Source organism: Streptomyces sp. NPDC050388 (assembly GCF_040655635.1).
Classification (GTDB): Bacteria; Actinomycetota; Actinomycetes; order Streptomycetales; family Streptomycetaceae; genus Streptomyces.
In genome coordinates this window covers 1-56,379 of record NZ_JBFAKH010000028.1, presented here as the reverse complement: position 1 = coordinate 56,379, position 56,379 = coordinate 1, and the positions used below count along the sequence as shown (strand labels likewise).

Below are 56,379 nucleotides of genomic sequence, written 5' to 3'. Positions count from 1 at the left end.
GCGCACACTCACCGTGAACTGGTGGATCGCCAGAGTTCCAGCCTAGTGCGTCACAGCCGGACGTGGCCCGGTGCCCCCTCCGGCCCGGGCCGGAGGGGTGGGGGCGGCGCTTGAAGCGGTCGCCGGGGGCCGGCTCCCCGCGGTGTCCGCACCGCCGTCCGCCCGGCGTTCGTCACCGGTCCCGTCCCAACCGTTGACGGAGTGTCATGTCTGCCACAACCATGGTCCCGTATTGATGGGAGCGCTCCCATTCGATAATGCTCCCGTGCTGTCCCCAGACGCAGCGCGCCCCCACGCCGTGCTGCCGCCGTGTCCTCCCCAGAGGAGCCCAGACGTGAACAGACGCAGAACCGCTCTGCTGTCCCTCGCCGGCCTGCTGGCGAGCGCGCTCACCGCGCTGCCCGCCGCCCCGGCGGGGGCCGAGGAGGCCGAGCAGGTCAGGAACGGCACCTTCGACACCACCACCGACCCCTGGTGGGCCTCCGCCGGGGTCACCACGGGCCTGTCCGAGGGCCGTCTGTGCGCCGACGTCCCCGGCGGCACCGCCCACCGGTGGGACGCCGCCGTCGGCCAGAACGACATCACCCTGGTGAAGGGGGAGTCGTACCGCTTCACCTTCACCGCGAGCGGTTCGCCCGCGGGCCACGTGGTCCGGGCGATCGTCGGCCTGTCGGTGACGCCGTACGACACCTACTTCGAGATGACCCCGCAGCTCGGCGTCTTCGGCGACACGTACTCCTACACCTTCACCTCGCCCGTCGACACCTCCCAGGGGCAGGTCGGCCTCCAGCTCGGCGGCAGCGCCGACCCCTGGCGCTTCTGCGTGGACGACGTCTCCCTGCTGGGCGGCGTGGCCCCTGAGCCGTACGAGCCCGACACCGGGCCCCGGGTCCGCGTCAACCAGGTCGCCTACCTGCCGTCGGGACCGAAGAACGCCACCCTGGTCACCGAGGCGACCGGGAAGCTGCCCTGGCGGCTGAAGGACGCCGACGGCAGGGTCGTCCGGCAGGGCACGACCGTGCCGCGCGGTGTGGACGGTTCCTCCGGGCAGAACGTGCACTCCGTCGACTTCGGCGCCCACCGTCAGCGGGGCACCGGCTACACCCTGGTCGTGGACGGCGAGACCAGCCGGCCCTTCGACATCGACGCGAGCGCCTACGAGCGGCTGCGGCTGGACTCGGCGAAGTACTACTACACCCAGCGCAGCGGCATCGAGATCCGCGACGACCTGCGCCCCGGCTACGCCCGCCCCGCCGGACACGTGGACGTGGCGCCCAACCGGGGCGACGGCGAGGTGCCCTGCCAACCGGGCGTCTGCGACTACACCCTCGACGTCACCGGCGGCTGGTACGACGCCGGCGACCACGGCAAGTACGTCGTCAACGGCGGCATCAGCACCTGGGAGGTGCTCAGCACTTACGAGCGCGCCCGACACGCCCGCACCGGACAGGCCGACAGACTCGGCGACGGCACGCTGGACATCCCGGAGAGCGGCAACGGGGTGCCCGACATCCTCGACGAGGCCCGCTGGGAACTGGAGTTCCTGCTGAAGATGCAGGTGCCCGAGGGGGAGCCGCTGGCCGGCATGGCCCACCACAAGATCCACGACGAGCAGTGGACCGGACTGCCGCTGCTGCCGAGCGACGACCCGCAGCGGCGCGAGCTGCATCCGCCGAGCACCGCGGCCACCCTGAACCTCGCGGCCACGGCCGCCCAGGCGGCACGTCTGTACCGGTCCTACGACAGGGAGTTCGCGGCGCGGACGCTGGCGGCCGCGCGCACGGCCTGGACGGCCGCGCTCGCCCACCCGCAGGAGTACGCGAGCCCGGACGACGGCACCGGCGGCGGGGCCTACCCGGACGACCAGGTGGGCGACGAGTTCTACTGGGCGGCGGCCGAGCTGTATCTCACCACGGGGGAGCGGCAGTTCGAGAGGTACATCCTGAACTCCCCGGTGCACACCGCCGACATCTTCGGTCCCCTCGGCTTCGACTGGTCGCGCACCGCGGCGGCCGGCCGGCTCGACCTCGCGACGGTGCCGAACGCGCTGCCCGGCCGGGACAAGGTCCGAAGCTCCGTCGTCAAGGGCGCCGACCGCTACCTGGCCACGCTCAGGGCCCACCCGTACGGCATGCCGTACGCGCCCGAGGACCACGTGTACGACTGGGGCTCCAGCCACCAGGTCCTCAACAACGCGGTCGTCCTCGCCACCGCCCACGACCTCACCGGCGCCGCGAAGTACCGGGACGGCGCGCTGCAGAGCATGGACTACATCCTGGGCCGCAACGCCCTGAACATCTCCTACGTCACCGGATACGGCGAGGTCAACGCGCACAACCAGCACAGTCGCTGGTACGCCCGTCAACTCGACCCGGCGCTGCCGAACCCGCCCGCGGGAACCCTCTCCGGCGGCCCCAACTCGAGCATCCAGGACCCCTACGCGCAGTCGAAGCTCCAGGGCTGCGTCGGCCAGTTCTGCTTCATCGACGACATCCAGTCCTGGTCCACCAACGAGCACACCGTCAACTGGAACGCCGCCCTGACCCGCATGGCCTCCTTCGTGGCCGACCAGGGATAGACGAGGCGCCGGCCCAAGGAGGCGGACCGGAGGGTCCGTACCGGTGCCGGAGGTGCCGTCCCGTTCCGCGGGGCGGCACCTCCGGCCTGCTCCCGCCTGTCCGGTCGGTACCGGTTCACAACCGCTCTGATCTGCGCATATTTACGATCGAGTACCTGAGCGGTACCGTGAGGGCATGCCTGCTCTCAATGTGGAGTTCAGTGACCGTGAACTCGAGGACCTGCGGCAGATCGCCAAGGAGCGCGGTACATCGATGAAGGCGCTCGTGCGTGAGGCGGCGGCGGCCGACATAGCGCGCCACCGGGCGCTGCAGGAGGGCGCGGAGGCGTTCCGTCAGTTCTTCGCCTCCCACGCCGACGAATTCGCCGCCGCCTTCCCGGACGACGAACCACGCGCCGAGGGCGAGGGGCGGGCCGCCTGACCGATGGGACCCGTCCTGCACATCGACGTGCCCTGGCTGCTCCAGCGGCACGAGGAGGTCCTCCCGGGCCAGCCCACCATCAACGACTTCTCGGCGCTGGTCGCAGCCGTCGCCCGGCATCGCGTCGACCCGCCCCGCCTCGGCGTGGACTCGGATCCCGCCTGGCGGGCCGCCGCCCTGCTGCACACCCTCACCCTGCTCCGGCCGCTGCCGTCGGCCAACGCCCGCTTCGCCTGCGCGACGGCCGTGGCGTACATGTTCGTCAGCGGAGCAGGCATCGACCCGCCCTACGGTGCGATCGTCGACCTGGCCCGCGATCTGATGTCCGGTACGGCGGATGTCTACGCGGCGGCGGACCGACTGCGGTCCTGGCAGATCTGACACCGCCGCCCGGAATGCGAACCGGGGAATGCGCGAGGGGAAAAGCACAGGTGGAAAGCCGGTGCGAGGGGGACCGGCCGGGCTTTTCGTGTCGACTTCCTGTCAACGGGCGGAGGTTGCCCGAGCGCCTTGTCGGCCCTGTGCGGGTGTGCGAGAGTGAGCCACCCGCGAGGGGGTAAAATCCGGGGTCGCACGCGCGTTGACAAACCGGATCCGATTTCACCGTCGGTGAATTCGCGTCCTCCCGCGCAAAGCCGCCAAGAGGTATGGACCAATCGGGGACTTCCCTTTTAGGCGTCAGAACTTCTGTGTCACCTGCGCGTGGGAAGGAACCACCTCAGTGCCCACCCCTCACCCCCGTCGGCCACCGTATCCCCCTCCCGGCGGGGATCCGGGGGAGTCCGACGAGGCCCTCGCCACGCGGCTGCGAGACCGCCCGGAGAGCGAGGCCGCCCAGTCCGTGGCATTGCTGACGGCGCGTCACTGGACGTCCATGCACGACTACGCGACCGTCTGCCTCGCCTCGTCGGGGCCGACGGCCGCCATGGTCACCGCGGCGGCACAGCACCGGGTCCTGGACCGGATCGCCCTCGGCGAACCGGCCGTCGCACTGCGCCCGGTGCTGCTGGTGGCCGTGCGGGACACGGTCCGGGAATGGGCCGCCGACGACCGCACGGCGGACGCTCTGCCCGACCTGCAGAAACCCGCGGGCGGACGCGGCATGCGCGCGGCGAAGACGATGACGCCGGACAACCGCACGCTCGCCCAGCGTTCCTTCCGCTCCCTGCCCGCCCTCGCACGCTGCGTGCTCTGGCACGTGGAGGTCGAGGCGGAACCCATATCGGTCCCGGCCGGACTGCTCGGCATCGATCCCGACATCGCGTCGGGCGCGCTCGAACAGGCGCGTGACGCATTCCGTCAGGGCTGCGTCCGCGCCCATCAGGAACTCGCGCCCACGAAGGACTGCCGGTTCTACAACCGACTCCTCGACGTGCCCATCCGCCGGGGCAGGACGCTGCTCCCCGACGTGCAGCAGCACCTGACGGACTGCCGCTACTGCCGGAACGCGGCCGAGCAGCTGAGCCACTTCGAGGGCGGTCTCGGCACACTCCTCGCCGAGGCGGTCCTCGGCTGGGGCGCCCGCCGCTACCTCGACTCCCGCCCCGGCCGGGCGACGCCGGGCCCGCGCGGCGGCCGCGCCGCCCGCCGCGGACACCGGGGCGGCGGAGGGTCCGGTGGCAGCCGGCACCGCCTCCTGTCCCGGGTTCCCGCACCCGCCCGCCTCACCGGCCTGGGACTCCCGGACGCGGTGCGCTCCACCCGCACCCTGCTCACCGGCCTCGGAGCCGTCTCGGCCGGCGTGCTGGTGAGTGTGCTCATCGCGGGGCCCTCCACACCCGACGGCGGCACCGACCCGACGGGCGCCGCCGGCGCGGCCGGCGGCGGAGGAGTCGTACCGACCGAGTCCCCGCCGGGCGTGGCCGGCCTGCCCACGGGTCCGGAGCAGACCCTCCTGCGCAACGCCGCCTCCGGCCTGTGCCTGGACACCCGGGGCGAGCCCCGGGACGGCGTCGGCACCCGGATGGCGCCGTGCTCCTCACGGTGGAGCCAGCAGTGGACCTACGAGGACGACGGCCTGCTGCGCAGCGTGGCCGACCCCGGTCTGTGCCTGGACTCGCACAAGGACGCCGGTGTCGTCGTTCTCGCCACCTGCGCCGAGGAGAACGACGGCCGGGGCGACGACGTGCGCTACGACCTCACCGTGCAGGGCGAGTTGCTGCCCCGCTGGGACGAACAGCTGGCGCTCGCCCCGGCCGGCCCTGACGCGAACGCCGACGTCGTCGTCAGGGTGCGGGACCGGGCCGAGGGCCAGCGCTGGGTGACCGAACCGGTGGAGTCGGCCGAGGACTCCTGACGTGAACCGTGTGCCGTGGCGGTCCACCGCCCCGGCACACGCCACTCCGCTCCACCGCCCCGACAGGGCGAGGGCGAGGTCCGGTTCGGCGAGCGGACGGCGGAGGAATCATGAACACAAGTTGTCGCGGAACGGTCGGCCGGCAGCGGAATCGGAATGTTTCAGGCCTATTGCTGAGCGGCGGGAATTCGGCCATCTGGCCACTTCGCACACGCGGCACCCCTGTGATTACGGGGTTCGCGTGTCCACGTTCCGTGACTTCGCGCCACTGATTCAATACGCAAGGTTACCGAAACCGGCAGGGTCGACGTGTGTTTCCGCGGCGGACTCGGCAGACTCCCGCTCGCCGGCCCGGCACCACCGAGCAGGGTCCGGCACCTCGTCGAAACGAGCGGAAGGATGCACACCATGCGGAACACCGCGCGCTGGGCCGCCACCCTCGCCCTGACGGCCGCGGCCGTCTGCGCACCTCTGTCCCACGGCGCGTCGGCCGTCCCGGGCGACGCCCCGTCCGCGCTCTACGCCCCGTCGGCCCTCGTGCTCACCATGGGGCGCGGCGAGAGCGCGGCGGTCGTCACGCCGGAACGCGCCGTCACCCTGACCTGTGCCCCCGAGGCCTCGGGCACCCACCCGGCCGCGGCCGCGGCGTGCGGGGAGCTGGCCGAGGTGGGCGGGGACCTGCGCGCGCTGACTGCCGCGGAGGGTGTGTTCTGCACCAAGCAGTACGACCCGGTCGTGGTCACCGTCGACGGCGTGTGGCAGGGGCAGCGCGTGTCCTACGAGCGCACCTTCCCCAACGAATGCGTGATGAACGCCCACGGTTCGGGCGTCCTCACGTTCTGAGACCGGGACCGCACGGTTCCCGTGACCGCGTGGCGGTCGGGGTACTGGGGAGTACCGACCTCCTCGCGGAACGTGCGGTCTCGCACAAGGGGGCCGGCGGGCGGAGTGGGGCCGCCCGCCGGCCTCCGGCGTTTCCGGAGGCTTGCTCCCCCTGACGGGAACACGACTCCAGAAGCATGTCGGACTCGTGTCCGACGCTCTCGCCGATCCGCGGGCCGGCGTCACGCCATCTGTCGTCGCACCAGTTCGTGCAGTCGCCCGGCCGGGTCGGCGAGCAAGTGGGCCGGCGGGCCCTGCTGGACCACCTTGCCGTGCTCCATCACCACCACCCGGTCCGCGTCCAGCACCGTTGACAGCCGGTGCGCGATGACGACCCGGGTGGCCCGCAGCGCCTTGGTGCTCTCGATCACCGTGCGCTGCGTCTCGTTGTCCAGGGCGCTGGTCGCCTCGTCGAAGAAGAGGATGCGCGGTCGGCGGATCAGCGCCTGGGCGATCATCAGCCGCTGCCGCTGGCCACCGGAGACCGCGCCGCTGCCCGAGACGATGGTGTGCAGACCCATCGGCATCCGCCGGATGTCCTCGGCGAGCCCCGCCATCTCGGCCGCCGCCATCGCCTCCTCGGGCGTGTACGGCTCGGTGCCGCAGATGACGTCCAGGAGGGAACCGGTGAACGGCTGGGCGTGCTGGAGCACCACACCGCACTGCCGGCGCACCGCCGACTGGTCGAGCGCGGCCAGGTCCTGACCGTCGTACAGCACACTTCCCGACAGCGGCCGGTCGAAGCCGATGAGCAGCCGCAGCAGTGTGGACTTGCCGCAGCCGCTGGGGCCGACGACCGCCACGAACTCTCCCGGCCGCACCTCGAAGGAGACGTCGTCGAGGACCAGCGGACCGTCGTCCGAGTAGCGGAAGGAGACCCGCCGTGCCTCGAGCGCCCCGCTCAGCGGGCCCGGCCGGGTGCTCGCCGCCCGCACCTCGGGCGTCGCGTCCAGCACCGGCCGGATCTGCTCGAACAGCGGCAGCGCGGCCACCCCGGAGACGAACGCGCCGGTCAGTTGGGTGACCGAGGTCAGCACCATCGTCACCGACGTGTTGAAGGTGAGGAACTCGGCCGCCGTCATCGAGCCGCGCGCCGGGCCCGCCAGCAGCATGAACATCGCCAGCGTGCACAGCGGCAGATAGACCGCGCCCAGCACCGCCGTCAGGTTCTTGATCCGGCCGGCCTTCTGCTGGAGCTCACGGCTGTGGGCGAACTCGGACGCCCACGCCCCGTACGCGTAGTTCTCCGCCGCCGCCACCCGCAGCTTCGGCAGGCCGCGCAGTGTCTGGAAGGCCTGGTTGTTCAGCTTGTTGGTGAGCACCACCAGACGCCGCTGCCACCGCACCTGCCACAGCCCGAGCCCCGTGAACACCGCGGCGATGACGACGAGCATCCCGATCGCGGCCAACGCCATCGGCACGCTGAACCACAGCAGCAGCCCCAGGTTCATCGCGCCGACGGTGACCGACTGGGCCACCGTCGGCCCGACCCCGGCCAGCAGCCGGCGGATCGCGCTGATGCCCATGGCCGCGCTCGCCAGCTCACCGGTCGAGCGCTCGGTGAAGAACGACGTCGGCAGCCGCAGCAGCCTGTCCCACACGGCCGGCTGGAGCGTGGCCTCCACCCGGCCCTCCAGCCGCAGCAGGGTGAGGTTCTGCAGCAGCATGAAGGCGGCGGCCACCACACTGCTGAGGATCACCGCGAGACACACCTGCGTGATCAGCCCGGTCTGCGCCTTCGGCACGAACTCGCCGAGCACCTTGCCCGTGGCGATCGGCACCAGTGCCCCGATCGCCACCGTGACCAGACCGCTGAGCAGCAGCCCCGTCAGATCGCCGCGGGTGCCCGACATGCAGAACCGCACCAGCCTGAGCGGGCTGAGCCGCCGCTCGGGCAGCGGGCGGTAGAACATCACCGCCTGCGGCTCGAACTCCGCGGCGTTCGCCTTCTCCACCGGCGTCTCCCGCCCCGTCGCGGGATGCACCGCGACATATCCGCCGCGCCGCCACAGCAGCGCAACCGGCGCGCCGGACAACGCCCGGTGACCCACCAGCGGACCGACGTCGTCCCGCCACCAACGGCCGTCCAGCCGTACGGCACGGGTGCGCAGACGGGACGCGACGGCGATCTGCTCGACCGGATCGAGACGATCGCCGCCGGTGCCCGACCGGGCCGGCTCGGCGAGCGTGATCCCGGCCGCCCGCGCGACCAGCTCGCAGGCCGCGTACGTGGCGTCCGCGTCGGCCGCGGTCGTTCCCTGCGCCGACCGCTTGCCGATGGCGGCGAGCAGCGTCCGGTCGGCCTGGGCGCGGACCGCCTCACCGGCCTTGATGCCCTCGGCGGTGCGTGTCTCGTGGGTGCGCTCCAGCTGTTCGATCCAGCGGTCCAACGTGGTCATCAGCCGGTACTGCTGGTCGACCAGGCTCTGCCACAGCGCCGGGTCCATCAGCAGGTCCGCCGCGGCCTCGGCGCCGTACAGCGAGCCGTACTGCACGCTGCCCGGCGGCACCTGCATCCAGAACACGTCGTCGTCGCTGGGCGCGGCGGCCCGCTCGGTGGCCATCGGTGCCTGGAACAGCACCGACAGACTGCGGCCCACACCGAGGGCGAGGGCGTACTCCAGCGGACTCGTGGTCGGCGGGACGTACTGCGGATTGCCGTACTCGTCGTACGACCAGGTCTGGGTGTCCGCCGCCTGGTACAGCTCGCGCAGGCCGATACGGTGCACCACGCAGTCCCGCAGCGGCCGGGCCACCAGGGTGTGCCGCGGTCCCGTGCCGGGGCCGAGCAGCAGCGAGCCCGCCGCCAGCCGGCCCAGGTGGTGCCAGTGGCCCTGCTCCTCGGCGTCGACGGCGAACAGGTCCACCGAGCCGGCCGCGATCAGCCACAGCGTCTGCGGCCCCGCCAGGTCCAGCCGGTTGAACCCGGCACAGTCCATCCGCGTGCCCAGCGAACCGAGCGCACCCAGCACGAGGTCGCCCCCGTGCCCCTCCTGCACGGCCGTCGTCATCTCACCGCTCCCTGACCAGCGCGGCGTACGAGCCCCCGCGCGCCACCAGTTCCTCGTGCCGGCCGCGCTCCACGACCGTGCCGTGGTCGAGGACGACGATCTCGTCGCTGTCCCGGACCGTGCTCAGCCGGTGTGCGATCACCACACAGGCACAGCCGCGACGGCGCAGATTGTCCATCACGACCAGCTCGGTCTCGGCGTCCAGCGCGCTGGTCACCTCGTCCAGCACCAGGATGCTCGGCCGCCGCACCAGCGCCCGTGCGATCTCCAGGCGCTGGCGCTGCCCGCCGGAGAAGTTCCGGCCGTCCTGCTCGACCCGGCTCCGGATGCCACCCGGCCGACGCGCGATCACGTCGTACAGGGCCGCGTCCCGGAGCGCCTCCTCCACCGCCTCGTCTGGGATCGACGGGTCCCACAGCGCCACGTTGTCGCGGACGGTGCCCTCGAAGAGGAACACCTCCTGGTCGACGAAGGAGACGGACGCGGCCAGCGCCCCGCGCGGAATGTCCTCGATGCGCTGCCCGTCGATCCGGATCACGCCCTCCCACGGCGTGTACAGGCCCGAGATCAGCCGGGACACCGTGGACTTGCCGCTGCCGGAACCACCGACCAGCGCCACCTGCCGGCCCGGCCCGACGGTCAGGTCGAAGCCGGTCAACAGCGGCTTGTCCAGCGGGTTGTAGCCGAAGGTGAGGTTCTGCAGCTCGACGTGGCCGCGCAGCCGGCGCGTGGACTCCCCGGCGCCGGGACGGCCGTAGAGCGGGTCGGCCCGGAAGTTCTCCACGTCCTTCAGCCGGGCCACGTCCGCCGCGAAGTCCTGGATCCGGCCCGCGACACCGTTGAGCCGGGTCAGCGGCGCGGTGAACCGGGTGACCAGTGCCTGGAAGGCGACCAGCAGACCGACCGAGATGTACCCCTCGACCGCGCGCATACCGCCGATCCACAGGATCAGCGCGCTGTTGAGCGTGGCGAGCGTCGGCGCGACCACGCCGAGCCAGGCAGTCGGCACACCGAGCCGCTGCTGCTCCTCCAGCGTGGTCGCGTGCTGCCCGGCCCACTTGCGGAAGTAGCCGTCCTCACCGCCGGTCGCCTTCATCGTCTCGATCAGCTGCAGGCCGGTGTACGCGGTGTTGGTGAGGCGTGCGGTGTCCGCGCGCAGTTTCGCCGTACGGGTCGCGCGCAGCCGGATGACGATCCGCATCGCCAGGACGTTGAGCAGTGCCACCCCGATCCCGACGAAGGTGAGCTGCGGGTCGTACGTGTACAGCAGCACCGCGTACAGCAGGACGACGACGGCGTCCACGCCCGCCGCCGACAGGTCCCGGGACAGCGTCTCGGCCACGGCGTCGTTGGACTGCAGGCGCTGCACCAGGTCCGCCGGGCTGCGCTGGGAGAAGAACGTCACCGGCAGCCGCAACAGGTGCCGCAGGAAGCGGGCGCTGGACAGGGTGGAGGAGACGAGCCGCCCGCGCAGCAGGTTGGCCTGCTGGAGCCAGGTCAGCACCAGGGTGAGCAGCACACAGGCGCCCATCGACGTGAACAGCACGCCCAGCATCGACGTCCGGCCGCCGATCAGGAACTCGTCGATGAAGGTACGGCTGAGTCCGGGCACCGCCGCGCCGACCGCCACCAGCAGCAGGCTCGACAGCACCACGGCGGGCATGGTCCCCGCCGTGCCGCGCAGCCGGGCCGGCATCGCACCGAGGACGCCCGGCCTGCGACCGCCCCGGGTGAAGTCCGGCCCGGGTTCCAGCGTCAGGACGACACCGGTGAAACTGCCGTCGAACTCCTCCAGCGGCACGAAACGGCGGCCCTTGCCGGGGTCGTTGACGAACACCCCGCGACGGCCGAACCGACGGCCCATGCCGTCGTAGACGACGTAGTGGTTGAACTCCCAGAACAGGATGGCCGGCGCCGTCACCTCGGCGAGGGCGGCCAGATCCATCTGCATGCCCTTGGCGGTCAGCCCGTAACCACGGGCCGCCTTCAGCAGGTTGCTGGCGCGCGAGCCGTCCCTGGAGACACCGCAGGCGATCCGCAGCTCCTCCAGCGGGACATGGCGGCCGTAGTGGCCGAGCACCATCGCCAGGGAGGCGGCGCCGCACTCCACGGCCTCCATCTGGAGCACGGTGGGCGTACGGACGGTCTTCCCGCGCGCCTTGGGCACCTTGCGTCCGGGCGGTGCGGCACGGCGCCGGCCGCGGGTCTCCTGTGCGGTGGTCACGGCAGCAGCCAGTCGACGGGACGTTCGTCGGACAGCCGGACGGAGCCCGAGGCCAGGGTCATCGAGGTCAGGGGGAACGGCGGCCCCTGGGCGGAGGACCACTGGTAACCGCTCTTCGTGGCGGACGACTTCTCCAGTTCGACCGTGACGGCCACCGGCCTTCCCTTCTTCGTGAACTGCTCGCCCAGCTGGCTGTCCCCGAGGAACGCGGTGATCTGCTGGGCGGACTGCGCGGAGCGGTCCACCGACTTCACCTCGCCGCGCAGCACGCCGTACTCCTGGCTCGGCACCGACTGCACGGTGAGGTCGACCGAGGCGCGCGCGGGAATACCGGCGGCGCTTTCGGCGGGGACGTAGACGGTCGCGTACAGCGGGTCGTCGGCGTCGGCGACCTTCTCCACGGCGGCGACGTTCGCGCCGGTGGTGATGATCTGCCCGACGCTGGCGGCGAGTGTGGTGATCCGGCCGGCGTCCAGGGTGCGGACGACGGCGTCGCCCTGCTCGGTACGGACCTTCAGGACGGGGGAGTTCGCGGGCAGCCGCTCGCCCTGCTTCGCGAGGACCGCGGTGACCTGGCCGGCGAGGGGGCTCTGCAGGACGTAACTGCCCTGCCCGTGTGTCAGGACGGCGGGCGCGGCCACCGTGGAGGTCACGGATCCGGTCACCGCCCACACGGAGGCGGCCGCCATGGCGACCACGGTCACGGAGAGGACCAGCCAGCCCTGCGGCCGGGCGAAGCGCACCGGGAGATCGAGTTCCTCGGGCGACTGGAGCTTGGCGAGGGCCTGTTGGCGGAACTGCACGGTTCTTCCCTCACCTGCGTGAACTCTGCGAAGGACGGCGGGGTACGGCTCGGCTGAGCCGGCGGGGCGACCGGCCGGGGGTGCCGGGTCCTGTCGTGACGTCCCGTCCGCCGGGGCGACGGGACCTGGAGCAACGCCGAGCCCCGGAGCCGGGGGGTGGCTCCGGGACTCAGTGACACAAGGGCGCGATCAGAGACCGGCGACCAGGTTCGTGACCGGGGCGGTGTTCAGGCCGGTGACACCTTCGACGGTGCCGACGGCCGTGTTGGCCAGGCCGGAGACCGGGGCGATGCCGTCCACCGTGCCCGTGACGGTGTTCACGGCGTTCACGGACAGGCCGCCGGAGACGTTGTCGAGCTCGGCGTCGGAGATCTCGACGGTCTCGACCTGGGGGGTGGAGTTCATGATGGAGCTTCCCTTCGTATGGATATGGCACAAGGGGGGAGAGCGGCCTCCTCTGGGGACAGGGGAAAGCCGCGACCGCGAGCGCCGGACCCCGGCGCGCCGGATGCCCGGAACGGCCTTGCGGTGCGATGGATCAAAGCACGCCCCGGCTGCGGGCTTCCAATCAAACAAACCTCCCACCAGCGAACTTGCGGCTTTGAGGCGCTCAAGAGTGCAGAGAAGGGCACGGCCCGGTGGCGACTTCTTCACATGGCTCACGGCATCGGCCCGTCCCACCGCTTGCGCCCCCGGGCCGGAATCCGGCACACCGGCCCCAAAGGTGTGAGCGGGGCGGCCGGCCCGTGGGCGACTTCCGGCTCCGGTGACCGCGTTGGGAAGTCGATGTGCAGATTCACTGAAGCCGGGATTCCGCTCACCGTCCACGACGGAGCGTGCGCACCCGATCGCGGTGCGTGCCGCTGTCGGGTGGCTGCCCAAACAGTCTGCGAGGCACACGAGTTGGCCGATTCTGCGGAGTGAACCCGGTGTTCGCAAAAGGATTTGAACGCCCTGCCGGACCCGTGCGTACCAACAGCCATCCAGGCGCCGACAGCCGCCGAACGGCGGCACGACTCCGGTCCCCCCCAGGAGGTCGAGAAGTTTGAGTCACAAGCGAATTCCGAAGCGCAAGGCCGCGATAGCGGTGGGCGGTGTGGTGGCGCTCGGCGCCGCCGCGATCCTGCTCCCCAACGCCAACGCGTCACAGGACGGCGCGACGGACGGCGCCGCGGCGACGGCGCCGCCGAAGACACTGAAGGCCACGGACGCCTCGGATCTCGCCTCGCAGCTCGCCGGGCTCCTCGGCGACGCGTTCGCCGGTTCCTACTACGACGGGGGCAAACAGCAGCTCGTCGTCAACGTCGTACCGGGCGACGACAACAACGTGATCGTGCAGGCGAAGAAGGCGGGTGCGACCGTCCGCGAGGTCGACAACAGCATGACCGAGCTGGAGGCTGGCGCGCAGACGCTGAAGACCGAGGCGACCATCCCCGGCACCTCGTGGGCCGTCGACCCGCGCACCAACAAGATCCTGGTCACCGCCGACTCCACGGTGACCGGCGACAAGTGGGACAGGCTGGAGTCCACCGTGCGGGGCCTCGGCTCCGGCATGGCGACCATCAAGAAGTCCGCGGGCACGTTCAGGACGTTCGCCTCGGGCGGGGACGCCATCTTCGCCGCCAACTCCCGCTGCTCCCTCGGCTTCAACGTCACCGCGGGCGACGGCACCCCCGCCTTCCTGACGGCCGGTCACTGCGCGCTCGGCGGGCGGCAGTGGTCCGACCAGCAGGGCGGCGCCCCGATCGCCACCATCGACCAGGCCGTCTTCCCCGGCGAGGGCGACTTCGCGCTCGCCAAGTACGACGACCCGACCACGCAGGCGCCGAGCGACGTCGACGTCGGCGGCCAGACCGTCCAGATCACCGAGGCCGCCGAGGCCACCGTCGGCCAGGAGGTGTTCCGGATGGGCAGCACCACCGGGCTCGCCGACGGTCAGGTGCTCGGTCTCAACGCCACGGTGAACTACCCGGAGGGCACGGTCACCGGTCTCATCCAGACCGACGTCTGCGCCGAGCCCGGTGACAGCGGCGGCTCGATGTTCACCCAGGACGGCCTCGCGATCGGCCTGACCTCGGGCGGCAGCGGCGACTGCACCGTCGGCGGCGAGACGTTCTTCCAGCCGGTCACCACTGCCCTGGCCGCGGTCGGCGCGACCCTCGGCGAGGGCGGCGCGGGCGCGGGCGCCGACGACCAGGCGGGCGGCGAGGACGCCGGTGACGGTGAAGCCGACGGTGAGATCGGCGGTGAGGACGCCGCTCAGGAAGCCGGTGACGGAGCGGGCCAGGACGTCGGCCAGGGGGCCGGCGACGGAGCCGGACAGGGGGCCGGATACGGCGCCGACCGGGATGCGGAGGACGGTGGCGGTCAGAGCGGAACCCACTGACCGGAACCCACTGACCGGGACCCGCCCGACCGCACCGGGCGGAGCGCCCACGGTGGGCTGCCGCCCCGGACCCTCGCCACGCGACCGTGGCAGGGTCCGGGGCGGCACCGCGCGGGGCGGCACCGCGCGGGGCGGCCGAGGGCGGGCTCAGTCCGGAGGCAGCGCCCTGAGCAGGAGCAGCGCGACATCGTCCACCCGCCCCTCCGGACGCGCACCGTGCTGGACCAGGGCGTCGGCGAGGTCGTCCAGGGGACGGTCCCCGAGGCCGGTGAGGCGGCGGCCCAGACCGGCCAGCGCGTCCTCGAAGTCGGTGCCGGGTGATTCCACCAGTCCGTCGGTGTAGAGGACGAGGAGCGCCCCGGGGGAGAGGTCCACCTCGGTCGTCGGATACGTCGCCGAACCGTCGATGCCCAGCAGCGGGCCGCCGGCCAGGTCCAGCACCCGCACCCGGCCGTCCGGCCTCCTCAGCAACGGCGGCGGATGGCCCGCCCTGGACATCACGGCCCGCCCGCGCACGGGATCGAGCCGCAGATACAGGCAGCTCGCGAACAGCTCGGAACCCAGCTCGAGCAGCAGCCGGTTGGTGCTGCGCATCACCTCCTCGGGCGGCTGCCCGACCGTCGTGTACGCGCGGACCGCGGTGCGTACCTGCCCCATCAGCCCGGCCGCCGTCACGTTGTGCCCCTGCACGTCCCCGATCACCGCCGCAGCCGTCCCCCGCGACGGCACCAGATCGTAGAAGTCGCCCCCGATCTCCATTCCCTGAGTGGCCGGCAGATAGCGGGCCGCCGCTTCGATCCCGGCCAGCGACGGCAGCGTGTGCGGCAGCAGCGCCGCCTGCAGCCCGTGCGCCAGCCGGTGCTTGGCGTCGTAGAGCAACGCCCGCTCCAGCGCCTGGGCGATCAGCCCGGCCAGGCTCGTCAGCACCGCCCGCTCCTCCGTCGTGAAGCGGTGCGGCGAGGCGTAGGCCAGCACGCACGTCCCCACCGGACGCCCCGAGGCGATCAGCGGCAGATAGGCCCACGACGAGAAGCCCGAGGGGTTCACGACCAGGACCGGATACAGGCGCTCCAGTTCCTCCCGGGACTCGAAGAACGCGGGCACACCGGTGCGCAGCACCTGAGCGCCGGGGGTCGGTTCGGACAGCGGCATCCCGTCGTACCGCTCGACGACGGGCGGATCCGGATACCCGCGGTGCCCGAGGACGAGCAGCCGTCCCGCCCGTGAGCCGAGGATCACCAGTCCCTGACTGCCCACCGCCGGGGCGATCTGGTCCGCGACCAGTTGCACCACGTCCTGCACGCCCACCGCCTCGGTCAGCGTGCCGGCCAGGTTCAGCACCTGGGAGATGGTGACGAGCCGGGCCGGAGCGGTGCCCGACTGTCGCGCGGCCCGGTTCGTGTCCACCGCGGTACGGGCCCGGTTGATCCGGACACTGAGCCCCGTCGTACTCGGATACATCCGGAACGACAGCCACTCGTCGGGCGGGCGCAGCGCCACGAACGACGTGGTGTGCTGGCTGAGCAGCGCGGCCCGGTAGTGCTCCTCGTACACGGGATCGTTCAGCCACGGTACGGTCGCCCACAGCTGGGCGCCGAGCAGCCGGTCGACCGGGGTGTCCAGCAGGTTCGCCGCGGCGGCGTTGGCGAAGCCGACCCGCCCGTTCAGATCGAGCGAGCACAACCCGTACGGCAGCCGGGCCGCCATCCGCGCCGCCTCCACCGTGCCGAGCGTGTCGGCCAGGCCGCTCACCAGCGGCGCGGCCAGCAGATCCGGCTCCGAAGGAAGCGGCAGACTCTCCTCGGCGGCACGCTCCAGCCGCGCCGCGAGACGGTCGCAGGCGGTGGTCAGGTGATCACGCTCCCCCTCGGACAGCTCCGGCGGGCGGTCGCCGGGCCAGGTCACGAACACCGCGCCGTAGGCCCTGGTCGCGGTGGCCACCGGCAGCGCGGCCAGCGAGAACCGGTACGGCAGCACCACGGCGATCCGGGGATAGCGTCGCGCCATCTCCTCCTCGCCGCCCACCCAGACCAGGCGCCGCTCGCGCACCGCGTCGGCGACCGGGATCGGCGCGCTCAGCGCCACCCGCTCCCAGGGCGCCGCGAACGCCCGGGGAAGCCCCGCCACCACCGCCATCTCCAGCACCGGCCGGTCCGGCGCGACCAAGTACACCCCACCGGAGTGGGCGTGCACCTCGTCCATCATCTCGGTGAGCGTCAGGGAGAGCAGCGGACGGCCGACCGGGGCCTGCGCACCCGGCCGCACCCGCGCGGAGGACTGCCTCTCGGACACGCCGACCACCTCCTCGCTCGGCCGCGTCGCCCGCCCCGAGAACCCAATCTCCCCCCTGCGGGCCCGCCCCGCACGGCGAGCCGCGCGGCACCCGGTCCGCTCCGGCGCGCCCCGCGGGTCCGTCCCGGTCGGATTCCTGTCGGACCGCCGGAACGCGACGGGATGCCGCAGGGGCTGCGCGGGGCCCGTACAAGCGCTGTAATGGCCAACGTGGTCGGTGAGGGCGCTGCGGGACGCAGCACGAGAACGCTGCGCGCGGAAGCCGCCCTGACGGCGATCACCACCGAACCGGAGACACCGGACCGGTTGCGCCGGGTCCTGGAACAGGCCCTCGTCTTCGCCGGCGCCGCGCTCGTCGCCGTGTACACGCCCAGCGCGGAGGGCGAGCAGCTGCTCCTGGTCGAGTCGGCCGGGATCCCGCGGACCCTGTGCGGGGTGCGCGACAGCCACTCCGTCGCCGGGCGCTCCCCGGCCGCCGAGGCCGTGCGCGGCGGCCGGCCGGTGTGGCTCGGACCGACGGAGCTCGCCGCCCGGGCCCAGGCGCGGCGCGTACCCGCTCGTGACTTCTCCCTCGCCGCCCTGCCCGTGCGCCACGATCCCGGGGGCTGTCTGCTCGCCCTCAGCGAGCGCCCCGGCGGCTTCGACCCCGAGGACCGGGTCTGCCTGGGGCTCGTCGCCGACTCGGTCGCCTTTCCCGGGGCGCCGGCCGCCGACGGCGGCGGCGAGCTGCCGCCGGACACCTTCAGCCTCGCCGTGGACACCGGACGGGTCCGGCTGGGCGACGAGGTCCTGAACCTGTTCGGCCTCGGCCCGGACGACTTCGACGGCCGGGTGGAGACCCTGATGGGGCTGACCGTGCCGGAGGACCTGCCCTCCGTGATGTCGGTGGTCGAGGCCGACCACCTGACCGTCGGCGAGCGCGAGCTGGAGTTCCGGGTGCTGCAGCCCACCGGCCCGCCGAAGTGGCTCCGGCTCCGCGGTCGGCTGCTGCAGGGCGGAGAGGGCCGTCCGGCCCGCCTCGTGGGCTCCGTCGCCGACGCGTCCACGCTGCGCTCCGAGGTCACCGACGTGGCCCGGGTGCAGCGCCTCGCCGCCGCACTCGCCACCGCGGTCACCGTCCGCGAGGTCGGCGGGGCCGTGGTCGCCGCCCTGCGCGGGCCGCTCGGGGCCGACCGGATCGCGGTCGCCGAACTGGAGGGCGACCGGCTCGTCGTCACCGTCCTCGACCCGCCGGAACCGGATGCCTGGCCGGAACTGTGGCGCGCGGAGTGGCGCACCGAATGGCCCGAGGCACCGGTGCGCACCATGCCCACCCTCGCCGCCGTCCTGCGCGAGGGCCGGCCCCGGATCTGGCCCGCGGGCAGCCCGCTGGAGACCTCCCTCGCCGAGGTCGGACCCGGCGGCCTCGCCGTGCTGCCGCTGCCCGCCGGCAACCGGATGGCCGGCGCCTGCCTCATCGGCTGGGACGCCCCGCACGACTTCGGAGCCGACGAACGCGCCCTGCTCACGGCCGCCGCCGGCCTCGCCGGACAGGCCCTGATGCGGGCCCGTGCCTTCGACGCCGAGCACGAGCTGGTCGGCATGCTCCAGCGCCAGCTGCTGCCGCGCCGGCTGCCCCGGCTGCCCGGCGCGGTCGCCGTCGCCCGCTATCTGCCCAGCACGGTCGGCCTGGAACTCGGCGGCGACTGGTACGACGTGATCCCGCTGCCCGACAACCACGTCGCCCTGGTCATCGGCGACGTCCAGGGGCACAGCGCGGGCGCCGCCACCCTCATGGGACAGATGCGCACCGCGCTGCGCGCCTACGCCGTCGAGGGGCACGCGCCCGACGTGGTGGTGTCGCGCGCCAACCGGTTGCTCATCGACATGGAGAGCGACCTCTTCGCGACCTGTTGCTATGTCGACGTCGACCTGGAGGAGGGCTCCGCCTGGTGCGTACGCGCCGGGCACCTGCCGCCGGTGCTGCGGCACCCGGACGGCCGCACCGAGATCGCGGAGGCGGAGGGCGGCCCACCGCTCGGCGTCATGACACAGGCCGACTTCCCGATGAGCCCGCTCCGGCTCCAGCCCGGCACGACCGTCGCCCTCACCACGGACGGCCTGGTCGAGTCCCACGAGGCCGACATCGACGAGGGCATGGACGACTTCGCCAGCCGGCTCGCCGCCGCCGACCCGGCCCACCTCGGGCTCGTCGCCGACGCCCTGCTCGGCAGGGCCGCGCGCAGCGACGACGTCGCCCTGCTGCTGATGCGCTACGACGGCATGGCCCTGCGCCCGCTGCGGGAGAGCTGGACGGTGTGGCGGGTGCCCCGGGCGGTGGGCCACGCCCGCCGCTTCACCCGGCGCACCCTGCGCTCCTGGGGCGCGACCGAGGACCTCGACACCGCCCTGCTCGTCGTCTCCGAACTGGTCACGAACGCCCTCGTGCACACCGAGGGACAGGTCCGTCTCGACCTCACCCTCGTCGGCGACCGGCTCCGCCTCGCGGTCGCCGACGCCTCGCCGCGCAGTCCCGTCAAGCCGAGCAGCATCGGCTGGGAGGCCACCGGAGGCCGCGGCATCCTGCTCGTCGAGGCGGTGTCGGCGGCCTGGGGGACGCTCCCGGTCAGCGGCGGCAAACAGGTGTGGGCGGAACTCGTCCCGCGCCGGTGAGCGCGTGGTGTCACCGGCCGTCGACGACGGTCCCGACGCCCGGGTCATCCCTTCGAGTGACACGGCCGACGAGCGCGACACGGCCCCGTGTCCACCGTCGCGGGCCGGAACCACGGCGACTGGACGGCTCTCCTTGGGAATTTCGCAATGAACCGTTAAAAGAAGCGACGTTCCATCCGCCGCGCACCACTATGGTGAGTCAGATGAAGGCTCTCGTGCTGTCCGGCGGCGCCGGAACCCGGCTGAGGCCGATCACCCACACCTCGGCCAAGCAGTTGGTGCCCGTGGCCAACAAGCCCGTGCTTTTCTACGGGTTGGAATCGATCGCGGACGCGGGTATCACCGAGGTCGGGATGATCGTCGGCGACACGGCCGCTGAGATCGAGAACGCGGTGGGCGACGGTTCGAAGTTCGGCCTGCAGATCACCTACATCCCCCAGGAGCAGCCACTGGGGCTGGCGCACGCCGTGCTGATCGCCCGCGAATGGCTCGGCGACGACGACTTCGTGATGTACCTCGGCGACAACTTCATCGTCGGTGGCATCACCGGCCTCGTGGAGGAGTTCCGCAGACACCGGCCCGACGCGCAGATCCTGCTCACCCGGGTCGCCGACCCGCGCTCCTTCGGTGTCGCCGAACTCGACGCGGGCGGGCAGGTGATCGGCCTGGAGGAGAAACCCGAGCGTCCCAAGAGCGACCTCGCCCTCGTCGGCGTCTATCTGTTCACGCCCGCCGTCCACGACGCGGTGCGCGCCATCAAGCCGTCCTGGCGCGGCGAACTCGAGATCACCCACGCCATCCAGCACCTGATCGACTCCCGCGCCGAGGTGCGCTGCACCGTCATCCAGGGCTACTGGAAGGACACCGGCAACGTCGTCGACATGCTGGAGGTCAACCGGTCCGTCCTCGAAGGGATCGAGCGCCGGATCGACGGCGACGTGGACACCGCTTCCGAGACCATCGGCCGGGTGGTGGTGGAGGAGGGGGCCCGGATCAGCAACTCGCGCGTCGTCGGGCCCGCCGTCATCGGCGCCGGTACCGTCGTCAGCGACTCCTACGTCGGACCGTTCACCTCCGTCGCGGAGAACTGCCGGATCACCGACAGCGAACTCGAGTTCTCCATCGTGCTGCGGGACTCCTCGATCGAAGGCGTCCGCCGCATCGAGTCCTCACTGATCGGCCGTCACGTCGAGGTGACCCCGGCCCCCAGCGTCCCCAGCGCCCACCGACTCGTCCTCGGAGACCACAGCAAGGTGCAGATCCATTCATGAACCTCCTCGTCACCGGAGCCGCCGGCTTCATCGGCTCCCGCTACGTCCGTACGCTGCTCGCCGCCGACGCCCCCGAGGCGCCGAGGATCACCGTGCTGGACGCGCTCACCTACGCCGGCACCCTCGACAACCTCGAACTCGACCACCCCCGGCTGGAGTTCGTCCACGGCGACATCCGCGACGCCGACCTCGTCGACAAACTGACCGCCGAGGCGGACCAGGTGGTCCACTTCGCCGCCGAGTCCCACGTCGACCGCTCCATCCTCACCGCGTCCGACTTCGTCCTCACCAACGTGGTCGGCACCCAGGTCCTCCTCGACGCCGCCCTGCGCCACGGCGTGGACACCTTCGTGCACGTCTCCACCGACGAGGTCTACGGATCGATCGCGTCCGGCTCGGCGACCGAGGAGTACCCCCTCGAACCCAGCTCGCCCTACTCCGCGTCCAAGGCCTCCTCCGACCTGCTCGCCCTGGCCTACCACCGCACCCACGGTCTGGACGTCCGCGTCACCCGCTGCTCCAACAACTACGGGCCGCACCAGTTCCCCGAGAAGGTCATCCCGCTGTTCGTCACCAACCTCCTCGACGGCGGGAAGGTCCCGCTCTACGGCGAGGGCCTCAACGTCCGCGACTGGCTGTACGTGGACGACCACTGCGCGGGCATCGACCTCGTGCGGACCGGAGGCCGGGCCGGCGAGGTCTACAACATCGGCGGCGGCACCGAACTCACCAACAGGGACCTCACCGGGCTCCTCCTCGAAGCCTGCGGGGCCGGCTGGGAGAGGGTCGAGCACGTCGAGGACCGCAAGGGCCACGACCTGCGGTACTCCGTCGACTGGAGCAAGGCCCGCGACGAACTCGGCTACCGCCCACGCCACGACTTCACCACCGGCCTCGCCGAGACCGTCGCCTGGTACCGCGACAACCGCGACTGGTGGGAGCCCCTCAAACGGCGCGTCGCGGAGCAGCCATGAAGTGGCTGGTCACCGGGGCGGGCGGGATGCTCGGCCGGGACACCGTCGACGAACTGACCCGGCGCGGCGAGCGGGTGACCGCTCTCGACCGGGCCGCCCTCGACATCACCCGGGCCGAGGCCGTCGAGCGGGCGTTCACCGAGCACCACCCCGACATCGTGGTCAACTGCGCCGCGTACACCGCCGTCGACGACGCCGAGACCGACGAGGAACGCGCCACCCGGATCAACGGCGACGGACCCCGTCTGCTGGCCCGCACCTGCGCCACGCACGGCGCCCGGCTGATCCATGTCTCCACCGACTACGTCTTCTCCGGCGACGCCCGCGCCACCCCCTATCCCGAGGACCACCCGACCGCCCCGCGCACCGCCTACGGCCGCTCCAAACTCGCCGGCGAGCGGGCCGTGCTGGAGGAGCTGCCCGGCGCGAGCGCCGTCGTGCGCACCGCTTGGCTGTACGGGGTCCACGGCAGAAACTTCGTGCGGACGATGATCGGTCTCGAGGCCCGCCGCCCCACCGTCGACGTCGTCGACGACCAGCGGGGGCAGCCCACCTGGAGCGTGGACGTCGCCGAACGCATAGCCGACCTCGGCCCTCGCCTCGGCGACGACGTGCACGGAGTCTTCCACGCCACCAGCTCCGGCGAGGCCACCTGGTACGAGCTGGCCGGGGAGGTGTTCCGGCTGATCGGCGCCGACCCCGAGCGGGTGCGGCCCACCACCGGCGCGGCCTTCCCCCGGCCCGCCCCGCGCCCCGCGTACAGCGCCCTCGCACACGGCCGCTGGCAGGACATCGGCCTGCCCGCACCGCGCGACTGGCGCGTCGCCCTGCACGAAGCACTGCCCCGCATCCGCAAGGAGAGTCCCCTTCGTGAAACGCCATGAGTTCCTGCGGGAACTGCACAAGGCCAGCGCCAACCGCAACTACCTGGAGATCGGCGTCAACGACGGCCGCAGCCTGCGCCTGTCACGCGTCCCCAGCATCGCGGTCGACCCCGCCTTCAAAGTCGTCTCGGAGCTGAAGTGCGACGTCCACCTGGTGAAGGCCACCAGTGACGACTTCTTCGCCCGTGACAACCCGCTGGCCCACCTCAAGGGCGGCCGCCACCCGCTGCGCAACCTCCGCCGCGGTCGCAGCCCCATCGGACACTGGCGGCGCACCACGCTCGACCTGTCGTTCATCGACGGCATGCACCTGTTCGAGTACGCCCTGCGCGACTTCATGAACGTCGAGAAGCACTCCGACTGGGCCAGCGTGATCGTCCTCGACGACATGCTGCCGCGCAGCGTCGACGAGGCGGCCCGGGACCGGCACACCACGGCCTGGACCGGTGACGTCTACAAGATCACCGAGGTGCTGACGCGCTACCGGCCCGACCTGGTCACCGTCCTGGTCGACACTCAGCCCACCGGCCAGCTCGTGGTCTTCGGCGCCGACCCGGACAACACCGTGCTGCACGACAAGTACGACGAGATCATGGCCGAGTACAAGGTGCCCGACCCGCAGAAGGTCCCCGAGACGATCCTGGAGCGGGCCGGCGCGGTGCCGCCCGAGGCACTGATCGAGGCCGGCTTCTGGCGCCCGCTCACCCAGGCCCGCAACCGCGGTCTGCCGCGGCGCCTGGGCTGGGAGCCCCTGCGCCGCGCGCTCGACCAGGTCGGCGTCAGCCGCTGAGCCCCCTGCCGCGCAGCTCTTCGTAGCGTGCGCGGCAGGCCTCGTACGAAGGCAGCAGGCCGAGGCGCTCCGCCTCGGCCAGCGTGGGCGCCTGCTCGTCCTTCGACGACAGCACCGGGTCGATGCCCTCCGGCCAGGCGATGCCCAGCGCCGGGTCCAGCGGATGCACCCCGTGCTCGCGGCCCGGTGCGTAGCCCGTCGAGCACAGGTACACCACCGTCGCGTCGTCGGTGAGCGCCATGAAGGCGTGCCCGAGCCCCTCGGCCAGGAACACCGCGTGCCGGGTGTCGTCCTCCAGCCGCACGGCCTCCCACCGCCCGTACGACGGGGACCCCACCCGCAGGTCGACCACCACGTCGAGGACCGTGCCGCGCACACAGGTCACGTACTTGGCCTGACCGGGCGGCACCTGAGAGAAGTGCACCCCGCGCAGCACCCCGCGGCGCGACACCGAGCAGTTGGCCTGTGCCAGGGACAGGTCGTAGCCCGTCGCCTCGCGGAACTCCTCACCCCGGTACCACTCGTGGAAACTGCCCCGGTCGTCCGGGAAGACCTTGGGCTCCAGCACCCAGGCCCCTTCCAACTCCAGTGCGCGCACCGTCATCGCCTTCCGTCGATCAGTGGAGCCACCCTCCTCCGGGCGGCGCCGAGCATCCGCCGCGCCCTGCGCGCCAGCTTCCGTACGGCACCGGGGCGCGGAATCGGCACCACCAGCACTTCGCTTCCGCCGGTGCGGAGCGCGAACGGCAGCCCCTCGAAGCGCGGTTCGGCGGCGTTCGGGTCCAGGCAGAGCGCGACCCGCCAGACGCCCCGGGGGAGCCCCGAGGGCAACGTCGCCTCCAGCCACGTCCCCGGCCGTTCCGGTTCACCGGCCAGCGTGCCCGGCGCGTACAGGATCCGGCCGCCGGACGAGAACCGGAGCCGCACCCCGGTGCCGTCGTCGGCGTGCAGCGGCACCCGGGCGCGCAGCCGCGCCCCCGAGACCGTCACGTCCGGCCGCCGCACCCGGCCGAGACCGAGCCGCCTGCCCCGGACGGCGACGTCCAGGGAGAGATTGCCGTGCGGCTCCGTCCAGTACGGCAGGAACGCCCGGCCCGCGGCGACGCCCGCGTACGGCTCGGGGCGGGTGGCGCGCGGGGCCGGGCCCAGCCGGCACTCCTTGGTCCAGCCGCCGAGCTTGACCCGTACGACGGCGTCCCGGACCCCGTCACCGGGGAGCGTGCCCGGGTCGACCCTGGCGGTCGCACGCAGCACCAGCCGCACCCGCTCGCCGTCGCCGACGGGCACCGTCTCCCGGGTGAACTCCACGGGCTGGAAGTACTGCGCGGAGCTGGCCCGTTCACGCAGCAGCAGATCCGCCGTGGCCTGGTCGAAGCGGGCCGCGGTCTGAGCACCGACCCACGCCACCGCCTCCTCCACGTTCTTCGGCGTGTCGGTCAGCGGGGCAGGGGCGGCATCGGCGGGGAACGTCATCGGGGCGCCCGCGGAGACGTACTCGGCGGTGAAGCCGAGACGCAGTGAACCGCCCTCCCACTCCACACCCGTGGGCACAGCCGTCGGCGCGACCCCGGCCTCCCACTTGGCGAAGGCCACCACGTCGTCGTACCGGTCCGCCGCCGTCAGCGAGGCGACCACCTGCTGCGTCGGCTGGAGTCCGGCCGCGACAGCCGGGCCGAACCGCTCGACGACCACCTTGTGGATCTCCGTGAACAACTCCCTGCGGTAGTCGTCCGGCAGCCCCAGCAGCCGCCGGGCCCGCAGCCGCTCCACCATCTCCACCCGCAGCCAGCGACGGAACAGCCTGTCACGCACCGGACCGGGCTCGGTGTACCGCTCGACCACGTCGAGCGCCTCGCGGAGGTTCTTGAAGTAGCCCACCGGGTCGAAGCGCTGGAAACCGGCGTTGGAGGCGTCGTCGCGTCTGATGTGGTAGTAGCAGACGTAGTCGCTGAGCACGGAGACGTTGGCCGCCCGCAGATACGCCTCCGCGACGAAGACGTGGTCCTCCAGGCGCCGCCGCCCCTCCGGGAAGCGCAGCCCGATGTCGTCGAGGAACGCCCGGCGGAACATCTTGTGCGGGGTGAGGCTGTCGATCAGCGGCGCGTTCTCCACCGTGGCGCGCGGATGGTTGCGGCGGAACAACTCCACCGGCACACCGCGGTTCTTGCCGGCCATCTTGCCCACGACGACATCCGCGCCGTTGGCCACGCCGTAGGCGTACATCCGCTCCAGGGCCTCGTCGCCCAGGTAGTCGTCGTTGTCGACGAACATCACGAACTCGCCCCGGGCGGCGGCGATCCCGACGTTGCGCGGTTTGCCGGACCAGCCGGAGTTCTCCTGGTGGATCACTCGCATCCGGGGGTCTTCGGCGGCCAGCCGGTCGAGCCGTGCCGGCGTCCCGTCGGTGGAGCCGTCGTCGACGAAGATCGCTTCGTAGGAGTCGGGCGGCAGCGACTGCCGCCGCAGTGAGGAGATGCAGTCCTCGATGTAGATTCCCGGGTTGTAGACGGGAACGATGACGCTGACCTTGACCGGCATCTGGATTTGTGGCCCTTCGGGTCGCTTGCCGTCGAACGGGCGGCTTGTCGTGCGTTGCCCGATCGTAGCTCCGTGGCCACCGTGGTCCCGCCTTTCAAACGCCGTCGAGACCGTGCCGTGATCATCCCTCGGAAACCGCGCCGATCGGCGTGCCCGAGCGCCCACTTGGGCGTGGCGACGCGCGCCCTCCGGGACAGACCCTAGGGTGCTGGACGTGCGACTGCTCCTGATGTCCGACACCCACCTGCCCCTACGGGCGAAGCAGCTGCCCGCGCCCCTGCTCGACGAACTGCCGCGGGCCGACGTCGTGTTCCACGCGGGGGACTGGGTCGACACGGCCACGCTCGACCTGCTCGAGAGTCGCAGCCGCCGGCTCGTCGCCGTCTATGGGAACAATGACGGGCCCGAACTGCGCGCCCGTCTGCCGGAGATCGCGTACGCCGAACTCGACGGCCTGCGCTTCGGCGTGGTGCACGAGACGGGGCCCGCGCGGGGCCGGGAGGCCCGGTGCGCCGTGCGCTTTCCCGACCTGGACGTACTGGTCTTCGGGCACAGCCACATCCCGTGGGACTCCACCGCCGCCACGGGGCTGCGTCTGCTCAACCCGGGTTCACCGACGGACCGCCGCCGACAGCCCCACCACACCTATCTCACCGGCACGATCACCGACGGCCGGCTCGTCGATCTGGAACTGCACCGGCTGCCACCACGCCGCTGACATCGGCTCCCGGGGCATCCGCGCCCGTCGGGCACCGATCACCGGCGCCCGACGGGCCGGACCGCTTCGTTCCGGTGGAAGCGGCCCGGACGCTGCGAGTAGTTGCTCTGTCACGGACCTCCTTCCCGCGATCGGAGGTGATACGAGCCCGCTTACCCGCCCCAGCCGGGTTCACACACCCTATTTGTCTTATTCATCGCGTTCGCCGGATTCGCTGGGTCAGGCTTCGTCTGCGGCGGATCACTCGTCCCAGGCCTGGATCATCGTCTGCTCGGTGATCTTGCCGTCCCGCAGCGAGATCATCGACTCCGAGAGCACCCGCACCCCGTCGGGGTACACGCAGCTCTCGCTGTACGCGGCATGATCGCCCTGGACGACGCACCGCTCCAGCCGGTGCGTCATGTCACGGCTGTACACGTCGTCGAGCATGGCGGCTATCTCGTCCCGGCCGTGCAGGACCTTCGGGTTGCTGGGCTGGGTGGTGCGGTCCACGATGCGCAGTTCGGCGTCGTCCGCGTAGAGCGAGACCATGGGCGCCGACGTCTGCGCCTCGATGCCCCGGCGCAGTGTGTCGGTGCCGAAACCGGCTTCTGCCGAGGATGTCATGACGGCCTCCTTGGGGGCCTCGGCCCGGTCCCGAGCGGGCCACGCCGGGCCTCTCCTCCGAGACTCCTCCGGCCCGGTGGGCGCCGCAAGCCCGGCCCGCGCGGCGCACCCCCGGGAGGGATCACCCGCTCGTCGCCAGGAACTGCGTCGCCGCCAGCTCCGCGTACAGCGGATCGGCGGTCACCAGCTCACGGTGGGTCCCGACCGCGCGGACCCGGCCGGCGTCCATCACCACGATCCGGTCGGCCGTCGTCACCGTCGACAGCCGGTGCGCGACGACCAGCACCGTCGTCGTACGGGCCACGTCGGCGACGGTGTCGCGCAGCGCCGCCTCGTTCACCGCGTCGAGCTGCGAGGTGGCCTCGTCGAGCAGCAGCAGCCGAGGGCTGCGCAGCAGCGCGCGGGCGATGGCGACCCGCTGCCGTTCCCCGCCGGACAGCTTGGTGCCCCGGTGCCCGACCAGGGTGTCGAGCCCGTCCGGGAGCCTGGCCACCAGCCCGCCGAGCCGGGTCGTCTTCACCACTCGCGCCACGGCGTCGTCGTCCGCCTCCGGGTTCCCGAGCAGCAGGTTGTCGCGGAGGGAGCCCGACAGCACCGGAGCGTCCTGCTCCACATATCCGATCGAGGACCGCAGCTCCGGCAGCTCCCAGTCGGCCAGATCGCGTCCGTCGAGGGTGATCACGCCTGCCTCGGGGTCGTAGAAGCGTTCGATGAGGGAGAAGACGGTGGTCTTGCCCGCGCCGGACGGGCCCACGAACGCGGTCATGCCCTGAGCGGGCACGGTGAACGTCACCCCGTGGTGGACGTACGGCAGATCGTCGGCGTAACGGAAACGCACGTCCTCGAAGGCGAGCGCGGCGGGAGCGGTGCCCGGCGTCGGCAGGGGCGCGGTACCGGCCGCCGGCTCGGCGGGCAGCCGCAGCGCCTCCTGGATGCGCGCCAGCGCGGCGCTGCCCGTCTGGTACTGCGTGATCGCGGCGACGACACTCTGGATCGGAGCCATGAGATAGAAGACGAACAGCAGGAACGCCACCAGCGTGCCGATGTCGATGGCGTCCGTCGCCACCCGCGCGCCCCCCACCGCGAGCACCGTGATGAACGCGACCTGCATCGCGAGCCCGGCCGTGTTGCCCGCCGCGGCCGACCACCTGGCGGCGCGTACGCTCTGCCGCCACGACTCCTCGGCGGCCGCGTGCAGCGCGCGTTCCTCCCGCGGCTCGGCTCCGGACGCCTTCACCGTGCGCAGCGCGCCCAGGACCCGCTCCAGCGAGGCGCCCATCACGCCGACCGCGTCCTGCGCCCGCCGGCCGGCCCGGCTGATGTGGGGCACGATCACGCCGAGTATCGTCCCCGCGCCCACGATCACGGCGAGGGTGACCGCCAGCAGCACGGGGTCGACGAAGCCCATCAGCACGACGGTCGCGATCAGCGTGAGGCCGCCCGTGCCGAGGCCCACCAGTGAGTCGGTGGTGACCTGGCGCAGCAGTGTGGTGTCGGAGGTGATGCGGGCCATCAGGTCGCCGGGCTCGCTGCGGTCCACGGCCGTGATGCGCAGCCGCAGCAGATACGACGACAGCGAGCGCCGCGCCCCGAGCACCACCGACTCCGCGGTGCGCCGCAGTACGTACGACCCCAGCGCGCCCAGCACGGCGTTGGCGACGACGAGCGCCGACATCAGCAGCAGCGCGCCGGTGATGGCCCGGTCGGCCGACAGGTCGTCGATCAGCTCCCGGGCGACCAGCGGCAGCATCAGCCCGGTCGCCCCCGTCAGCAGGGACAGCGCGGCCCCGCCCAGCAGGGCCCACCGGTGCGGTCGTACGTATCCGAGGAGCGCCCGCCAGGCGGGCGGACCGGTCTTCTGCGCTGCGATGCTCACGTCGCTCCCTGGGCCTCGGGCGGAAGGCTCAGGCTACGCCGCGGGGGCCGGGCCGTGACCCGGCGGGCGGACCGCACAGGCGCCGCGACCTGCCACGGAGCCCACCGGTCGAGTCGCCCGCAGGTCGCGTAGGGTCTCAAGTACGTACACCGGAAGATGAAGGAGCAGCATCATGGCGCAGGAAGTACGCGGCGTGATCGCACCGGGCAAGGACGAGCCGGTACGCATCGAGACGATCGTCGTACCCGACCCGGGACCGGGCGAGGCGGTCGTCCGCATCCAGGCCTGCGGTGTGTGCCACACCGACCTCCACTACAAACAGGGCGGCATCAGCGACGACTTCCCCTTCCTGCTCGGCCACGAGGCCGCGGGCGTGGTGGAGTCGGTGGGCGACGACGTCACCGACGTGGCACCCGGTGACTTCGTCGTCCTCAACTGGCGTGCGGTGTGCGGCAAGTGCCGCGCCTGTCTGCGCGGACGCCCCTGGTACTGCTTCGACACGCACAACGCCAAGCAGAAGATGACCCTCGCCTCGACGGGCCAGGAACTCTCCCCGGCCCTGGGCATCGGAGCCTTCGCCGAGAAGACCCTCGTCGCCGCCGGACAGTGCACCAAGGTCGACCCCGAGGTCGCCCCGGAGGTCGCCGGCCTGCTGGGCTGCGGCGTGATGGCCGGCATCGGCGCCGCGATCAACACCGGCAACGTCGGCCGCGGCGACAGTGTCGCCGTCATCGGTTGCGGCGGCGTCGGCGACGCGGCCATCGCCGGGTCCCGGCTCGCCGGAGCGGCGAAGATCATCGCCGTCGACATCGACGACCGCAAGCTGGAGACCGCCCGCTCCATGGGCGCCACCCACACCGTCAACTCCCGTACGTCCGACCCCGTCGAGGCGATCCGCGGACTCACCGGCGGCTTCGGTGCCGACGTCGTCATCGAGGCCGTCGGCCGCCCCGAGACGTACCAGCAGGCCTTCTACGCTCGCGACCTGGCCGGCACGGTCGTCCTCGTCGGCGTGCCCACCCCGGAGATGAAGCTCGAACTGCCGCTCCTCGACGTGTTCGGCCGCGGCGGCTCCCTGAAGTCGTCCTGGTACGGCGACTGCCTGCCCTCGCGGGACTTCCCGATGCTCATCGACCTGCATCAGCAGGGCCGCCTGGACCTCGGCGCGTTCGTCACCGAGACCATCCAGCTCGACGAGGTGGAGAAGGCCTTCGAGCGGATGCACAAGGGCGACGTCCTGCGCTCGGTGGTGGTGCTCTGATGGCTGCCCGCATCGAACACCTCGTCACCTCGGGCCAGTTCAGCCTCGACGGCGGCACCTGGGACGTCGACAACAACGTGTGGATCGTCGGCGACGACCACGAGGTGATCGTCATCGACGCCGCGCACGACGCCGACGCCATCGCCGAGGCGGTGGGCGACCGCCGGTTGAAGGCGATCGTGTGCACCCACGCGCACAACGACCACATCGACGCCGCTCCCGCCCTCGCCGAGCGCACCGGGGCCAAGATCTGGCTGCACCACGACGACCTGCCGCTGTGGAAGCAGACCCACCCCGACCGCGACCCCGACGCCTGGCTGGTCGACGGCCAGGTGATCGAGGCGGCCGGCGCCGACCTCACGGTGCTGCACACCCCCGGGCACGCGCCGGGCTCGGTCTGCCTGTACGACCCCGGCCTGGCCACCGTGTTCACCGGAGACACCCTCTTCCAGGGCGGCCCCGGTGCCACCGGCCGTTCGTTCTCCCACTTCCCGACGATCATCGACTCGATCCGCGACCGACTGCTGACGCTCCCGCCGGAGACCGAGGTCCGCACCGGTCACGGAGACTCGACCACCATCGGCGCGGAGGCGCCGCACCTCGAGGAGTGGATCGCCCGCGGCCACTGACGCCCCCGGCCCCGGCGCCTCGCGGAAGACTCGCCGGGAAACCGGGAAACCGGGAAACCGGAAAAGGCGACAGAGGATGTCCGGCTTACCCGTCACTCTCGTAGCGACAGCAGATCGCTGATGGCGGGAGGCCGGACATGCCGGGGCAGTGGGCAGCATCGTTGAAGGACAAGGTGGCGCTGGTCGCCGGGGCGACCCGGGGGGCCGGACGGGGCATCGCCGTCGAACTGGGCGCGGCGGGTGCCACCGTCTACGTCACCGGACGCAGCACCCGCGAGCGGCGCTCCGAGTACGGCCGCCCCGAGACCATCGAGGACACCGCCGACCTGGTCACCGAGGCCGGCGGCCGGGGCATCGCCGTCCCCACCGACCACCTGGACCCCGCCCGGGTCAAGGCCCTCGTCGACCGCATCGCCGCGGAGCAGGGCCGCCTCGACGTCCTCGTCAACGACATCTGGGGCGGTGAGCACCTCTTCGCGTGGGACACCCCCGTCTGGGAGCACGACCTCGACAAGGGGCTGCGCCTGCTCCGGCTCGCGGTGGAGACCCACGCCGTCACCAGTCACCACGCCCTGCCGCTGCTGCTGAGCCACCCCGGCGGGCTGGTCGTCGAGGTCACCGACGGCACCGCGGACTACAACCGCGACACCTACCGCGTCTCCTTCTTCTACGACCTCGCCAAGACGTCCGTCCTGCGCATGGCCTTCGCCCTCGGCCACGAACTCGGTCCGCGCGGCGCCACCGCGGTCGCGCTCACCCCGGGCTGGCTCCGCTCCGAGATCATGCTCGACGAGTTCGGCGTGCGGGAGGACAACTGGCGGGACGCCCTGACCCGCGTCCCCCACTTCGCCATCTCGGAGACCCCGCGCTACGTGGGCCGGGCCGTCACCGCACTCGCCGCCGACCCGCGGGTGTCCCGCTTCAACGGCACCTCCCTCTCCAGCGGCGGCCTCGCCCGGGAGTACGGCTTCACCGACCTCGACGGCAGCCGCCCGGACGCCTGGCGTTACCTGGTCGAGGTCCAGGACCCGGGCAAACCCGCGGACACCGCCGGCTACCGCTGACGTCCCGCCCCTACCAGGGTGATCGTCCGGCGCAGTAGCGTTCCCGCATGACGACGGAGACAGGGCGCTTCGCGGGATACGGCATTCTGATCACGGGCGCGGCCCGTGGCATCGGGGCGGCGACCGCCCTGCGGTTCGCACAGGAGGGGGCGCGGGTCCTGGTCGCCGACGTGGACGGTGCCGAGGCCGGGCGCACCGCGTCGGCGCTGTGCGAGCGAGGCCTGGCGGCCGAGGGCGTCACCTGCGACGTGGCGGAGCGCGCGTCGGTCGAGGCAGCCGTCGCGCATGCGGTGGACGCCTTCGGCTCGCTCGACGTCCTGGTCAACAACGCCGCCCACTGCACACCGGACGCCCCCCTCTTCGAGGACGAGCCGGACGAGGTCTGGGCCCGCGACCTCGACATCACCCTCACCGGCGCGTACCGCTGCTGCCGTGCCGCGCTCCCGCATCTCGCCGCCTCCGGCCGGGGTGCCGTCGTCACCATCGGTTCCGTCAACGGCGTCCAGGACTTCGGCAACCACGGTTACAGCGCGGCCAAGGCGGGTCTGGCCTCCCTCACCCGTACCCTCGCCGGTCACGCCGGGCCCCGGGGCGTCCGGGTCAACCTCGTCGCTCCGGGCACGGTGCGCACCAGGGCGTGGGCGGGCCGGGACGAGTCCCTCGCGGCGGTGCGCGGGCTCTATCCGCTGCGCCGGGTGGGCGAGCCGGAGGACATCGCGGCCGCCGTGGCCTTCCTCGCCTCCCGCGACGCGTCGTGGATCACCGGCACCACCCTGGTGGTCGACGGGGGTGTCACGGCGGTCAACTCGGGATTCCGTCAGGCGCTGGCGGGGCCGGAGAGCTGAGCCGGGCACCCGGTGCGGCGGGACCCGGCTCACGGGCCGAAGGCCCGGGAGGTCAGAGGGGCGGGGCGTCGCCGAAGTCCGGGATCTCCAGCCTGGCGCCGCCCTGCAGTGCGGACTGGTGGGCGATGATGCCGGGCAGCGTGTAGCGGGCGGCGACCCAGGCGTTCACCGGCGGCAGGGTGCGGGTGTTCACCGCGGTCACGAAGTCGTCCGCGAGGAAGTGGTGGCTGCCCTCGTGGCCGTTGGCCAGGTGGTCGAACGCGCGCGGGAGCCGGGCGCGGTCGTGCACCGCCGCCGAACCGGAGGTGAAGGCGGCGCGCAGTTCCGGCGCGACGTGCTCGAGGGAGGGATCGTCGGGGGACAGCGTCGGCTTGGGCTCCAGCAGCTCGGTGATGTCCTGGACCCCACTCTTGTCCTGCCACAGCGCGACCGTGGCGAGCTGCTCCATGCTCGCCTCCGTGCCGAAGAACCGGAATCGCGATTCCCTGATGTGCGAGGGATAGCCGACCCGCCGGAACTCGTTGGTGCGGAACGCGCCGCCGCCCGCCACCTCGAACAGGGCGGTGGCGTTGGAGAAGTCGTTGTCGAACTGGCTGATCTCCCTCTCGAAGACGCCGTCCCCGCGGTCGTCCCTGACTCCGATCGCGCAGACCCCGACCGCGTGCGTCCGCCAGGCCCCCAGCACCCCGCCCACCGCGTGCGTCGGGTACAGCATCGGGGGATAGCTGGCGGTGGCCTTCCAGTTGTCGCCGCCGCTGTACCGGTACGCCTCGTAGAAGCCCAGGTCCATGTCGTGGACGTAGTCGCCCTCGGCATAGAACAGCCGCCCGAAGGCACCGGCGGCGATCCGGTCGCGGGCGTGGACCGTGGCCGGGTGGTACTGGCTGGTCTCACCCATCATGTACGTCAGCCCGGTCGTCTCGACCGCGTCGATGATCGCCGCGACCTCCTCCGTACGGATCGCCATGGGGACCGCGGAGTACACGTGCTTGCCCGCGTTCAGGCCCTGGAGCACCAGGGGCCCGTGGGTCCAGCGCTGGGTGAAGATCGCGACCGCGTCGATCCGCGGGGACTCCAGCATGGCCTCGTACGACGGGAAGGTGCCGGCGAGGCCCCGCGCGGTGACGAGCCGCTGGGCCCGTTCGGGCAGCAGGTCGGTGACGTGGATGTCGCCGACGCCGGGGTGCGCCTGGAACAGGGCGGCGAACCGGCCCGAGAACTGGCCGGCGCCGACGATACCGAGCGAGAACGTCATGGCGAGCGTGCCCTTCACTGGGAGTGAATGAGGTCGATCCGCGACGCGTGAGCGGTGATCGAGACCGCGGTGCCGTGCGGAGTGCCGGAGAACACGATGCCGCAACGGCCCTCTTCTCGTGGGCCCTTGTCCGACGCCGACCCGTTCACGCAAGTCGCCGGGAGAAGTGGGGCGGGGCGGGCCGCGAAGGGGCGGGCGGCGGTCCGGGATGTGAACTCCCCCACGTCGCACGGCAGATGGACGTGATCAGTGACACTGTCCGCCATGTCCGATCTGCCGGGCCTGTTCGTCGTTACTCACGCGGCTTTCACATCCGGGGGTCGTATGCTTCACAGCATGTCCACCACTCTTGAACCCTCCTCCGAGCGATCGGCTGCCGAGGTCAACGAGGAGATTCGGGCCCTGTGGCTCCGGTCGGGCGGGACACTGAGCGGCGAGCAGCGCGCGGAGTACCAGCGGCTCGTCCAGGAGTGGGCCTCGGCCCTTCCGCGGCGGGCCGAGGCGGCCTGAGCGCCGCACGGGCCCGCTGCCCCTCGCCCACGCTCCTTCCCCCGGACGGGCCCTAGCCCCACGTCGCCGAGTAGTGGCGCCGGTACGCCTTGCGGTCCTGTTCCGTGCGGATCCAGCGGGTTGCCACCAGTGCCGCCAGACTGCCCCCGATGACCAGCGTGCCGGGGCCGACCGCACGCGGGTCGGCCAGGCGGGACAGCACGGTCGAGGCGGCGTCCTCCGTCGCCGAGGAGCCCGGTGACGCGGCGTCCGGGGCCACCGCGCCCTGCGTCGCCGGCGGAGCCGCCGTGTCCGAGCCGTCGCCGGCCCTCGGGGCCACGATGAGATCCACCTTGAGCTGCGACAACGCCTTCGTGACCGGTTGGAAGAACGTCGTACCGCCCGCCTGCCGACAGTCGCCGCTGCCGCCCGAGGTCACGCCGAGCGCGATGCCCTCGGAGAACATCGGGCCGCCGCTGTCACCGGGCTCGGCGCACACATTGGTCTCGATGAGCCCGCTGACCGTGCCCTCCGGGTAGTTCACCGTCGCGTTGAGCGCGGTCACCTCCCCGTCGCGCAGCCCGCTGGTGCTGCCGCTGCGGAAGATCCGCTGACCGACCTCGGGATCTCCCACCCCCGTGATCCGTACGCCCCGTCCGTCACCGATCGCCACCACGCCCGCGCCCTCGCCCGCCTGGCCGCCGTCGTACTCGATCAGGGAGTAGTCGTCGCCGGGGAAGCTGCCGCCGACCGTGGTCCCGACCTTCTGCCTGCCCTGGTCGTCGGCGAACCAGACGGAACCGTCGGGTCCGCAGTGTCCCGCCGTGAGGATGAAGTCACGCTTGCCGTTGGTCACGTTGAAGCCCGCGGAACAGCGCCCGGCGGTCGACAGGATGGGCACCGCCCCGTTGAGCCGGGTGGTGAAGGTGCCCCCGGTGCGCTCCATGCGGACGAATCCGCCCACCCCCTCCGCGACCCGGGTCAGCTCGGACCAGTCGTCCGCGGACACCGTGCTGTCGCCGCGGACCACCACCTCGTTGGACCGGTAGTCCATGGACCAGGCCGTTCCGGGTACGCGCGGTGCCGAACGCAGAGTCTGCGTGGCCGACTTCAGGTCGCGCATGCTGTGGCGCACCATCTTCGGGTCGGCGCCGGCCTTCCGTACCTCGGCCGCCGCCTTCTCGTCGGTGACCGCGACGACCGTCCGCCCCTCGGCGTCGAGCCAGCTGCCCGCGGTGCGGGAGGCGCCCAGCCGGGAGACGAGTTCGGAGCCGGGGCCGGTGGCCTCCTCGGCGGCGTAGGGAACCGTGTCCGGCTCCGGTGGCTCACTCGCGACGGCGCGGGTCACCATCGTTCCTCCGAGGAGGAGTCCGCCGACGGCTGCCAGCCGTGTCATTCGCCGGACGACCCGTCGTCGTGCGTGCCTCATGCATGACTCCCGAACCAGAACAGCGCGGTGCGAACACCGCGGGGCCTCCCCTGAGTCGAGCGCCCTCTCTCCATACGCGCGCGGGCCCCGTCGTGTTCACCGCCGCCGTGATCCGAGAATATGCGGCCGCGTCGGCCGGGCGTATGCCGCCGGTCAGGCCCTGGGTGGGCGGGAGGGCGTGGGCAGGTTCTAGACTGCCGGGTATGGGCGACACGTCGTGGGAGCGGCTCGGAGCGGGAAAGTACCTGTTGGTCACCAGCTACCGGCGCAACGGAACGCCGGTGGCCACCCCGGTATGGGTGGTGCGGGACGGGGAGGCGCTCGGGGTCTGGACCGTCGCCGACTCCTGGAAGGTGAAGCGCGTCCGCGCCCGCGCCGACGTCCTGGTCGGCCCCTGCGACATACGGGGCACCCCGACCGGCGACCAGCTCCCGGCCACCGCGGAGATCTGCGATCGGGCCACCACCGCCCGCTATCGCGAGCTGATCGCCCGCAAGTACGGTCTGACGGGGCGGTTGACGCTGCTCGGCAGCCGCCTGCGCCGGGGCCGGGACGGCACCGTCGGAATCCGCATCACCCCGACTGCCTGAGCGGTTCCGAACGGTGCCCGGTGGGGCGTCAGGTCCAGGCCCGGTAGGGCTCGTCGATCAACTGGAAGACAGGTTCGCCCCGTACGGGGTCCTTGGCCGTGGACAGCCGTACCCGGTCGCCGCCGTGGATGCCGATGGGCGGGCCCATGACCCGGCCGCGCACGACGAAGCCCTCGGCCATCTCGATCAGGGACACGTTCCGGGCCGCCGGCGTGTTGCGGTGCACCACCGTGGAGTGGCGGACCATTCCGACGCCCGTGCTGCGCTCCGTGCGCAGGTCGCTGCCCTGGCATACGGGGCACAGCAGCCGTTGGTACACCGCGGTGCCGCACCAGGTGCACCGCTGGAAGGTCATGGCCTCGATGGAGGCGGAGGTACCGCTCTGGGGTTCGAGCAGATCCGTCGCGGAGCCGGCTGCCTGCTGAGCCACGTTTCCTGAGTGGTGATACACGCTGGTCAACTCCCTGCACTCGGCCGGAAATCCCGCGTGCGCGGTCGCCCGGCACGCTCGTGCCGGTCTGTCGCAGCACCGCGCACGGCCACAGAGTATGGCACTCAGTGCCACCCGTAAAGGTACTCGGTACCATAATCTCTGCATGTGGACGTGCCCGGTGTGCCCCGGCCCGTACCGAGGAGCGGGTGCCGTTCATATGATCAGGGCGCCGTCGTCCCCGAGGAGTCCCGCATGGCACCCGCGCGTCCCCACCTCCGATCCCGCCCCCGTCTCCTGTACGTCACCGACCTGGCCTACCCGGCCCGTGGGCGCCGCTACGGCGACGAGGACGTCTTCCTCACCTCCCGGCTGCGCGAGGACTTCGACCTGGCGCTGTGTCACCCGCGGGACGCCGCCGCGCTGCTGGACGGCTTCGACGCCGTCGTGGTCCGCAACAGCGGTCCCGTGCTGTCGTACCAGGACGCCTACCGCGCCTTCCGCGAACGGGCCACGGCGACCGGCACGCCGGTCTACAACCCGCTCACCGGCCGGGGCGACATGGCCGGCAAGCGGTACCTGCTCGAACTGAGCGCCGCAGGCCGCCCGGTGATCCCCACCGTCGACCGGACGGAGGACCTCGACCGGCTGCCCGCGGCGGACCGGTACGTGGTCAAACCCCGGCTCGGCGCCGACTCCGTGGGGCTGCGCATCGTCGGCCGGGACGCCGTGGGCGACCTGGTCGACGGCAGTGTCCTGGTGCAGCCGCACATCGACTTCGCCTACGAGGTCTCCTTCTACTTCGTCGACCACGACTTCCAGTACGCCCTGTACGCCCCGCGCACCGACCGGCGCTGGCAGTTGGAGCCGTACCGGGCCGGCCCGGGCGACCTGGAGTTCGCCCGGCGGTTCGTCGAATGGAACACCCTCGACCACGGCATCCAGCGGGTCGACGCCTGCCGCGCCCCGGACGGTGAACTGCTGCTGGTCGAACTGGAGGACCTCAACCCGTACCTGTCCCTCGACGCCCTGGACGAGGCGTCCCGGGAGACGTTCGTGTCCGCCGTGACGGCCTCCCTGCACCGCTTTCTGCGCGCCGCGGGCTGAACCTCCGCCGCTTGCCTCCCGTATCCCTCCCCGTGGGCGGCTCCGCCCTCGTGCGGAACGGAAGGAGAGCGGCATGCCGACGCCGTCCGACCCAGGGCAGTCGCACGACGGCCCGCCCCTGGAACCCGTCCGCGTCCTGCGCCCCCGCCGCACGGACGCGCTCGCGGAGATGTTCCGGGAGTTCGAACGGGAGAAACGGGAGGGGCGGGAGGGATGGGAAGACGGGGGGGACTACGAGTCCGTCACCCTGCCCCGGCCGCCGACCGGTGCGGAGGACGAGACGCAGGAACTCCCGCCGGTCGCCCCCGAGCCGGCCGGTCGGCCACCGGCACCCGCGTCCGGCCCGGCGCGCGGCCCTGCGCGGAGCCCCGGCCCCGGGCCGGCGGCGCGGCGTGCCGTTGTGGCCGCGGCGGCGCTCGGGTTCGGCGGCGCTGTCCTGTTTTTCGGCGTTCTCGGCGTTCTCGGCGTTCTCGGTGTTCTGGGCCCTTCGGGCCACGGCGCCGACGACCGTGCCGGTGCCGCTTCCGGTGCCCGCCCCTCCGCGAGCCCTCCGGTGAGCGCGCCCGCCACGCCACCCGAACCAGCCCCGACGGGACCCGGATTCCTCAGCGAGGGAGATGTCGGGCCCGAGGTGACCGAACTCCAGGAACGGCTCCTGCGCATCCCGGACGTCTACCGCGACGGTGCCACCAGCGGCCGCTACGACGCCACCCTGACGGCGGCCGTCGCCCGTTTCCAGCTCTGGTACGGCATCCAGGGCGACGAGACCGGCGTCTACGGAGACGACACCCGCCTCGCGCTGGAGTCCCGCACGGGGTGACGCACCCCGCCGCCACCGCGAGGAACATCGGCAGGAACAGGGCGTCCCGCGTGCCGGGCGACGCCCGCTGCTGCCCGCGTCCCACCGGAAGACGGCTCATACCGCCCCGCTCTCGCACCGCCCACCCCGGCCGGGTGCCGAGCGGCCGGTGAGGCGCGCCGCTCCTTCGGGCAGACCCGGTGCGTGCCCGGCGAGTGTCAGTCAGTGCGCCCCACGAGGACCGGCGCGTGAGCGGCGAGGTCCGCCAGCGGGGCGCCGCTCAGCCGGCACACCGTCCAGTCGTTCAGGAACTCCGCCCCGAGTGACCGGTAGAAGCCGATCGCCGGCTCGTTCCAGTCCAGCACCACCCACTCGAAGCGCTCGAAACCGTTCTCCCGGCAGATCGCCGCGAGGGCGGCCAGCAGTGCCTTGCCGTGCCCGGCGCCCCGGGTGTGCGGGCGTACGAAGAGGTCCTCCAGATGCATCCCCCGGGTGCCGGTCCAGGTGGAGAAACGCGGGAACCACAGGGCGAAGCCCACGATCCGGCCATCGGCGTCGTCCTCGGCGATCAGGACGGATGCGGCGGGGTGCGCGCCGAACAGCGCCTCGCGCAGCTGCTCCTCGGTGGCGCGGGACTGTTCGGCGGCCTTCTCGTAGGCGGCGAGTTCGTGGATCATCGCCAGGATCTCGGGGACGTCGTGCACGGTGGCGGTTCGAATCATGGACCGGAGCATGAATCACCGGGCCGTGCCGTGTCCATCGGGAACGGCTCGGTGGACGGCCCGAGCCGGTCAGGGCGGCAGCACGCTCATGCCGCGGTGCCCGCGCGCGGCACCGCGGCCGCGGGCACCACGAGGTCGGCGCGGTGCCGGGTCGGGGCGACGAGTTCGGCGTTGGGCTGGTCCGAGCGAAGGGCCCAGGCCACCGCCTCGTCATGGCGCTTGCCGAACTCCTCGTGGCGGGCCACCAGCCGGCGCAGCCGCTCCTCCTCGTCCAGCTCGCAGAACCACACCTCGTCGAGTTGCGGCCGGGCCCGGGCCCAGGCGCCGGTGTCCAGCAGCAGGTAGTTCCCCTCCGTGACCACCAGCCGGGCCGTCGGCGGCACCGGCACGGCCCCCGCGATCGGCTGCTCCAGCACCCGTTCGAAGCCGGGCGCGTACACGACGTCGTCGTACGTCTCCACGCGCAGGCGTCGCAGCAGCTCCGCGTACCCGGCGGCGTCGAAGGTGTCCGGGGCGCCCTTGCGGTCCCGGCGGCCGAGCCGGTCCAGTTCGGCGTCGGCGAGGTGGAAGCCGTCCATGGGGACGTGCGCGACCCACGGCTCCCCGGTGCCGTTCAACTCCCGCACCAAGTGTTCGGCGAGCGTGGACTTGCCGGAGCCCGGGCTGCCGGCGATGCCGAGCACCGCGCGCCGGCCGGCCCCGGTGAGGGCGCGGGCGCGGCTGAGCAGATCGTCGAAGGTCGGTGTCACACGGACGAGTGTGTCACCCGCGCTTCCCGTGTTCGCCGCCGAGCGGGGAAGGTATCCGGTATGACGGATCTGGGTCTGCCCGAGAACATCCTGGCCTGCCTCTTCGACCTCGACGGCGTCATCACCAGGACGGCCGTCGTCCACGCGGCGGCCTGGAAGGAGATGTTCGACGCCTTCCTGCGCGAGCGGGACGGCGCCGACTTCCGGCCCTTCGACGCCGACGCCGGTGACTACGCCAAGTACGTCGACGGCCGTCCGCGTGCCGACGGCGTACGCACCTTCCTCGCCTCCCGCGCCATCGAACTGCCCGAGGGGGAACCCGGGGACCCGCCCGACGCCCCGACCGTGCACGGGCTCGGCAACCGCAAGAACGAGCTGCTCCTGGAGCGGATCCGCACCGGCGGTGTCGACGCCTACGACGGCACCCTGCGTTACATCGAGGCGGCCCGCGCCCGCCGACTGCGCACCGCCGTCGTCTCCGCCAGCGCCAACTGCCTCGACGTGCTGCGCGCCATCGGTGCCGAGCACCTCTTCGACGTCCGCGTCGACGGCGTGGTCGCCGCCGAACGCGGCCTCCCGGGCAAGCCGCGCCCCGACACCTTCCTCGCCGCGGCCCGGGACCTCGGCGTGCCTCCCGGCCGGGCCGCCGTGTTCGAGGACGCGCTGGCCGGCATGGACGCGGGCCGCGCCGGTCACTTCGGCTACGTGGTCGGCGTGGACCGCGTCGGACGGCCGGACGCGCTGTACGCCCATGGCGCCGACCGGGTCGTGACGGACCTCGAGGAGCTCCTCGGGGAACCGGGGGAGCGGCGGCCCTCATGGACGGGATGAGGCGAACGGCCGTACTCCGCTTCATCTGCCTGGACCTTGCGGGGTAATTTGACCTTGTTTGCACGGTTCGCATGCCGGCGTCTCGCCGGAGCGAGGGACGCAGGGGGCGGACGATGGCCGACGGACGCGGTCTCCTCCCCACCGGAGGACGGCGACGCGCACACACGTCCCCGGGCGTGTTCCGTCCGGCCGCCGGCACCGCACCGCTCGTGGCCCTGGCCGCCGTCTTCACCCTCGCCCAACTCGTCCTCGTCCGACCGGGCCTGGGACTCGGCTGGGACGAGGTCGTCTACGTCAGCCAGGTCACGTCCCACCACCCGGCCGCCTTCTTCAGCGCCCCGCGCTCCCGCGGCGTCTCGCTCCTGGTGGCGCCCGTCGCGTCCTGGTCCTCGTCCACCGCCCTGCTGCGCGTCCACCTCGCCCTGCTGTCCGGCCTCGCCCTGTACCTGGCGCTGCGCGCCTGGCGCGGTCTGTTCCCCACCCGCGTCCTGGTCAGCGCCGGAGCCTTCTACGCCTCCCTGTGGGTGACCCTCTTCTACGGCCCCCAGGCCATGCCCAACCACTGGGTCGCGATCGGCGCCCTGATCACGGTCGGCTCCTTCCTGCGGTACCGCGCCGACCGCTCGGCGCGCGGCGCGCTGTGGGGCGTCGTGGCGGGGGCCGCGCTGATGGCGTGGATGCGGCCCACCGACGCCGTCTGGGTGACGGTCCCCCTGTTCGTCCTCGCCCTGGCCGGCCGTCACTGGCGGCTTCTGCTCGCGTCGGCGGCGGGTCTCGCGGTGGGTGCGGTCGAATGGGTGGCCGAGGCCTACGCGGGATACGGCGGCCTGGGGGAGCGGCTGGCCGAGGCCTCCCGCGTCCAGGGCGGGCTCGGCTGGCACATGGCCGTCGACGACCAGCTGCGCAGCCTGGGCGGACGCGGTCTGTGCCGCCCCTGCACCGGGCCGATGCCCCACCCGGTGACCACCCTCTGGTGGTTCGCCCTGCCCCTGCTCGCCGCCGTCGGGGTGGTCGTCGCCGTACGGGCCCGGCGTGTCCTGCGTACCGTGATGCCGCTGGCCTGCGCCACCACGGCCGCCTTCCCGTACCTGTTCATGATCGGGTACGCGGCACCCCGCTTCCTCCAGCCCGCCTACGCCCTCCTCGCGGTTCCCGTCGCCGACGGACTGTGGCACCTGGCCGGAGAACCGGCCGGAAAGCGGCGCCCGGGAGGGAGCCGGCGGCCGGTCGCGGCGGCACTGGTCGCGCTCGCCCTGACCGGCCATCTGGCGGTACAGCTGGCCGTCCTGGTGCACACCGTCGACCGCACCGCCGAAAGCCGTCGGGACTGGGCCCGCGCCGCCGACGAACTGCACCGGCTGGGCGTCCGCCCGCCCTGTCTGGTCACCGGCCACGAGGCCGTCCCCGTCGGCTACTACACCGGCTGCTCCTCCGGCGGGACCAGCGGGAACAACGAGAACATCACGGTGGCGGAGATCCTGCGCACCGCGGACCGCGTCCCCGTGGCCGCGCTCACCGGCCCCGGCGGTGTCCCGCCCGACTACGCGCGGCCCTGGCCGGTCCACCGGATCAGCGACCTCGAGGCCCGCATCGCCCCGGCACCCCGGAAGGACGCCTCCGGCTGACGCCCGGACCCCCGGGACGCGGCAGGGACCCGCACGCCGAATCGGGATTGGGCGGCGCATGACGGGAAACGCGGATCAACACCTGAGAGGAACGAGTCGACACGGCGTGACAGGGAGGAAACCATGGGTACCGATCCGATGGCGGACGACGTGTACCAGCCCACCGGAGGCAACGAGGAGCAAGCGGACGCCGCGCCCCTCGACCGGCAGGACGCCGTCGACGAACGGACCTATGACGACATCCTGGACGAGGGCTACTCCCCGCCGGAGAAGCCGCTCGGCGTGACCCGGCACGGCACCACGGCCGCCGAACAGCACGAGGGCGAGACCCTGGACGAACGGCTGGACCAGGAAGTGCCCGACACGTCCGCGCCCGGCGGGGACGACGTGGGCGACCTCCCCGGGGGCGAGGGCGAACCGGTCGACCCGGAGGCCGGCACCGAGCGCGCCGGACGCCTGGTCGCCCCGGACGAGGGCGTCCGTGCCGACAGCACGAAGGAGAGCGTGGCCGAGGACGTCGGCATCGACGCGGGGGCCGCCGGCGCGGAAGAGGCCGCCGTGCACGTCGTGGAGGACGAAACGGCGTTGCCGGAGGGCCGGGACGGGGATCGGGGGCAGAGCCAGGACAGGACCTGACCCGGTCTGATCCGCCCCGGCCCGATCGGGCCCGGCCCGCTCCGTCCCGGCCGATCAGGACGGGCATGACGGAGCCGGTCCCGAGGTTCAGGGAAGCAGCTTGTCCAGTGCGGCGGGTCCCTCCTCCGCCAGTTTGCGCTTGGCCCATTCGAGATTCTGCGGGGTGAGATCCTTGCCGGAGGCAAGGACGAGGTCCTCCGGCGACACGTCGGTGCCGGTACGGGCGTGGAGCAGGCCGTCCGGGGTGGTGCGGTCCTCGGACGGCCTGGACTCCTCGGGCTGTGACGTCGACATCTTCTGGCTCCTCGGGTCCGGACGTTGTAGCGGCCCCGGTGCGGTCATCGGGTCCGATATCACCATTCAACGCGGGAGCCCGCCGTGCATCCGGAACACGTGGGGCACCGCCTCGAAGGGCCGCTCCTCACGTGCAGGAGTACCTTCCCCGGCCCGCGGAAAACACTGCGAAGACCGCCGTCCGGGCTGCTCCGAGGCGTCTAGAAGGGCGACAGCGTCAGGCGCAGGCCGGTGGGGGCCGTGTCCTGGATGTAGGAGGCGAAGCCGGCGACGTCGTCGAAGGCGAAGCCGTACGCCTTTCCGTCCTCCGTGGCCGTGTGCACGGCCTTGGAGTAGTGGTTGGTGAGTTCGGTCCGGTAGAAGGCCGAGGCGTCGGTGGTCGGCTGGTCGGGGTGGCTGAGCAGCGTCGAGCGGTTGAAGCCGGCGCCGAGCACGGCGGCGACCGGGCCGGTCGTACCGTCGTTGGGGGCGGCGAGCGCTCCGTCGCAGAAGAGCACGTCCCGCGTGGACGGCTTGCCGAAGGAGACCTGGGCGGGTCCGTCGAAGGTGAACCGGTCGCCGCGCACCCGGCCGGTGAAGGTGCCGGCGTCGGTGGTGACCTTCAGGTCCCGGCCGGTGTAGGTGCTCCACACCTCGTCGATGTACGGGGCGAGGTAGTCCTCGGCGAACAGGCCCGAATCCAGTCCGTGTCCCGGTGCGATGATCCGGGTGTCGTCCACGACGAGCCGCGAGAACGCCTCCACCTGCCTGATGGCGCCGAACACGGCGCGGCGGCCCCCCTCGCGGAAGGTGCCCGTGGTCTGGTCCTCGGAGCCGGTGAGCCGGATGCCGAGCGGCACGCTGAACATGTCGACCATCGTGGTGTTGCAGAACATGCCCGCGGAGTTGTAGGTGAACTCGGCACAGTCGTGCAGCACACCGTAGTTGGGGTCCGAGGTGACCCAGCCCGCCGGGTACTGCAGCGCCGCGTGGCCGTTGCCGTCCGTGACGGCCTTGAACTTGAGCTTCGCACCGAGGGCCACGTAGACACGGCCGGACATGTACGGCAGGGACAGCCGGGTCCCGCCGCTGCCGGACAGGCTGATCGCGTAGTCGGTGAAGCCGTCGGCGCCGTTGTCCGACAGGGCGATCGGGGCCAGGGTGCCGTCGGGGGTGACCCGTACCTGACGGTCGTCCTGGTTGCCCACGATGTAGAGGTGCACGCTCGCGTTGTCGAAGGAACCGCTGTTGTTGACGACCGTCAGCGGGAGGGAGCCCGCGGCGGCCTTCGTGCCGGCGGGCGTCTTCGCGAGGGCGTGGGGGGCGAACGCGGCGACGGCGGGCGCGGCCACGGCTGCCCCACCGAGAGCGAAGAGGACCTTCCGGCGGCCGGGGGAACGCTGGTGACGGGGAGTCATGTGGGGGGTCTCCTGAGGTGGTCGTGGGGGTTCTGGGCGGCGTCGACCCGGCCTGGGACCTTGGGGCGTGGAGGGCTCCAGAGGGGTGAGAGCGCTCTCAGACCGTGCGTCGGCGCCGACGCACGGCCTTGATGGTACGGACCGGAACGACCCCCGCCAACAGGTCCGACTTGTCCCTGGATCCGCCCTGACCAGCGGTTACTTGAACGGCGTACGAGAACCCCACGATTGCTTAAGCGCTTCTTAAGCGTCGTTTAAGCCGGGGACATCAGAGGCCGGGTCGGGCCGTTCCGCTGTCGAGCAGGGTCTCCGCGCCGGCCAGGATCTCGGTGACGCGGAGCGCGAACGCGGCGTCGCAGGGGTGCGGCCGGCCGGTGTCCGCGGCGGTGAGGAGCGCGTCGACGGCCCGTCCGAGGGCGGGGACCGCCCCGTGGGCCGTCTCCGGCAGGACGGTGACGCCGGACTTGCCGCGGAGCTCCACGGTGGCGCCGGCGGCGGCCGGGGGTGCGGTCAGGCTCAGGGTGACGGCGCTCGAAGCGTCGCTCGTGTGCTCCAGTACGAGATGGACGGTGTCGCCGGGGCCGTGCGCCGCCGCCGACACCCGCCGGGCGTCTCCGAGCAGGGGCAGCAGTACGGACAGGGCGTGCGGGCCGACGTCCCACAACGCACCCTTCTCCCGCCGCCAGGGCGAGACCGCGAACGGGCTGTCGCCGGAGGTGAACACCGACCCGAGCCACTCCGCCCGCGCGGTGAACCAACCGCCCGCGCCGGCCTGTTCACTGATCCACGCCGCCGGTTCGGGCTGGAAGCGGGTGGTGAAGAAGACCACGGAGGCGACCCGCGCCTCCTCGACCGCCTCCGCCACCGCCCGCCCCTGCGCCACCGTCGGGGCGAGCGGCTTGTCGAGCAGCAGATGGCGTCCCGCCCGCGCCGCACGGACCGCGAGACCGGCCTGCACGTCCGGGGGCAGGGCCACGGCGACGGCGTCCACGTCGGCGATCAGTGCGTCGACGTCGTCGTACGCGCGCGTGCCGTGCCGGTCGGCCAGTTCCTCGGCGGCGTCGAAGCGGCGGCCCCACACGCCGGTGAAGTCGAGTTCCTGGTGACCGCTCAGCGCGGGGGCGTGTGCCGCCTGTGCCCAGGGGCCGGTGCCGAGCAGTCCGATACGCATGCCGTCGTCTCTCCCGTGCCGTGTGTCCGCCGCCGGCCGGTGGTGCCCGGCCCCCTGCCGGGTCCGAGCGTGCCATACCGGCCGGGGCAGCGGGGTGCCGGGTTCTCGCCGATTCCGACCAGTTGAGCAAATGGGATGAATGTTTCGGTGTGATCCGGGTAGGCGCCCGTCACACTCAGAGATCAGTAGAGAGGCGCTTTCGTGCTGGTACCGGATCCCAAGAGGGTCAGACAGTTGCTGACGCGTTACGCGACGCTGCGGATCGCGCAGGCGGAGCGGTACTCGCCCGTCGCGGCGCGCGAGCTGGAGGACATCACGTACACGCTCTGCGTGATGACGGGAACGGCCGGTATCCGTGAGGCCGTCGCCCGCGCGGACGCGCTGCTCACCGGGGAGCGGACCTCGGCGGACATCCGGACCGCGGGCGCGGACGAGGAGAGCGGCCGGTCGCTGGTCGGGTGACGGCTCCCGGGCTGTGTTCCGCCGTTCCACCGAAGCAGGCAGGTCTCCGGCTACGAGCCGGTGCTCGCGACGGGCCGTCGCCCGTGGAACGCCGACCGATACGCATACGGTGTGGTGCCCACCACCTTGCGGAACCGCTCACGGAACGCCGTGGGCGAGCCGAACCCCGACTGCTGGGCGATCCGTTCGACGGTGTGGTCGCTGTTCTCCAGCAGGTACTGTGCCCGTCGCACCCGCGCCCGCAGCAGCCACTGCACCGGTGTGGTGCCCGTTTGCTCACGGAACCGGCGGCCGAAGGTGCGCTCGCTCATCCCGGCGCGCGCCGCCATCGCCCCGAGGGTGACCTCGTGCGCCAGATTGTCCTCGAGCCATTCCAGAAGCGGCTCCAGAGCCGACCCACGGGGCACGGGCGGGTGCTGGTGCACGATGAACTGGGCCTGCCCGCCCTCCCGTTCCAGCGGCATGACGGACATCCGGGCCGTGTTCGCGGCCACGGCCGAGCCGAGGTCCCGGCGGATCATGTGCAGGCACATGTCCAGTGCGGCAGCGGCGCCGGCCGAGGTGAGGATCTGCCCGTTGTCGACGTAGAGCACGTCGGGCTTCACCTCGACGCGCGGAAAGTCGCGGGCCAGCTGGTCCGCGGCCACCCAGTGCGTGGTGGCGCGCAGCCCGTCCAGCAACCCGGCCTCCGCCAGGACGAACGCACCCACGCACACCGAGGCGATCCGGGTGCCCGCCTCGGCCGCCCGGCGGAGCGCCGCGCGGACGGCGGGGGAGAGCGGCGCGGCACCCTCGGCGCAACCCGGGACGATGATCGTGTCGGCGTCCGCCAGGGCCTCCAGCCCGCGGTCGACACGCAGGACCAGCCCGCCGTCCGCCACCACCTCGGGTGTCTCCGCGCACGGGCGCACCCGGTAGGCGGGCCGGCCGTCGGGCAGCCGCGTCCAGTCGAAGGTCTGCATGGGGGCCGCCATGTCGAACGGGATGACCCGGTCGAGCAGCAGAATCGCCACGGAGTGCATGAACGCCACGGTAGACGGGTTCCCGCCAGCGACAAGAGCCGGGGCAGCGGTACGGCGACGGCCGGGAGGGCAGCTCGGCGGTGTTGGCGGGAATCCGTTGGAAGCTGTCGATCCGGCCCCTGGGTGATCGCCCCCCGGGCCCCTAACGTGGGCCGGGAACCGCTGATCGCACCAAGGAAAGAGCCCCGGTGACCAAGTTCCTGCTGTCCGTCCACGTCCTCGCCGCCATCATCGCCGTCGGTCCCGTGACCGTGGCGGCGAGCATGTTCCCGCCGGCCGTGCGCCGGGCCGCCGGGGGCGGCGGGCCCGCGGCGACGGCGGTGACCACGGTCGGAGTGCTGCACCGCATCTGCGGGGTCTACGCCCGGATAGGAATCGCGGTGCCCGTTCTCGGGCTCGCCACCGCTCTCGCCATGGGGGTCCTGGGCGACGGCTGGCTCATCACCTCCATCGTCCTGACGGCGGCCGCCGCGGGCGTCCTGATCGCCTTCGTCCTGCCCGGTCAGGAGGAGTTCGTCGAGCAGGTGGCGGAGGGCCGCTCCGTCGACCGGCAGGCCACGGTGCGACTGGCCACGTCCACCGGTGTGTTCAACCTGCTGTGGGCGACGGTGACGATCCTCATGATCGTTCGCCCCGGCTCCACGACGGGAGCCTGACCGCGCCGGGCCCGGCCGGACCGGGGCTCGCGTCGGCTGCCCCTCCTGTCCCGGTCTGCGTCAAGTCGTGCGGGCGAATTCCCACTTCATGGTGTCCGGGCGCCTACACTCGGCAGTCGCGCCCCCGCTCCGGGGGCGACGAGCAGAGAGGCGCGTTGCCGGGTGTTCCAGGATTCCCCCATCTACGACCGACTCATCGCGGAGTGCGGCGATGTGCCCGCGCAGGTCCGCAGGGAGGCCGAACGAGTGAGCAGGGAACTGGAGCTGGTCATGCGGCCCCTGCAATCGTCCGGGTACACCCCGGGCCTCGACCGTCCGCAGTCCCCGGGCAACGGCTGGCAGCGCACCGCCCTGTTGTCCGGCCCCCGGCCGCACTGACCCGGGGGAAGGGCCCGTACCACCGCGCCCAGGCGTGGTGACGGGCCCTCAACGCGCCGTGGTGCGAACCCCGTTGATCCCCGGAGTCTCTTTGGGAGCGGGCCGGGCCAGCCACTCGGCGACGGCACGGGCGATCGGCTGTCCCGTCTCCACCTCGACGAATCCGAACTGACCTGACTGATTGCACTCCAGGAACCACCACGTCCCGTCCGTGTCCTCGACGAAGTCGAAGGCTCCGTAAGCCAGTTCGGCCTCGCGTAGATAGGTGTGGACGGCGTCGGCGGTGCGTGGCGGCACGTCGACCGGCTCCCAGGGGGAGGGGGATGTGGCGAAACGCACATCGACCTCCGTCGGTTCCGCGTCCGGGGCCGTCGCCTTGCGGGCGGCGAGCAGACGCTCGCCCACGGCGGTGAGCCGGATGTCGGCCCGCTTCGCGATCCGCCGCTGGAGCAGCGTCGGTCCGAACGCCACGGCGGCGAAGTCGGTGTCCGGCGCCACCCGGCTGGTCGGAACGGCCCGCGGCGGATCCTGCGGATGTGCTCCGGAGACCGGTTTGACCACCAGGTCCGGGAAGCGCTCCGCGAACTCCCGGGCGGCGCGCGGGAAGGTCGTGATCACCGTGGCGGGCACGGGCAGGCCGCAGCGCTGGGCCAGTCGTAGCTGCCATGGCTTGTGACGGGCCTGCCGGGCCGCGTCCGGATGGTTCATCCAGCGGGCGTCCGAGCCGCGCAGCATGCCGTAGAGGGCCTGGGCGGCCTCCTCGGTCAGCCACGGCGACGGCTGGGCCGCCCGCCCGGCCGGGGTGCCCGGCCTGCGCACCCACACGGACCGCAGCCCGCCGATGCTCACCAGCCTCCCCCCGGCGGAGAGATGGCCGCGGAAGCGGCCGTGGACGTATTCACCCGAGAGCGAGACCCCGCCGGTCAGATCTGCCGGGTCGAGGCGCACCACCGGCACCCCGGAACCGTGCAGATGCACGATCACCATGTCGGCGGTCACGTCCTCTTCACAGGTGAGGATCAGTACGGTCATCGTCTGCGGTCCATGGTCAGTCGTCGAAGTGGGTCTTGGACCCCGCGGTGGATGTGGTGGTGCCCACCTCCCGCAACAGTGCGTGATCGCAGGCCGCCACCCGTCCGTCGACGAGTACGTTCAACTGCAGCCCAGAGTCGTACACATACGGAGTGGTTACGACCAACTCCGGTGCCGGACGTGCGTAGTTGAGCGCGAACGGTTGCATCGTCTCTCCCTCGTCGGTACCGCGCCGACCAGCGACGGGCCACTGCGCGCCGCCGCTTGGTCCGCCGACTTGTTTTGGCTTCCAGAGACTTATACGAATCGAACGGGTGGTTGGTTTCCTCACGGAGCGTAGTCATCGGCGGGTTCACGGTCCGGTCGCCGGGGCATCGCCCCGAGGGAACGTGCGCCGAGGGAGCCGCGCATGGTGCGCAGGGCGAGCAGCAGGACGCCGATGTCGTCCAGATAGACCGGGTCGGGCAACAGGTCGGTCGGCAGCACCAGGTAGAGGACCGCACCCCAGAACACCCAGCGTGGGCCCGTGGGCAGACCGGCGTCCCGCAACGCCCGCCGGGTGCGGACCAGCCGCACCAGGACGGCCACGGCGCAGGCCAGCACGGCGGCCGCGACGACGGCGACGATTACCACGGTGGTGGTGTCCACGGGGTGTCCTCCTCCAAGCGCGGCGGGGCAACGGTCTCTCTGTCTGGATGCCCGGTAACGGCCCCGGCTATGGCATCCGCCGGACGCATGGAGCATTACAGGTCATACCCATGGCCCAGCCGAGTGGCCGTGCGGGGCGAGGGCGCCTAGTAATGGTCCACGTAACGTCGCTCCTCGTGCGTCCGGGGCGAGGAGCGGCCTCAGCCTTCTTCATGGAGCCGAGCATGACCACCTGCTCTTCATCACCCTCCTCGAACACCTCGAACGGATCCGCGATACCCGCCGGGACGGACCCGGCCCTCCCGTCGGCACCGCCGACGACGCCCCCTCCGTCCGCCCCGACGGTCTCCGCCACCGGCACCGGCCTGCTGGACCCGGCCCCGCTCAGCACCGGGGATGCCGTCGGCGGCCTGATGTGCGCGGCGGTGTCGGACCGCCCCCTGGAGGAGGTCGCCGACCTCATCACGTCGCTGGCGCGCTCGCCCGAGCACACGCCGGCCGTGGTCGACGCCCTGCGCGCCGTCGGAGTGAGCCGGTCCGTGGAGGACGTCGCCCGTCTGGTCGCCCTGCTGACCCGGCCGCCCCGCGACGCCGACAGCGCCGACGAGGTGATCCGGGCCGCGGCGGCACACCGTCCCGTGGCGGACGTGACCCGGCTGGTGGCGCTGCTGCAGAACGAGGAACTGGCACCCCACTGCCGTGAGGAGGCGCTGCGGGCAGCAGCCTCCGGCCGCTCCGTCGAGGAACTGATCGAGCTGATAGACCAGCTGGCCGCGCAGGAGCCACCGGAACGCTCCGGCAGCCCGACGACGGTCCCGTCGGCCCCGTCCCGCTCCGGGGACGACCACGGCGACCGAGACGACGGCGCGTACGGAGACCGGCACCGAGCCCCGTACCGAGCCGGGAACAGCGGCCGGGACGGGGGTGGGGCCCGGAGGAGCATCCGGGACGACGAGGAAGCCGGGGACGGGCGCGGAACGGCGCCGGAGGCCGGATACCGGACCCTCCACCGCGGTGCCCGGGGCGCGGCGGCCCTGCGCTCGCGACACCGGATCAGGCACCACCGGCCCCGCGCGCGAACGGGGCAGGGCACGCGGCCCGACCGGAGACCCGCCGGCGCCGCCCCCGAGCGTCCGCCCGAACAGGCGGACCGGTCCCTGACCTGGTCCAGCTGGCTCGCCGCGGTGGCTCTCGCCCTGTGCGCAGTGGCCCACTTCCCCCCGCACTGCGACGGTTCCGCACTGGGCCTGCACGCCCTCACCGTCGGCCTGTCGGTGCTCTGCACGGCGCTGGCCCTGATCCTGGTGGTGCGCCCCGGCGCGCTGGTGCTCGCACCGGCGGTCGTCGTACCCGCGGCCCTGGCCGGGGCGCACGCCTACGGCCCGTCCTTCCCGTCCGTCTTCCTGTCCCGGGCCGTCCGCCTCGCGCTCGCCCCGCAGTGGCTGGCCAGCGCGACGGCCGTCACCGCCGCGCTGCTGGCGCTGACGGCCCTGCTCGTCCGGGTGGCCTCCCCGTTCCCCGGCAGGCACTGGGCGGTGTGGCCGGCACCCGGGGCACACCGGATGCCGGACTGAGCGCGTGCCGATCGAGGAGGAACGCCGGGTTCACCGGGCACGGACCGGGAAAGGCCCTACGGGCCCGAAGCCGCCGACTGCCTGTCGGCGGCGGGCGGGGCCCCGCGCTCCTCGCGCTCCTCCTCGTCGGCCGACGGGCGACGCGCCGCCCTGGGACCGAACTTCAGGCGCTCCAGCGTGCGCGTCAGCTGCCGCACGGGCGACGGGGCCGGCGTGCTGCCGGGCGGCAGGGCACGGGGTCCGGAGGCCGCGGCGGACTCCCGGTAGGCGGCCAGCGCCTCGTGCGCGCTCTCGGCCGCCTCGCGGTACAGGTCGCGGGACTTCGTCATGGCCTCCAACGCTTCGGCGTACATGGCGACCAGCCGGCGCTCGCGGGCGAGCTCCTCCTCCAGGGTCAGCAGACGCCAGTCCTCCCGCAGCGCGGTCAGGGCGGCCTCGGCGCCGTCCGGCAGCGGACGCGGCAGCGCCGCGAACCGGCTCACCGCGTCGACCAGCTCGGCGGGGCGGGTGCCGTCCAGGAACACCGCACGCACCGAGAACTCCCCGGTGTCGTAGCCGTCCGGGACAGGCCCGCCGGGCAGGACCACCGCACCGCCGCGCGGCACCTCGACACCGGAGTCCCGCAGTGCCCAGTTCACGACCCGCAGCTGGTGCGGCGCGGCCCGGTGCTCCACCACGCGATGCCGCAGCCCCGGCGGCAGCCAGTGGGCGAGCGGCAGCCGGCCGCGGTCGTCCGTGGTCATCGCCTCGTGGACGACCACGTGGATGTTCCACCCGTTCCCGTCGGCGCTCCGCGCGCAGGCACGCAGCAGCCGCCGTACGGCCTTGTCGTCCTCGGACAGTGGATTGATCTCCCCCAGCCGCAGTCCCGTGGCCGCGTCGTGGTTCCAGTCCGGGTCCGGGTCGTCCAGGGGCCAGAACATACCTGCGGGGGAGGGCCATGTGTGGTCCCAGGGCCGCTCGGCCTCGGCGACCAGGACCCAGCGCTGCCCGTCCCCCTCGGCGGGGCCGACGCTCAGCCGGGCGCGCACGGTCACCGCCCCGGCGACCCGGACACGGGCCTGGAACACCCGGTCCGGCGTGTCGTGGCGCGTCTCGTGCCCCGCTTCGGGCACGTCGTCGGGCACTTCCAGGAAGGCGTCGATGCCTCCGCCGCCCTCCAGCCGGGGCAGGGTGCGCCGGAGCACGTCCAGCGCTGAGGCGCCGGTGTGCCGGCCGGCGGTCAGCCAGACGGACGGAGGGATCGTGGGGCGGGCGGTGCGTGAGGTAGGCATGGGTCCAGGGGTGAACGGGGGCACGTGTTCCTGTCATTGTCGTCGCTGTCGGGCGGCGGACTGACGAGGGTTCCGCCGGGCGGCGGTCCTCGTCCGCGGTTACCCGCGCGGTGGGACTCTCATGTGCCACGTGTCATCCCCGCACGCGGGGCCCGCGCACGGGGTGTGTGGGGCACACACATGGCGGAAGGCTTTCACTCGTGGTCGCGACAGTACCCGGTCCCCACAATGGAATCCGGTGAGCAGGGCCGACCCGCCATCCGCCCAGGGGAAGGCCCTGCTCGCACCCCGCCGCCCACCGGACCTGGAAAATCGCCGACGTTATCAGTGCCGGGGCATCCTTGTCGCATATTCCAAGGGAAAACACCAAAGCCCTCCTCCGGTCGAGCACACACCGTAGCGTCGACGTCACGTTCGCGGTACAGCCGTGCGATGAGGGGGGATCCGGCGTGCCCGGAATCGACGAGAGTCTGCTGGAAGCCATGCGACTGCCTGGTGCGCGGGGTGCACTGGTGGTCGACTGGATCAGCGGACTCGCGCTGGGCGCGGTGGGCGACGCTCCGGGTGACGACCCGGAGGCGACAGCGGCGGAGACCGCCGAACTCGCCCGCCTCGCCATGGAGAGCGGCACACTCGCACCGGCCGACGGCGGCCTGTCCGTCGCCTCCGTCGCCTCCGGCAAGGAACCACCCGTCCAGGACCTCATCCTCACCACCGTCGACGCGTACCACCTGCTCCGGTTCGTCATCACGACCTTCGACAGCACCGTGTTCCTGTACCTGTGGCTCGACCGCCGTGACGGCAACCTGGCCCTGGCCCGCATCCGGCTGGCCGAGATGGCGGACCGGCTGGTGCTCGGATGACCACGGCGGCGCCCATCGAGGGATCGGCACCCACCGGCGGATCGGCGCCGGCCGTGCTCGGCAGTCTCGCGGCGGACCGCGCCACCGGGGCCCTCTCCACCGAGTCCGGGGTCTTCTACCTGGCGGCGGGGCACGTCGTCCACGTCGAATCCGTGTACAGCCCCGACCTCGGCGATCTGCTCACCGGCAGCGGTGCCCTCCCGGCCGACGGCTGGTGGGAGGCGGTCGAGCGGGCCGGGGCCCGTCACCGCGTCGGCCGCCAGCTGGTCGACAGCGGCCGTCTCAGCGCGGGAGCGCTGGAACTGTGCCACACGGGCGCGCTGTTCGACGCGGCGTACTTCGCGCTGGCCCAGGACACCGCCGCGCTCCGCTTCCGCCCGGAAGCAGCGCACTGGCTCGGCGCGGTCCGCCCCGTTCCGGTGCACAGTGTGCTGCGCGAGTCGCGGCGTCGCCGCGATCTGCTGCACCGCATCTGGCCCGACCCCGCCGTCGACACCGCCCCGCTCACCCGCGCGCCCGGCGCCGACCCGGCGGACCTGCCGCCCCGCCGCGGCCGGACCCTCGCCCGGGTCGACGGGGCCAGCACCGCCGCGCAGATCGCCTCGGCCCTGGCGTGCCGCACCTTCCACACCCTCGTCGAACTGCGCCGCCTGGCCGCCGCCGGACTGATCGCCCCCGCACCGCCCCCGTCCCCGCCCGTCGTCACCGTCCCCCACGGCACCGGCGAAGCCGGCTCCGCGTGGGACGAGCCCGACACAGCGCTGCTGCGACGGCTCCTGGACGCCTTGGAGGCCCTGTGATCCGCGCGCGTCGACAGCGTGCCGAAAGGAGACTGCTCATGGCCGTCGAGACCGACGTGCTGGACGAACTGCGTCGGCTCCGTACCCGGGTCCCCCGGCTGGCGGGATCGCTCGCGGCCACCGTCGACGGACTCGTCCTCGCCCACGACGTGCCCGACACCGAACCGGAGGGGCTGGCCGCGCTCACCGCCGCCGCGCTCGGTGTCGCGTACCGCGTGACGGACGCCACCGCCCGCGGTGAGTTCCGCGAACTGCTGGTGCGCGGGACGCGGGGATACGTGGCGACCTACGCCGCGGGAAGCACCGCCGTGCTCACCCTGCTCGCCGACGACCGGGTCAACGTGGGCCGGCTGCACCTGGAGGGCCGGCGCAGCGGAGCCCGCATCGCGGACCTGGTCGCCATCGGAGCCGGCCCCGGAGTGGGCCGGCACGCCGACCGCGCGGCGCCCGAACAAGGCCCCGCACCCGCCTCGGACGCGGACCGCCGGATCGGCACCCTCCCGGTGCGCGCTCCGCAGCGGCCCGCACACCGGCCCCGGCCCCAGGCCGGCGGCTGAATCCAGGCTCTTCCTCCCGGCCTGCCGCCGCGGCACGACCCGGCGACCGGCCAGAACAACGATCACGACCGAAGGGAAACCTCTCATGGCCAACACCGAGACCGCGCTCAAGGACTGCCTCGGCTCCATCGACGGCGCGACGGCCGCCGCACTCGTCGACTACACCAGCGGCATGGCGCTCGGCACGATGGGCGGTGGCAAGGACTTCAACCTGGAGGTCGCCGCCGCGGGCAACACCGACGTCATGCGCTCGAAACTGCGCACCATGGAACTCCTGGGGCTGAAGGACGAGATCGACGACATCCTGATCACCCTGGGCAGCCAGTACCACCTGATCCGCCCGCTCAAGGGGCGCGGCGGGAACGGACTGTTCCTGTACCTGGTCCTGGACAAGGCTCGCGCCAACCTGGCGATGGCTCGCCACCAGCTGCGCCGGATCGAGACCGACCTGGAGGTCTGAGCCGGGACCGAACCGGACCGGTCCCGCAGCGGCGCAACGGGCGTGTGCCCTTCGCGCGTACCACGCGCGCGTCGATGGGGGAGTGGAGCAGGTCCATGCGGCGGTGGTGGCGGGCGGCGCGGAAGCGC

Annotated in this window: 53 protein-coding genes; 31 read left to right on the top strand and 22 right to left on the bottom strand. The window is 72.5% G+C overall.

Features of this window, described 5'->3' with window-relative positions; translation table 11 throughout:
- Positions 1-334: 334 nt before the first annotated feature.
- The 5 genes from AB0I73_RS18235 (at position 335) to AB0I73_RS18215 (ending at position 6,138) form a co-directional block, all read left to right on the top strand.
- Positions 335-2,578, top strand: a complete 2,244-nt coding sequence (locus AB0I73_RS18235; protein WP_363038487.1) for a glycoside hydrolase family 9 protein — start codon at positions 335-337, stop codon at positions 2,576-2,578.
- A gap of 175 nt (positions 2,579-2,753) precedes the next feature.
- A complete protein-coding gene (locus tag AB0I73_RS18230; protein ID WP_363038486.1) occupies positions 2,754-2,999 on the top strand; it encodes a hypothetical protein in 246 nt (81 codons plus the stop codon).
- Between the two features lie 3 nt (positions 3,000-3,002).
- Positions 3,003-3,380, top strand: coding sequence for a toxin Doc (locus AB0I73_RS18225; protein ID WP_363038484.1), 378 nt, complete (start codon positions 3,003-3,005; stop codon positions 3,378-3,380).
- Positions 3,381-3,720: 340 nt separating this feature from the next.
- Entirely contained in the window at positions 3,721-5,295 is a 1,575-nt protein-coding gene (locus AB0I73_RS18220; protein WP_363038482.1) for an RICIN domain-containing protein, read from the top strand.
- A 408-nt stretch (positions 5,296-5,703) separates the two neighbouring features.
- Entirely contained in the window at positions 5,704-6,138 is a 435-nt protein-coding gene (locus AB0I73_RS18215) for a subtilase-type protease inhibitor (protein WP_363038480.1), read from the top strand.
- Between the two features lie 221 nt (positions 6,139-6,359).
- Here the strand turns inward: AB0I73_RS18215 and AB0I73_RS18210 are convergent, their stop codons facing one another.
- The 4 genes from AB0I73_RS18210 to AB0I73_RS18195 all read right to left on the bottom strand — a co-directional run bounded on the left by AB0I73_RS18210 (position 6,360) and on the right by AB0I73_RS18195 (position 12,620).
- Positions 6,360-9,188: an NHLP bacteriocin export ABC transporter permease/ATPase subunit gene (locus AB0I73_RS18210; protein ID WP_363038478.1), complete on the bottom strand. Its 2,829-nt coding sequence runs from the start codon at positions 9,186-9,188 to the stop codon at positions 6,360-6,362.
- A 1-nt stretch (position 9,189) separates the two neighbouring features.
- Positions 9,190-11,412 (bottom strand): NHLP family bacteriocin export ABC transporter peptidase/permease/ATPase subunit, encoded by a 2,223-nt coding sequence (locus AB0I73_RS18205; RefSeq protein ID WP_363038476.1) that lies wholly within the window; start codon positions 11,410-11,412, stop codon positions 9,190-9,192.
- Positions 11,409-12,215: an HlyD family efflux transporter periplasmic adaptor subunit gene (locus AB0I73_RS18200; protein ID WP_363038474.1), complete on the bottom strand. Its 807-nt coding sequence runs from the start codon at positions 12,213-12,215 to the stop codon at positions 11,409-11,411. The genes AB0I73_RS18205 and AB0I73_RS18200 overlap by 4 nt, the downstream gene beginning before the upstream one ends.
- Positions 12,216-12,404: 189 nt before the next feature.
- Positions 12,405-12,620, bottom strand: coding sequence for a type A2 lantipeptide (locus AB0I73_RS18195; RefSeq protein ID WP_363038472.1), 216 nt, complete (start codon positions 12,618-12,620; stop codon positions 12,405-12,407).
- Positions 12,621-13,260: 640 nt separating this feature from the next.
- Between AB0I73_RS18195 and AB0I73_RS18190 the strand changes: the two genes are divergently transcribed.
- On the top strand, positions 13,261-14,601 hold the full coding sequence (locus AB0I73_RS18190; protein ID WP_363038470.1) for a S1 family peptidase: 1,341 nt from the start codon (positions 13,261-13,263) through the stop codon (positions 14,599-14,601).
- Between the two features lie 147 nt (positions 14,602-14,748).
- Here the strand turns inward: AB0I73_RS18190 and AB0I73_RS18185 are convergent, their stop codons facing one another.
- Positions 14,749-16,893 (bottom strand): GAF domain-containing SpoIIE family protein phosphatase, encoded by a 2,145-nt coding sequence (locus AB0I73_RS18185; RefSeq protein WP_363038468.1) that lies wholly within the window; start codon positions 16,891-16,893, stop codon positions 14,749-14,751.
- Between the two features lie 201 nt (positions 16,894-17,094).
- On the opposite strand from AB0I73_RS18185, the gene AB0I73_RS18180 reads away from it, so the two are divergent.
- From AB0I73_RS18180 to AB0I73_RS18160, 5 genes are all read left to right on the top strand, one after another.
- Entirely contained in the window at positions 17,095-19,545 is a 2,451-nt protein-coding gene (locus AB0I73_RS18180) for a SpoIIE family protein phosphatase (protein ID WP_363038466.1), read from the top strand.
- 203 nt (positions 19,546-19,748) lie between these two features.
- On the top strand, positions 19,749-20,816 hold the full coding sequence (locus AB0I73_RS18175) for a glucose-1-phosphate thymidylyltransferase (protein WP_109378760.1): 1,068 nt from the start codon (positions 19,749-19,751) through the stop codon (positions 20,814-20,816).
- Positions 20,813-21,790 (top strand): dTDP-glucose 4,6-dehydratase, encoded by a 978-nt coding sequence (gene rfbB, locus AB0I73_RS18170; protein WP_363038464.1) that lies wholly within the window; start codon positions 20,813-20,815, stop codon positions 21,788-21,790. Before AB0I73_RS18175 ends, rfbB begins: the two co-directional genes overlap by 4 nt.
- Positions 21,787-22,674, top strand: a complete 888-nt coding sequence (gene rfbD, locus AB0I73_RS18165) for a dTDP-4-dehydrorhamnose reductase (protein WP_363038462.1) — start codon at positions 21,787-21,789, stop codon at positions 22,672-22,674. Before rfbB ends, rfbD begins: the two co-directional genes overlap by 4 nt.
- A complete protein-coding gene (locus tag AB0I73_RS18160) occupies positions 22,661-23,464 on the top strand; it encodes a class I SAM-dependent methyltransferase (protein WP_363038460.1) in 804 nt (267 codons plus the stop codon). The genes rfbD and AB0I73_RS18160 overlap by 14 nt, the downstream gene beginning before the upstream one ends.
- Here AB0I73_RS18160 and rfbC read toward each other — a convergent pair.
- Both rfbC and AB0I73_RS18150 read right to left on the bottom strand, forming a co-directional pair.
- The gene (gene rfbC, locus AB0I73_RS18155) at positions 23,454-24,062 is read right to left on the bottom strand and encodes a dTDP-4-dehydrorhamnose 3,5-epimerase (protein ID WP_363038555.1); all 609 of its coding nucleotides are present in this window, start codon (positions 24,060-24,062) and stop codon (positions 23,454-23,456) included. The two genes, AB0I73_RS18160 and rfbC, sit on opposite strands and share 11 nt — an antisense overlap.
- A 2-nt stretch (positions 24,063-24,064) precedes the next feature.
- On the bottom strand, positions 24,065-26,002 hold the full coding sequence (locus tag AB0I73_RS18150; RefSeq protein WP_363038459.1) for a glycosyltransferase family A protein: 1,938 nt from the start codon (positions 26,000-26,002) through the stop codon (positions 24,065-24,067).
- Positions 26,003-26,216: 214 nt separating this feature from the next.
- Between AB0I73_RS18150 and AB0I73_RS18145 the strand changes: the two genes are divergently transcribed.
- The gene (locus tag AB0I73_RS18145; protein ID WP_363038457.1) at positions 26,217-26,720 is read left to right on the top strand and encodes a metallophosphoesterase; all 504 of its coding nucleotides are present in this window, start codon (positions 26,217-26,219) and stop codon (positions 26,718-26,720) included.
- 240 nt (positions 26,721-26,960) lie between these two features.
- On the opposite strand, the gene AB0I73_RS18140 is transcribed toward AB0I73_RS18145, so the two are convergent.
- Both AB0I73_RS18140 and AB0I73_RS18135 read right to left on the bottom strand, forming a co-directional pair.
- The gene (locus AB0I73_RS18140; protein WP_363038455.1) at positions 26,961-27,326 is read right to left on the bottom strand and encodes a nuclear transport factor 2 family protein; all 366 of its coding nucleotides are present in this window, start codon (positions 27,324-27,326) and stop codon (positions 26,961-26,963) included.
- 121 nt (positions 27,327-27,447) lie between these two features.
- Positions 27,448-29,202, bottom strand: coding sequence for an ABC transporter ATP-binding protein (locus tag AB0I73_RS18135; RefSeq protein WP_363038453.1), 1,755 nt, complete (start codon positions 29,200-29,202; stop codon positions 27,448-27,450).
- A gap of 172 nt (positions 29,203-29,374) precedes the next feature.
- Here AB0I73_RS18135 and AB0I73_RS18130 point away from each other — a divergent pair, with 172 nt between their 5' ends.
- The 4 genes from AB0I73_RS18130 (at position 29,375) to AB0I73_RS18115 (ending at position 33,001) form a co-directional block, all read left to right on the top strand.
- Positions 29,375-30,463, top strand: a complete 1,089-nt coding sequence (locus tag AB0I73_RS18130; protein WP_363038451.1) for an S-(hydroxymethyl)mycothiol dehydrogenase — start codon at positions 29,375-29,377, stop codon at positions 30,461-30,463.
- Positions 30,463-31,092, top strand: coding sequence for an MBL fold metallo-hydrolase (locus AB0I73_RS18125; protein WP_363038449.1), 630 nt, complete (start codon positions 30,463-30,465; stop codon positions 31,090-31,092). Before AB0I73_RS18130 ends, AB0I73_RS18125 begins: the two co-directional genes overlap by 1 nt.
- A gap of 137 nt (positions 31,093-31,229) precedes the next feature.
- Positions 31,230-32,156: an SDR family oxidoreductase gene (locus tag AB0I73_RS18120; protein WP_363038447.1), complete on the top strand. Its 927-nt coding sequence runs from the start codon at positions 31,230-31,232 to the stop codon at positions 32,154-32,156.
- A gap of 47 nt (positions 32,157-32,203) precedes the next feature.
- A complete protein-coding gene (locus tag AB0I73_RS18115) occupies positions 32,204-33,001 on the top strand; it encodes an SDR family NAD(P)-dependent oxidoreductase (RefSeq protein WP_363038445.1) in 798 nt (265 codons plus the stop codon).
- 52 nt (positions 33,002-33,053) lie between these two features.
- Here AB0I73_RS18115 and AB0I73_RS18110 read toward each other — a convergent pair whose 3' ends face one another.
- Complete coding sequence (locus tag AB0I73_RS18110; protein WP_363038443.1) at positions 33,054-34,256, bottom strand: Gfo/Idh/MocA family oxidoreductase; 1,203 nt, start codon at positions 34,254-34,256, stop codon at positions 33,054-33,056.
- 324 nt (positions 34,257-34,580) lie between these two features.
- Between AB0I73_RS18110 and AB0I73_RS18105 the strand changes: the two genes are divergently transcribed.
- Positions 34,581-34,766 (top strand): hypothetical protein, encoded by a 186-nt coding sequence (locus AB0I73_RS18105; protein ID WP_109378756.1) that lies wholly within the window; start codon positions 34,581-34,583, stop codon positions 34,764-34,766.
- Between the two features lie 52 nt (positions 34,767-34,818).
- Here AB0I73_RS18105 and AB0I73_RS18100 read toward each other — a convergent pair whose 3' ends face one another.
- Positions 34,819-36,141, bottom strand: a complete 1,323-nt coding sequence (locus tag AB0I73_RS18100) for a S1 family peptidase (protein WP_363038441.1) — start codon at positions 36,139-36,141, stop codon at positions 34,819-34,821.
- A gap of 236 nt (positions 36,142-36,377) precedes the next feature.
- On the opposite strand from AB0I73_RS18100, the gene AB0I73_RS18095 reads away from it, so the two are divergent.
- A complete protein-coding gene (locus AB0I73_RS18095; protein WP_363038439.1) occupies positions 36,378-36,764 on the top strand; it encodes a PPOX class F420-dependent oxidoreductase in 387 nt (128 codons plus the stop codon).
- Positions 36,765-36,792: 28 nt separating this feature from the next.
- Here the strand turns inward: AB0I73_RS18095 and AB0I73_RS18090 are convergent, their stop codons facing one another.
- Positions 36,793-37,215 carry a hypothetical protein gene (locus AB0I73_RS18090; RefSeq protein WP_363038437.1) on the bottom strand — a complete coding sequence of 141 codons (423 nt, stop codon included), beginning with the start codon at positions 37,213-37,215 and terminating at the stop codon, positions 36,793-36,795.
- Positions 37,216-37,449: 234 nt separating this feature from the next.
- Between AB0I73_RS18090 and AB0I73_RS18085 the strand changes: the two genes are divergently transcribed.
- Both AB0I73_RS18085 and AB0I73_RS18080 read left to right on the top strand, forming a co-directional pair.
- The gene (locus AB0I73_RS18085) at positions 37,450-38,301 is read left to right on the top strand and encodes a hypothetical protein (RefSeq protein WP_363038435.1); all 852 of its coding nucleotides are present in this window, start codon (positions 37,450-37,452) and stop codon (positions 38,299-38,301) included.
- A 73-nt stretch (positions 38,302-38,374) separates the two neighbouring features.
- Positions 38,375-39,121, top strand: a complete 747-nt coding sequence (locus tag AB0I73_RS18080) for a peptidoglycan-binding domain-containing protein (protein ID WP_363038433.1) — start codon at positions 38,375-38,377, stop codon at positions 39,119-39,121.
- Between the two features lie 197 nt (positions 39,122-39,318).
- Here AB0I73_RS18080 and AB0I73_RS18075 read toward each other — a convergent pair whose 3' ends face one another.
- Together AB0I73_RS18075 and AB0I73_RS18070 are read right to left on the bottom strand one after the other, a co-directional pair.
- Positions 39,319-39,822: a GNAT family N-acetyltransferase gene (locus AB0I73_RS18075; protein WP_363038432.1), complete on the bottom strand. Its 504-nt coding sequence runs from the start codon at positions 39,820-39,822 to the stop codon at positions 39,319-39,321.
- A gap of 86 nt (positions 39,823-39,908) precedes the next feature.
- Positions 39,909-40,571 (bottom strand): nucleoside/nucleotide kinase family protein, encoded by a 663-nt coding sequence (locus tag AB0I73_RS18070; RefSeq protein ID WP_363038430.1) that lies wholly within the window; start codon positions 40,569-40,571, stop codon positions 39,909-39,911.
- 60 nt (positions 40,572-40,631) lie between these two features.
- On the opposite strand from AB0I73_RS18070, the gene AB0I73_RS18065 reads away from it, so the two are divergent.
- The 3 genes from AB0I73_RS18065 (at position 40,632) to AB0I73_RS18055 (ending at position 43,663) form a co-directional block, all read left to right on the top strand.
- Positions 40,632-41,402, top strand: coding sequence for a beta-phosphoglucomutase family hydrolase (locus AB0I73_RS18065; protein WP_363038429.1), 771 nt, complete (start codon positions 40,632-40,634; stop codon positions 41,400-41,402).
- A 113-nt stretch (positions 41,403-41,515) separates the two neighbouring features.
- Entirely contained in the window at positions 41,516-43,027 is a 1,512-nt protein-coding gene (locus tag AB0I73_RS18060) for a hypothetical protein (RefSeq protein ID WP_363038427.1), read from the top strand.
- Positions 43,028-43,150: 123 nt separating this feature from the next.
- Positions 43,151-43,663: a DUF5709 domain-containing protein gene (locus AB0I73_RS18055; protein WP_363038425.1), complete on the top strand. Its 513-nt coding sequence runs from the start codon at positions 43,151-43,153 to the stop codon at positions 43,661-43,663.
- Positions 43,664-43,750: 87 nt separating this feature from the next.
- Here the strand turns inward: AB0I73_RS18055 and AB0I73_RS18050 are convergent, their stop codons facing one another.
- From AB0I73_RS18050 to AB0I73_RS18040, 3 genes are all read right to left on the bottom strand, one after another.
- A complete protein-coding gene (locus tag AB0I73_RS18050; RefSeq protein WP_109378626.1) occupies positions 43,751-43,957 on the bottom strand; it encodes a hypothetical protein in 207 nt (68 codons plus the stop codon).
- 200 nt (positions 43,958-44,157) lie between these two features.
- A complete protein-coding gene (locus AB0I73_RS18045; protein WP_363038423.1) occupies positions 44,158-45,354 on the bottom strand; it encodes a glycoside hydrolase family 64 protein in 1,197 nt (398 codons plus the stop codon).
- A 268-nt stretch (positions 45,355-45,622) separates the two neighbouring features.
- Positions 45,623-46,525, bottom strand: a complete 903-nt coding sequence (locus AB0I73_RS18040; protein WP_363038421.1) for a Gfo/Idh/MocA family oxidoreductase — start codon at positions 46,523-46,525, stop codon at positions 45,623-45,625.
- Positions 46,526-46,726: 201 nt separating this feature from the next.
- Here AB0I73_RS18040 and AB0I73_RS18035 point away from each other — a divergent pair, with 201 nt between their 5' ends.
- Positions 46,727-46,987: a DUF5133 domain-containing protein gene (locus AB0I73_RS18035; RefSeq protein WP_363038419.1), complete on the top strand. Its 261-nt coding sequence runs from the start codon at positions 46,727-46,729 to the stop codon at positions 46,985-46,987.
- Positions 46,988-47,037: 50 nt separating this feature from the next.
- On the opposite strand, the gene AB0I73_RS18030 is transcribed toward AB0I73_RS18035, so the two are convergent.
- Positions 47,038-48,009: a helix-turn-helix domain-containing protein gene (locus AB0I73_RS18030; protein WP_363038417.1), complete on the bottom strand. Its 972-nt coding sequence runs from the start codon at positions 48,007-48,009 to the stop codon at positions 47,038-47,040.
- A gap of 188 nt (positions 48,010-48,197) precedes the next feature.
- Here AB0I73_RS18030 and AB0I73_RS18025 point away from each other — a divergent pair, with 188 nt between their 5' ends.
- Together AB0I73_RS18025 and AB0I73_RS18020 are read left to right on the top strand one after the other, a co-directional pair.
- On the top strand, positions 48,198-48,665 hold the full coding sequence (locus AB0I73_RS18025) for a hypothetical protein (protein ID WP_363038415.1): 468 nt from the start codon (positions 48,198-48,200) through the stop codon (positions 48,663-48,665).
- Between the two features lie 162 nt (positions 48,666-48,827).
- Complete coding sequence (locus AB0I73_RS18020; RefSeq protein ID WP_363038413.1) at positions 48,828-49,043, top strand: hypothetical protein; 216 nt, start codon at positions 48,828-48,830, stop codon at positions 49,041-49,043.
- 48 nt (positions 49,044-49,091) lie between these two features.
- Here AB0I73_RS18020 and tgmB read toward each other — a convergent pair whose 3' ends face one another.
- The 3 genes from tgmB to AB0I73_RS18005 all read right to left on the bottom strand — a co-directional run bounded on the left by tgmB (position 49,092) and on the right by AB0I73_RS18005 (position 50,723).
- Positions 49,092-50,075 (bottom strand): ATP-grasp ribosomal peptide maturase, encoded by a 984-nt coding sequence (tgmB, locus tag AB0I73_RS18015; protein WP_363038411.1) that lies wholly within the window; start codon positions 50,073-50,075, stop codon positions 49,092-49,094.
- Between the two features lie 16 nt (positions 50,076-50,091).
- Complete coding sequence (gene tgmA / locus AB0I73_RS18010; RefSeq protein WP_109378619.1) at positions 50,092-50,283, bottom strand: putative ATP-grasp-modified RiPP; 192 nt, start codon at positions 50,281-50,283, stop codon at positions 50,092-50,094.
- Between the two features lie 119 nt (positions 50,284-50,402).
- The gene (locus AB0I73_RS18005; protein WP_363038409.1) at positions 50,403-50,723 is read right to left on the bottom strand and encodes a YkvA family protein; all 321 of its coding nucleotides are present in this window, start codon (positions 50,721-50,723) and stop codon (positions 50,403-50,405) included.
- Positions 50,724-50,947: 224 nt separating this feature from the next.
- Between AB0I73_RS18005 and AB0I73_RS18000 the strand changes: the two genes are divergently transcribed.
- A complete protein-coding gene (locus AB0I73_RS18000; protein WP_363038407.1) occupies positions 50,948-52,297 on the top strand; it encodes a hypothetical protein in 1,350 nt (449 codons plus the stop codon).
- A gap of 56 nt (positions 52,298-52,353) precedes the next feature.
- On the opposite strand, the gene AB0I73_RS17995 is transcribed toward AB0I73_RS18000, so the two are convergent.
- Positions 52,354-53,571: a hypothetical protein gene (locus AB0I73_RS17995; RefSeq protein ID WP_363038405.1), complete on the bottom strand. Its 1,218-nt coding sequence runs from the start codon at positions 53,569-53,571 to the stop codon at positions 52,354-52,356.
- A 449-nt stretch (positions 53,572-54,020) separates the two neighbouring features.
- Between AB0I73_RS17995 and AB0I73_RS17990 the strand changes: the two genes are divergently transcribed.
- From AB0I73_RS17990 to AB0I73_RS17975, 4 genes are all read left to right on the top strand, one after another.
- A complete protein-coding gene (locus AB0I73_RS17990) occupies positions 54,021-54,434 on the top strand; it encodes a hypothetical protein (protein ID WP_109378616.1) in 414 nt (137 codons plus the stop codon).
- On the top strand, positions 54,431-55,234 hold the full coding sequence (locus AB0I73_RS17985; protein WP_363038403.1) for a hypothetical protein: 804 nt from the start codon (positions 54,431-54,433) through the stop codon (positions 55,232-55,234). Before AB0I73_RS17990 ends, AB0I73_RS17985 begins: the two co-directional genes overlap by 4 nt.
- A gap of 38 nt (positions 55,235-55,272) precedes the next feature.
- Complete coding sequence (locus AB0I73_RS17980) at positions 55,273-55,791, top strand: roadblock/LC7 domain-containing protein (RefSeq protein WP_363038401.1); 519 nt, start codon at positions 55,273-55,275, stop codon at positions 55,789-55,791.
- A gap of 85 nt (positions 55,792-55,876) precedes the next feature.
- The gene (locus AB0I73_RS17975; protein ID WP_109378613.1) at positions 55,877-56,251 is read left to right on the top strand and encodes a hypothetical protein; all 375 of its coding nucleotides are present in this window, start codon (positions 55,877-55,879) and stop codon (positions 56,249-56,251) included.
- Positions 56,252-56,379 lie beyond the last annotated feature (128 nt).

Bases quoted from the DNA above. Each gene is read 5' to 3' on its own strand.
- AB0I73_RS18230 (WP_363038486.1), top strand. From the start codon at position 2,754: ATGCCTGCTCTCAATGTGGAGTTCAGTGACCGTGAACTCGAGGACCTG.
- AB0I73_RS18225 (WP_363038484.1), top strand. From the start codon at position 3,003: ATGGGACCCGTCCTGCACATCGACGTGCCCTGGCTGCTCCAGCGGCAC.
- AB0I73_RS18215 (WP_363038480.1), top strand. From the start codon at position 5,704: ATGCGGAACACCGCGCGCTGGGCCGCCACCCTCGCCCTGACGGCCGCG.
- AB0I73_RS18210 (WP_363038478.1), bottom strand. From the start codon at position 9,188: ATGACGACGGCCGTGCAGGAGGGGCACGGGGGCGACCTCGTGCTGGGT.
- AB0I73_RS18195 (WP_363038472.1), bottom strand. From the start codon at position 12,620: ATGAACTCCACCCCCCAGGTCGAGACCGTCGAGATCTCCGACGCCGAG.
- AB0I73_RS18180 (WP_363038466.1), top strand. From the start codon at position 17,095: ATGGCCAACGTGGTCGGTGAGGGCGCTGCGGGACGCAGCACGAGAACG.
- AB0I73_RS18175 (WP_109378760.1), top strand. From the start codon at position 19,749: ATGAAGGCTCTCGTGCTGTCCGGCGGCGCCGGAACCCGGCTGAGGCCG.
- rfbB (WP_363038464.1), top strand. From the start codon at position 20,813: ATGAACCTCCTCGTCACCGGAGCCGCCGGCTTCATCGGCTCCCGCTAC.
- rfbD (WP_363038462.1), top strand. From the start codon at position 21,787: ATGAAGTGGCTGGTCACCGGGGCGGGCGGGATGCTCGGCCGGGACACC.
- AB0I73_RS18150 (WP_363038459.1), bottom strand. From the start codon at position 26,002: ATGCCGGTCAAGGTCAGCGTCATCGTTCCCGTCTACAACCCGGGAATC.
- AB0I73_RS18140 (WP_363038455.1), bottom strand. From the start codon at position 27,326: ATGACATCCTCGGCAGAAGCCGGTTTCGGCACCGACACACTGCGCCGG.
- AB0I73_RS18130 (WP_363038451.1), top strand. From the start codon at position 29,375: ATGGCGCAGGAAGTACGCGGCGTGATCGCACCGGGCAAGGACGAGCCG.
- AB0I73_RS18125 (WP_363038449.1), top strand. From the start codon at position 30,463: ATGGCTGCCCGCATCGAACACCTCGTCACCTCGGGCCAGTTCAGCCTC.
- AB0I73_RS18120 (WP_363038447.1), top strand. From the start codon at position 31,230: ATGCCGGGGCAGTGGGCAGCATCGTTGAAGGACAAGGTGGCGCTGGTC.
- AB0I73_RS18115 (WP_363038445.1), top strand. From the start codon at position 32,204: ATGACGACGGAGACAGGGCGCTTCGCGGGATACGGCATTCTGATCACG.
- AB0I73_RS18110 (WP_363038443.1), bottom strand. From the start codon at position 34,256: ATGACGTTCTCGCTCGGTATCGTCGGCGCCGGCCAGTTCTCGGGCCGG.
- AB0I73_RS18105 (WP_109378756.1), top strand. From the start codon at position 34,581: ATGCTTCACAGCATGTCCACCACTCTTGAACCCTCCTCCGAGCGATCG.
- AB0I73_RS18100 (WP_363038441.1), bottom strand. From the start codon at position 36,141: ATGACACGGCTGGCAGCCGTCGGCGGACTCCTCCTCGGAGGAACGATG.
- AB0I73_RS18095 (WP_363038439.1), top strand. From the start codon at position 36,378: ATGGGCGACACGTCGTGGGAGCGGCTCGGAGCGGGAAAGTACCTGTTG.
- AB0I73_RS18085 (WP_363038435.1), top strand. From the start codon at position 37,450: ATGGCACCCGCGCGTCCCCACCTCCGATCCCGCCCCCGTCTCCTGTAC.
- AB0I73_RS18080 (WP_363038433.1), top strand. From the start codon at position 38,375: ATGCCGACGCCGTCCGACCCAGGGCAGTCGCACGACGGCCCGCCCCTG.
- AB0I73_RS18075 (WP_363038432.1), bottom strand. From the start codon at position 39,822: ATGATTCGAACCGCCACCGTGCACGACGTCCCCGAGATCCTGGCGATG.
- AB0I73_RS18065 (WP_363038429.1), top strand. From the start codon at position 40,632: ATGACGGATCTGGGTCTGCCCGAGAACATCCTGGCCTGCCTCTTCGAC.
- AB0I73_RS18060 (WP_363038427.1), top strand. From the start codon at position 41,516: ATGGCCGACGGACGCGGTCTCCTCCCCACCGGAGGACGGCGACGCGCA.
- AB0I73_RS18055 (WP_363038425.1), top strand. From the start codon at position 43,151: ATGGGTACCGATCCGATGGCGGACGACGTGTACCAGCCCACCGGAGGC.
- AB0I73_RS18050 (WP_109378626.1), bottom strand. From the start codon at position 43,957: ATGTCGACGTCACAGCCCGAGGAGTCCAGGCCGTCCGAGGACCGCACC.
- AB0I73_RS18045 (WP_363038423.1), bottom strand. From the start codon at position 45,354: ATGACTCCCCGTCACCAGCGTTCCCCCGGCCGCCGGAAGGTCCTCTTC.
- AB0I73_RS18040 (WP_363038421.1), bottom strand. From the start codon at position 46,525: ATGCGTATCGGACTGCTCGGCACCGGCCCCTGGGCACAGGCGGCACAC.
- AB0I73_RS18030 (WP_363038417.1), bottom strand. From the start codon at position 48,009: ATGCACTCCGTGGCGATTCTGCTGCTCGACCGGGTCATCCCGTTCGAC.
- tgmB (WP_363038411.1), bottom strand. From the start codon at position 50,075: ATGACCGTACTGATCCTCACCTGTGAAGAGGACGTGACCGCCGACATG.
- tgmA (WP_109378619.1), bottom strand. From the start codon at position 50,283: ATGCAACCGTTCGCGCTCAACTACGCACGTCCGGCACCGGAGTTGGTC.
- AB0I73_RS18000 (WP_363038407.1), top strand. From the start codon at position 50,948: ATGACCACCTGCTCTTCATCACCCTCCTCGAACACCTCGAACGGATCC.
- AB0I73_RS17995 (WP_363038405.1), bottom strand. From the start codon at position 53,571: ATGCCTACCTCACGCACCGCCCGCCCCACGATCCCTCCGTCCGTCTGG.
- AB0I73_RS17985 (WP_363038403.1), top strand. From the start codon at position 54,431: ATGACCACGGCGGCGCCCATCGAGGGATCGGCACCCACCGGCGGATCG.
- AB0I73_RS17980 (WP_363038401.1), top strand. From the start codon at position 55,273: ATGGCCGTCGAGACCGACGTGCTGGACGAACTGCGTCGGCTCCGTACC.
- AB0I73_RS17975 (WP_109378613.1), top strand. From the start codon at position 55,877: ATGGCCAACACCGAGACCGCGCTCAAGGACTGCCTCGGCTCCATCGAC.